Source organism: Micromonospora sp. NPDC049101 (assembly GCF_040648675.1).
Lineage (GTDB): Bacteria > Actinomycetota > Actinomycetes > Mycobacteriales > Micromonosporaceae > Micromonospora.
The window spans coordinates 57,672-112,843 of sequence record NZ_JBEZED010000003.1; the positions used below are offsets into that span (position 1 = coordinate 57,672).

Annotated in this window: 48 protein-coding genes, 23 tRNA genes and 1 pseudogene (1 of these 72 only partly in view); 48 read left to right on the forward strand and 24 right to left on the reverse strand. The window is 69.7% G+C overall.

Annotated features, from left to right (window positions below; all coding sequences use genetic code 11):
- Positions 1-20: the 3' end of a nitroreductase family deazaflavin-dependent oxidoreductase gene (locus AB0B57_RS04415; protein ID WP_357065058.1), read on the forward strand. Its footprint begins 388 nt before the window's first position; only the last 20 of its 408 coding nucleotides appear in the window; its start codon lies off the left edge, out of view; it ends in the stop codon at positions 18-20.
- A gap of 104 nt (positions 21-124) precedes the next feature.
- Here AB0B57_RS04415 and AB0B57_RS04420 read toward each other — a convergent pair whose 3' ends face one another.
- Positions 125-1,156, reverse strand: a complete 1,032-nt coding sequence (locus AB0B57_RS04420; protein WP_357065060.1) for an alpha/beta fold hydrolase — start codon at positions 1,154-1,156, stop codon at positions 125-127.
- A 14-nt stretch (positions 1,157-1,170) separates the two neighbouring features.
- Entirely contained in the window at positions 1,171-3,090 is a 1,920-nt protein-coding gene (locus AB0B57_RS04425) for a penicillin-binding transpeptidase domain-containing protein (RefSeq protein ID WP_357065572.1), read from the reverse strand.
- A gap of 267 nt (positions 3,091-3,357) precedes the next feature.
- On the opposite strand from AB0B57_RS04425, the gene ilvC reads away from it, so the two are divergent.
- Entirely contained in the window at positions 3,358-4,371 is a 1,014-nt protein-coding gene (gene ilvC / locus AB0B57_RS04430; RefSeq protein ID WP_357065062.1) for a ketol-acid reductoisomerase, read from the forward strand.
- 97 nt (positions 4,372-4,468) lie between these two features.
- Here ilvC and AB0B57_RS04435 read toward each other — a convergent pair whose 3' ends face one another.
- From AB0B57_RS04435 to AB0B57_RS04445, 3 genes are all read right to left on the reverse strand, one after another.
- Complete coding sequence (locus AB0B57_RS04435) at positions 4,469-5,029, reverse strand: hypothetical protein (protein WP_357065064.1); 561 nt, start codon at positions 5,027-5,029, stop codon at positions 4,469-4,471.
- A gap of 28 nt (positions 5,030-5,057) precedes the next feature.
- Positions 5,058-6,230 carry a S1 family peptidase gene (locus tag AB0B57_RS04440; RefSeq protein ID WP_357065066.1) on the reverse strand — a complete coding sequence of 391 codons (1,173 nt, stop codon included), beginning with the start codon at positions 6,228-6,230 and terminating at the stop codon, positions 5,058-5,060.
- Positions 6,231-6,480: 250 nt separating this feature from the next.
- Positions 6,481-6,942: a hypothetical protein gene (locus tag AB0B57_RS04445; RefSeq protein ID WP_357065067.1), complete on the reverse strand. Its 462-nt coding sequence runs from the start codon at positions 6,940-6,942 to the stop codon at positions 6,481-6,483.
- A gap of 166 nt (positions 6,943-7,108) precedes the next feature.
- Here AB0B57_RS04445 and AB0B57_RS04450 point away from each other — a divergent pair, with 166 nt between their 5' ends.
- Positions 7,109-7,696: a hypothetical protein gene (locus tag AB0B57_RS04450; protein WP_357065069.1), complete on the forward strand. Its 588-nt coding sequence runs from the start codon at positions 7,109-7,111 to the stop codon at positions 7,694-7,696.
- 182 nt (positions 7,697-7,878) lie between these two features.
- Here the strand turns inward: AB0B57_RS04450 and AB0B57_RS04455 are convergent, their stop codons facing one another.
- The 4 genes from AB0B57_RS04455 to AB0B57_RS04470 all read right to left on the reverse strand — a co-directional run bounded on the left by AB0B57_RS04455 (position 7,879) and on the right by AB0B57_RS04470 (position 13,090).
- Entirely contained in the window at positions 7,879-10,350 is a 2,472-nt protein-coding gene (locus AB0B57_RS04455) for an FtsX-like permease family protein (protein WP_357065070.1), read from the reverse strand.
- On the reverse strand, positions 10,347-11,108 hold the full coding sequence (locus AB0B57_RS04460) for an ABC transporter ATP-binding protein (protein WP_357065072.1): 762 nt from the start codon (positions 11,106-11,108) through the stop codon (positions 10,347-10,349). The genes AB0B57_RS04455 and AB0B57_RS04460 overlap by 4 nt, the downstream gene beginning before the upstream one ends.
- Before the next feature lie 111 nt (positions 11,109-11,219).
- Positions 11,220-11,876: a response regulator transcription factor gene (locus AB0B57_RS04465; protein WP_357065074.1), complete on the reverse strand. Its 657-nt coding sequence runs from the start codon at positions 11,874-11,876 to the stop codon at positions 11,220-11,222.
- Complete coding sequence (locus tag AB0B57_RS04470; protein ID WP_357065075.1) at positions 11,864-13,090, reverse strand: sensor domain-containing protein; 1,227 nt, start codon at positions 13,088-13,090, stop codon at positions 11,864-11,866. Before AB0B57_RS04470 ends, AB0B57_RS04465 begins: the two co-directional genes overlap by 13 nt.
- A 168-nt stretch (positions 13,091-13,258) precedes the next feature.
- Here AB0B57_RS04470 and AB0B57_RS04475 point away from each other — a divergent pair, with 168 nt between their 5' ends.
- Positions 13,259-13,489: a hypothetical protein gene (locus AB0B57_RS04475; protein WP_357065076.1), complete on the forward strand. Its 231-nt coding sequence runs from the start codon at positions 13,259-13,261 to the stop codon at positions 13,487-13,489.
- A gap of 109 nt (positions 13,490-13,598) precedes the next feature.
- On the opposite strand, the gene AB0B57_RS04480 is transcribed toward AB0B57_RS04475, so the two are convergent.
- Complete coding sequence (locus tag AB0B57_RS04480; protein ID WP_357065078.1) at positions 13,599-15,869, reverse strand: glycoside hydrolase family 44 protein; 2,271 nt, start codon at positions 15,867-15,869, stop codon at positions 13,599-13,601.
- Between the two features lie 154 nt (positions 15,870-16,023).
- Positions 16,024-16,599, reverse strand: coding sequence for an NADAR family protein (locus tag AB0B57_RS04485; RefSeq protein WP_357065079.1), 576 nt, complete (start codon positions 16,597-16,599; stop codon positions 16,024-16,026).
- Positions 16,600-16,924: 325 nt separating this feature from the next.
- Between AB0B57_RS04485 and AB0B57_RS04490 the strand changes: the two genes are divergently transcribed.
- The 25 genes from AB0B57_RS04490 (at position 16,925) to AB0B57_RS04610 (ending at position 21,288) form a co-directional block, all read left to right on the forward strand.
- Positions 16,925-18,415 (forward strand): endo-1,4-beta-xylanase, encoded by a 1,491-nt coding sequence (locus tag AB0B57_RS04490; RefSeq protein ID WP_357065081.1) that lies wholly within the window; start codon positions 16,925-16,927, stop codon positions 18,413-18,415.
- 196 nt (positions 18,416-18,611) lie between these two features.
- Entirely contained in the window at positions 18,612-18,743 is a 132-nt protein-coding gene (locus AB0B57_RS04495; protein ID WP_357065083.1) for a hypothetical protein, read from the forward strand.
- 73 nt (positions 18,744-18,816) lie between these two features.
- Positions 18,817-18,889 (forward strand) — tRNA-Trp (locus AB0B57_RS04500).
- Between the two features lie 110 nt (positions 18,890-18,999).
- A tRNA-Pro gene (locus AB0B57_RS04505) sits at positions 19,000-19,075 on the forward strand.
- 1 nt (position 19,076) lies between these two features.
- A tRNA-Ala gene (locus AB0B57_RS04510) sits at positions 19,077-19,149 on the forward strand.
- Positions 19,150-19,182: 33 nt separating this feature from the next.
- Positions 19,183-19,256: transfer RNA gene (locus tag AB0B57_RS04515), tRNA-Glu, on the forward strand.
- Positions 19,257-19,273: 17 nt separating this feature from the next.
- Positions 19,274-19,346 (forward strand) — tRNA-Gly (locus tag AB0B57_RS04520).
- A gap of 7 nt (positions 19,347-19,353) precedes the next feature.
- Positions 19,354-19,430: transfer RNA gene (locus tag AB0B57_RS04525), tRNA-Gln, on the forward strand.
- 8 nt (positions 19,431-19,438) lie between these two features.
- A tRNA-Leu gene (locus tag AB0B57_RS04530) sits at positions 19,439-19,514 on the forward strand.
- Position 19,515: 1 nt separating this feature from the next.
- A tRNA-Met gene (locus AB0B57_RS04535) sits at positions 19,516-19,590 on the forward strand.
- A 1-nt stretch (position 19,591) separates the two neighbouring features.
- Positions 19,592-19,675 (forward strand) — tRNA-Leu (locus AB0B57_RS04540).
- Between the two features lie 25 nt (positions 19,676-19,700).
- Positions 19,701-19,776, forward strand: a tRNA-Asp gene (locus AB0B57_RS04545).
- Position 19,777: 1 nt separating this feature from the next.
- A tRNA-Ser gene (locus AB0B57_RS04550) sits at positions 19,778-19,867 on the forward strand.
- Position 19,868: 1 nt separating this feature from the next.
- Positions 19,869-19,945, forward strand: a tRNA-Ile gene (locus AB0B57_RS04555).
- Position 19,946: 1 nt separating this feature from the next.
- Positions 19,947-20,019: transfer RNA gene (locus AB0B57_RS04560), tRNA-Arg, on the forward strand.
- Between the two features lie 5 nt (positions 20,020-20,024).
- A tRNA-Thr gene (locus tag AB0B57_RS04565) sits at positions 20,025-20,097 on the forward strand.
- A 5-nt stretch (positions 20,098-20,102) separates the two neighbouring features.
- Positions 20,103-20,191, forward strand: a tRNA-Ser gene (locus tag AB0B57_RS04570).
- A gap of 1 nt (position 20,192) precedes the next feature.
- A tRNA-Lys gene (locus AB0B57_RS04575) sits at positions 20,193-20,266 on the forward strand.
- 44 nt (positions 20,267-20,310) lie between these two features.
- A tRNA-Lys gene (locus tag AB0B57_RS04580) sits at positions 20,311-20,382 on the forward strand.
- Between the two features lie 2 nt (positions 20,383-20,384).
- Positions 20,385-20,463, forward strand: a tRNA-Met gene (locus AB0B57_RS04585).
- Positions 20,464-20,549: 86 nt separating this feature from the next.
- Positions 20,550-20,621: transfer RNA gene (locus AB0B57_RS04590), tRNA-Val, on the forward strand.
- Between the two features lie 348 nt (positions 20,622-20,969).
- Positions 20,970-21,044 (forward strand) — tRNA-His (locus tag AB0B57_RS04595).
- Position 21,045: 1 nt separating this feature from the next.
- Positions 21,046-21,129, forward strand: a tRNA-Tyr gene (locus AB0B57_RS04600).
- 6 nt (positions 21,130-21,135) lie between these two features.
- Positions 21,136-21,208: transfer RNA gene (locus AB0B57_RS04605), tRNA-Arg, on the forward strand.
- A 9-nt stretch (positions 21,209-21,217) separates the two neighbouring features.
- A tRNA-Cys gene (locus tag AB0B57_RS04610) sits at positions 21,218-21,288 on the forward strand.
- Positions 21,289-21,319: 31 nt separating this feature from the next.
- On the opposite strand, the gene AB0B57_RS04615 is transcribed toward AB0B57_RS04610, so the two are convergent.
- Complete coding sequence (locus AB0B57_RS04615) at positions 21,320-21,973, reverse strand: hypothetical protein (RefSeq protein WP_357065085.1); 654 nt, start codon at positions 21,971-21,973, stop codon at positions 21,320-21,322.
- Between the two features lie 299 nt (positions 21,974-22,272).
- Between AB0B57_RS04615 and AB0B57_RS04620 the strand changes: the two genes are divergently transcribed.
- Positions 22,273-23,502, forward strand: coding sequence for a cytochrome P450 (locus AB0B57_RS04620; protein ID WP_357065086.1), 1,230 nt, complete (start codon positions 22,273-22,275; stop codon positions 23,500-23,502).
- Positions 23,499-23,726, forward strand: a complete 228-nt coding sequence (locus AB0B57_RS04625) for a ferredoxin (protein WP_357065088.1) — start codon at positions 23,499-23,501, stop codon at positions 23,724-23,726. The genes AB0B57_RS04620 and AB0B57_RS04625 overlap by 4 nt, the downstream gene beginning before the upstream one ends.
- A gap of 65 nt (positions 23,727-23,791) precedes the next feature.
- Here the strand turns inward: AB0B57_RS04625 and AB0B57_RS04630 are convergent, their stop codons facing one another.
- From AB0B57_RS04630 to AB0B57_RS04640, 3 genes are all read right to left on the reverse strand, one after another.
- On the reverse strand, positions 23,792-25,165 hold the full coding sequence (locus tag AB0B57_RS04630; RefSeq protein WP_357065090.1) for a serine hydrolase domain-containing protein: 1,374 nt from the start codon (positions 25,163-25,165) through the stop codon (positions 23,792-23,794).
- A 182-nt stretch (positions 25,166-25,347) separates the two neighbouring features.
- A complete protein-coding gene (locus AB0B57_RS04635) occupies positions 25,348-26,862 on the reverse strand; it encodes an FAD-dependent monooxygenase (protein WP_357065092.1) in 1,515 nt (504 codons plus the stop codon).
- Between the two features lie 702 nt (positions 26,863-27,564).
- Complete coding sequence (locus AB0B57_RS04640) at positions 27,565-28,230, reverse strand: hypothetical protein (protein ID WP_357065094.1); 666 nt, start codon at positions 28,228-28,230, stop codon at positions 27,565-27,567.
- A gap of 92 nt (positions 28,231-28,322) precedes the next feature.
- On the opposite strand from AB0B57_RS04640, the gene AB0B57_RS04645 reads away from it, so the two are divergent.
- A complete protein-coding gene (locus AB0B57_RS04645) occupies positions 28,323-29,006 on the forward strand; it encodes a TetR/AcrR family transcriptional regulator (RefSeq protein ID WP_357065096.1) in 684 nt (227 codons plus the stop codon).
- A gap of 124 nt (positions 29,007-29,130) precedes the next feature.
- Here AB0B57_RS04645 and AB0B57_RS04650 read toward each other — a convergent pair whose 3' ends face one another.
- Positions 29,131-30,351: an MFS transporter gene (locus AB0B57_RS04650; RefSeq protein ID WP_357065098.1), complete on the reverse strand. Its 1,221-nt coding sequence runs from the start codon at positions 30,349-30,351 to the stop codon at positions 29,131-29,133.
- Positions 30,352-30,523: 172 nt separating this feature from the next.
- Here AB0B57_RS04650 and AB0B57_RS04655 point away from each other — a divergent pair, with 172 nt between their 5' ends.
- The gene (locus AB0B57_RS04655) at positions 30,524-31,759 is read left to right on the forward strand and encodes a low temperature requirement protein A (RefSeq protein ID WP_357065100.1); all 1,236 of its coding nucleotides are present in this window, start codon (positions 30,524-30,526) and stop codon (positions 31,757-31,759) included.
- Positions 31,760-31,786: 27 nt separating this feature from the next.
- Here AB0B57_RS04655 and AB0B57_RS04660 read toward each other — a convergent pair whose 3' ends face one another.
- Positions 31,787-32,395 (reverse strand): TetR/AcrR family transcriptional regulator, encoded by a 609-nt coding sequence (locus AB0B57_RS04660; RefSeq protein WP_357065101.1) that lies wholly within the window; start codon positions 32,393-32,395, stop codon positions 31,787-31,789.
- Between the two features lie 333 nt (positions 32,396-32,728).
- On the opposite strand from AB0B57_RS04660, the gene AB0B57_RS04665 reads away from it, so the two are divergent.
- The 5 genes and pseudogenes from AB0B57_RS04665 (at position 32,729) to AB0B57_RS04685 (ending at position 36,510) form a co-directional block, all read left to right on the forward strand.
- Positions 32,729-33,289: a hypothetical protein gene (locus AB0B57_RS04665; protein WP_357065103.1), complete on the forward strand. Its 561-nt coding sequence runs from the start codon at positions 32,729-32,731 to the stop codon at positions 33,287-33,289.
- Position 33,290: 1 nt separating this feature from the next.
- Positions 33,291-34,712 (forward strand): NAD(P)/FAD-dependent oxidoreductase, encoded by a 1,422-nt coding sequence (locus AB0B57_RS04670; RefSeq protein WP_357065105.1) that lies wholly within the window; start codon positions 33,291-33,293, stop codon positions 34,710-34,712.
- 176 nt (positions 34,713-34,888) lie between these two features.
- Positions 34,889-34,963, forward strand: a pseudogene (locus AB0B57_RS04675) (FAD-dependent monooxygenase); the annotation flags it as partial.
- A gap of 59 nt (positions 34,964-35,022) precedes the next feature.
- Positions 35,023-35,268 carry a hypothetical protein gene (locus tag AB0B57_RS04680; RefSeq protein ID WP_357065621.1) on the forward strand — a complete coding sequence of 82 codons (246 nt, stop codon included), beginning with the start codon at positions 35,023-35,025 and terminating at the stop codon, positions 35,266-35,268.
- A gap of 495 nt (positions 35,269-35,763) precedes the next feature.
- Positions 35,764-36,510, forward strand: coding sequence for an alpha/beta hydrolase (locus tag AB0B57_RS04685; protein WP_357065106.1), 747 nt, complete (start codon positions 35,764-35,766; stop codon positions 36,508-36,510).
- Between the two features lie 37 nt (positions 36,511-36,547).
- On the opposite strand, the gene AB0B57_RS04690 is transcribed toward AB0B57_RS04685, so the two are convergent.
- Positions 36,548-37,810 carry an NAD(P)/FAD-dependent oxidoreductase gene (locus AB0B57_RS04690; protein WP_357065108.1) on the reverse strand — a complete coding sequence of 421 codons (1,263 nt, stop codon included), beginning with the start codon at positions 37,808-37,810 and terminating at the stop codon, positions 36,548-36,550.
- Positions 37,811-37,897: 87 nt separating this feature from the next.
- On the opposite strand from AB0B57_RS04690, the gene AB0B57_RS04695 reads away from it, so the two are divergent.
- The gene (locus tag AB0B57_RS04695) at positions 37,898-38,521 is read left to right on the forward strand and encodes a TetR family transcriptional regulator (RefSeq protein WP_357065109.1); all 624 of its coding nucleotides are present in this window, start codon (positions 37,898-37,900) and stop codon (positions 38,519-38,521) included.
- 137 nt (positions 38,522-38,658) lie between these two features.
- On the opposite strand, the gene AB0B57_RS04700 is transcribed toward AB0B57_RS04695, so the two are convergent.
- From AB0B57_RS04700 to AB0B57_RS04710, 3 genes are all read right to left on the reverse strand, one after another.
- Positions 38,659-39,486, reverse strand: coding sequence for an SAM-dependent methyltransferase (locus AB0B57_RS04700; protein WP_357065111.1), 828 nt, complete (start codon positions 39,484-39,486; stop codon positions 38,659-38,661).
- Positions 39,487-39,649: 163 nt separating this feature from the next.
- Positions 39,650-40,177 (reverse strand): SMI1/KNR4 family protein, encoded by a 528-nt coding sequence (locus AB0B57_RS04705; protein ID WP_357065575.1) that lies wholly within the window; start codon positions 40,175-40,177, stop codon positions 39,650-39,652.
- A 389-nt stretch (positions 40,178-40,566) separates the two neighbouring features.
- Entirely contained in the window at positions 40,567-42,327 is a 1,761-nt protein-coding gene (locus AB0B57_RS04710) for a DUF1996 domain-containing protein (protein ID WP_357065112.1), read from the reverse strand.
- 217 nt (positions 42,328-42,544) lie between these two features.
- Between AB0B57_RS04710 and AB0B57_RS04715 the strand changes: the two genes are divergently transcribed.
- The 7 genes from AB0B57_RS04715 to AB0B57_RS04745 all read left to right on the forward strand — a co-directional run bounded on the left by AB0B57_RS04715 (position 42,545) and on the right by AB0B57_RS04745 (position 49,929).
- Positions 42,545-43,735, forward strand: coding sequence for a cellulose binding domain-containing protein (locus AB0B57_RS04715; RefSeq protein WP_357065114.1), 1,191 nt, complete (start codon positions 42,545-42,547; stop codon positions 43,733-43,735).
- 74 nt (positions 43,736-43,809) lie between these two features.
- Positions 43,810-44,883 (forward strand): glycosyl hydrolase 53 family protein, encoded by a 1,074-nt coding sequence (locus AB0B57_RS04720; protein WP_357065578.1) that lies wholly within the window; start codon positions 43,810-43,812, stop codon positions 44,881-44,883.
- A 138-nt stretch (positions 44,884-45,021) separates the two neighbouring features.
- Complete coding sequence (locus AB0B57_RS04725) at positions 45,022-45,822, forward strand: alpha/beta fold hydrolase (RefSeq protein ID WP_357065116.1); 801 nt, start codon at positions 45,022-45,024, stop codon at positions 45,820-45,822.
- A gap of 105 nt (positions 45,823-45,927) precedes the next feature.
- Positions 45,928-47,469, forward strand: coding sequence for a phenylacetate--CoA ligase family protein (locus tag AB0B57_RS04730; protein WP_357065118.1), 1,542 nt, complete (start codon positions 45,928-45,930; stop codon positions 47,467-47,469).
- Positions 47,466-47,912, forward strand: coding sequence for a DUF4188 domain-containing protein (locus AB0B57_RS04735; protein ID WP_357065119.1), 447 nt, complete (start codon positions 47,466-47,468; stop codon positions 47,910-47,912). The genes AB0B57_RS04730 and AB0B57_RS04735 overlap by 4 nt, the downstream gene beginning before the upstream one ends.
- Positions 47,909-49,009 carry a hypothetical protein gene (locus tag AB0B57_RS04740; RefSeq protein WP_357065120.1) on the forward strand — a complete coding sequence of 367 codons (1,101 nt, stop codon included), beginning with the start codon at positions 47,909-47,911 and terminating at the stop codon, positions 49,007-49,009. Before AB0B57_RS04735 ends, AB0B57_RS04740 begins: the two co-directional genes overlap by 4 nt.
- Complete coding sequence (locus tag AB0B57_RS04745; protein ID WP_357065122.1) at positions 49,006-49,929, forward strand: hypothetical protein; 924 nt, start codon at positions 49,006-49,008, stop codon at positions 49,927-49,929. Before AB0B57_RS04740 ends, AB0B57_RS04745 begins: the two co-directional genes overlap by 4 nt.
- A gap of 46 nt (positions 49,930-49,975) precedes the next feature.
- On the opposite strand, the gene AB0B57_RS04750 is transcribed toward AB0B57_RS04745, so the two are convergent.
- On the reverse strand, positions 49,976-50,428 hold the full coding sequence (locus AB0B57_RS04750; RefSeq protein WP_357065124.1) for a pyridoxamine 5'-phosphate oxidase family protein: 453 nt from the start codon (positions 50,426-50,428) through the stop codon (positions 49,976-49,978).
- Between the two features lie 180 nt (positions 50,429-50,608).
- Positions 50,609-51,358, reverse strand: a complete 750-nt coding sequence (locus AB0B57_RS04755; RefSeq protein ID WP_357065126.1) for a phosphotransferase — start codon at positions 51,356-51,358, stop codon at positions 50,609-50,611.
- 547 nt (positions 51,359-51,905) lie between these two features.
- Here AB0B57_RS04755 and AB0B57_RS04760 point away from each other — a divergent pair.
- A complete protein-coding gene (locus tag AB0B57_RS04760; RefSeq protein WP_357065127.1) occupies positions 51,906-53,606 on the forward strand; it encodes a TIR domain-containing protein in 1,701 nt (566 codons plus the stop codon).
- Position 53,607: 1 nt separating this feature from the next.
- Here the strand turns inward: AB0B57_RS04760 and AB0B57_RS04765 are convergent, their stop codons facing one another.
- Positions 53,608-54,039: a MerR family transcriptional regulator gene (locus AB0B57_RS04765; RefSeq protein WP_357065129.1), complete on the reverse strand. Its 432-nt coding sequence runs from the start codon at positions 54,037-54,039 to the stop codon at positions 53,608-53,610.
- A gap of 72 nt (positions 54,040-54,111) precedes the next feature.
- Here AB0B57_RS04765 and AB0B57_RS04770 point away from each other — a divergent pair, with 72 nt between their 5' ends.
- A complete protein-coding gene (locus AB0B57_RS04770) occupies positions 54,112-55,029 on the forward strand; it encodes an oxidoreductase (RefSeq protein ID WP_357065131.1) in 918 nt (305 codons plus the stop codon).
- The last annotated feature ends 143 nt before the right edge of the window (positions 55,030-55,172 follow it).

Here is a 55,172-nt window from a genome sequence, read left to right on the forward strand (position 1 = left end):
TACTGGAACCTGCTTCGTAGGCAGAGACGGCACAACCGCGGCCGCCGACCGGCACGGGCCGGCGCCACGAGCGCCGGCCCGCTGTGGTCGCCTGCCGCCGTCGACCGGGACTTTGACGCAGACCTTAGTTCCCCTCGTAGAGATCGAGATAACACTGATTGATCTCGTCGGCCCTGCCCCGTAATCCGTCGGGGTCGACGATGTCGTGCCCGATGCCGAGTTCGCGCGGCAACTCGTGCACCGAGAATGCGGTGTCGTTTCGATCAGCGATGTCTTTCGGAATGTCGACGGCCGCCCGTCGGTCGATGACGTCGTCGTCCTGCGAGGTGACGATCGCCAGCTCGCGCAGGTGCGGGCTCCTCGGGTCGGTCGCGAAGTTGCGGACGATGCGCAGGTACTGCGACAGCGCCGCGGACGAGAAGCCGTCGGCGTTGACCCGGTCCGGGACAAGGTGCGACCCGAAGAGGACGACGAGAGGCTTGACCGCCAGGTCAGGGACCTGAGCGGGGTCGGGTTTGTAGAGGGGCGACAGCAGCAGAGCACGGTGCACCGCATCGGGACGGTGACCGACAAGCCAGGTGGCCAACACCGCGCCGCCGGAGATGCCCACCACACCGACCGAGTCGCCCAGGCCGGCCGCGACGTTCATCGCGTCGTTCGCATAGTCGACCAGCTCGTTGGCGTCGAGCGTCGCCTGCGCGGACCGGTCGGTGACACCGTGCCGTGGCGCTCGTGGCACCCAGACGTTGTAGCCCCGGTCGAAGAACAGCTTCGCCAGGCCACGGTACTGCGTGGGACAGTCGGTGTAGCCGTGCAGCAGAAGAACAGCCTTCGCGCTCGTACGTCCGTGGGAGAGGAACTGGCTCCGGCACTCCGGGCGCACCTCAGGATCGATGGACTCCGCCGAGGCGGTCCGCGTGGCCCGCTCACTCGCCACGGCGAAGCTCAGGGTTTCCGGCGCCGCGCGCTGAAGCTCGTCGGTACGCAGCGGCCACCCGTACACGGCCAGGACGGCCACCACGACCAGCGTGAGGACGACCGTCAGCCCGCGTGTGAACCGGCCGCGGGGACTGCGACGGGCACGGGCGGGGCTGTCCCGGGGATCTCGGTTCGCGGCCTCCTCGTTGAGGGTGCCGGCCGGCATTGAGGTGTCCACAGTGCTCTCTCCGGTCAGCGGGCGAGGGCGCGAAGGAACCGTTCCGCGATCGGGACGGCGGACTCGGTGCTGGATCCGCCACCCTCCACGAAGACGGCGAACGCCACGTCGCCCTGCCAGCCGACGAACCAGGAGTGGGTGTGGGCCGGGTCGTTGTCGTACTCGGCGGTGCCGGTCTTGCCGTACACCGGTTGGCCCGGCACGTCCTTGAGCGCGGTGGCGGTGCCGACGGTGACCGCCTCGCGCATCATGGCCCGGACCGCCTCGACCGAACCCGGCTTGAGGCCGGCGGCGGCGGCCGGTGCGGCCGGGGCCGGGTCCAGCAGCAGCTTCGGCTGCTCGAACCGCCCCCGAGCGACGGCGGCCGTGGCGGCGGCCATGGCCAGCGGGCTGACCACGGTCTTGCCCTGCCCGAAGATGGCAGCAGCCTGCTCGTCGGGGGACCCATTCGCCGAAATCTTGCCGGTGAACACGTCGACGCCGACGTCCCACTGCCCCTCCAACCCCAGCGAGCGGCCGGCGAGAGCGAGCCCGTCGCCCCCCAGCGTCGGTGCCAGGGACGCGAAGGCCGTGTTGCAGGACTTGGCGAAGTCGGTGCGGAACGGCACCCGGCCAAGCGCGAAGTCGTTGGAGTTCTTGAACGAGCGGCCCTGCACCTTCAGGGTCTTCGGGCAGTCGACCACGGCGTCCGGTGTCACCGCACCGCGGTCGAGCAGCCCGACCGCGCTGACCATCTTGAACGTCGAACCCGGTGGGACCTGGGCGGTGAAGGCCAGGTTCTCCCCGGCCGCGCCCGGCCCGTTGGCGGCGGCGAGCACCGCGCCGTCGCTCACCCGCACCGCCACCACGGCGGCTCGCTGCGGCTCGGCAACCAGCGCCGCGTCCGCCGCGTTCTGGATCCCGACGTCGAGAGTGGTCTTCACCGCCTGCCCCGGCTCCGGATCCCGGTGGAACAGCTCGGTGCCGGTCGGCGCCAGCTTGCCGTCCTGACCCGGCCGCTCGACCGTCACCGTGAGCCCGGCGCTGCCGCGCAGCCGGTCGTCGAAACGCTCCTGGAGACCGCCCTGACCGATCAGATCACCGACTACGTACTTGCCGGGGTGGGCAGACAGGTCGTCGGCCTGCACCGCGTCCACCGAGCCGAGCAGTGCGCGGGCGAACTCCCGGGTGGGGGCGAGGTCCAGCTTCTCGGTCTGGAATGTGGTGCCCGGCAGGGCCTGGAGGCGGGTCCTGATCTGCTGGTACGCCTCGTCGCGCAGCGTCGCCACCTCAACGAACGCGTCCGGGGCGGCCTTCGGGAGCCGACTGGGCAGGTCGGCGACGTCGACGGCGGGCACCAGCGCCGGACGGATCGCCCGGAATGCGGCGTCCAACTCGCCGACCAGCTTCTGCACGTCGGTCACCTGGTTCGGCTGTACGCCGACCCGCACCACGGGCCGAGGCTCCACGATCGGCTCGCCGGCTGCGTCCAGGACCTCGCCGCGGCGAGCGGCGTCCCGACGCAGGGCCAGCTGGTCGCCGTTGGCGAGCTTCTCCTGCACCAGCTGCGGCTCCCAGATCACCTGCCACTTGTCGTCTTTCCGGGTCAGCCGCACCTGCCGGTCGTACGTCCAGTGGGTGTCACCGGGCAGCGTCCAGTCCACAGTGATGGTGCCGGTCGCCGTGCCGTCGTCGACCTTCGGGTCTCCCTGCCGGGCGACCGCGGGCGGGGTCGCGGCCAGTTCGCCGGACAACTCCCTGAGCTGCCGGGTCACCTCGGCCGCCGACAGCGTGGCGCCCGTGGTGCCGACGAAGTCGACCGCCCGCAGGTCACCCTTGCGCCAACCGGCCACGAAAGCGTCGATGCTGCCCTCCGGACCGTCATCGGCCGAGCAGGCGGTCAGCGCCCCGCCGGTGAGCACCGTCACGGTCATCGCGGCGAGCACTCCCCGCATCCGGAGGCGGCCACTGTCTGACGGGTGGAACCGGTGCAACACGCGGAATCTCCTCAGATCGTGAAACCACTCTGCTCACCTATCCCTGAAGCAGGCTAGGTCGGCGTACTGGAGATCGAGTGGACGCGCACTGGACGCGGGAAGTCGCCGCACCGCGCACACCTGCGGCGCGTGGACCCAGTCATGGTCAAGTCTTCCTCCATTCGGCCGCCCTATCGTCGTCAGTCGACGAGGCCGTCTTGTGGGCGGCGGCTTGGAGGGGCAGTAATGACAGTTGACATGTACTACGACGCGGACGCCGATCTGTCGATCATTCAGGGGCGCAAGGTCGCCGTCATCGGGTACGGCAGCCAGGGGCACGCGCACGCGCTGTCACTGCGCGACTCCGGGGTGGAGGTCGTGGTCGGCCTGCCGGCGGGCTCTCGGAGTCGCGCCAAGGCCCAGGAGGAGGGCCTGTCGGTGCTCACCCCGGACGAGGCGGCCCAGTGGGCCGACACCATCATGATCCTGGCACCCGACACGGTGCAGCGGACGCTGTTCGCGGACCAGATCGCTCCTCACCTGCGGGCCGGCGACGCGATTCTGTTCGCCCACGGCTTCAATATCCGGTACGGATTCATCACTGTCGCGTCGGATGTGGACGTCGCGATGATCGCGCCGAAGGGGCCGGGGCATCTCGTACGCCGACAGTTCGTCGACGGCAAGGGGGTGCCGGTGCTCGTCGCGGTGGAGCAGGACGCCACCGGAGGGGCTCTTGCGCTCGCCCTGTCCTATGCCGCCGCCATCGGCGGCACCCGGGCCGGTGCCATTCACACGACGTTCGCCGACGAGACCGAGACCGACCTGTTCGGTGAGCAGGCGGTTCTCGCCGGCGGTGTGACGGCACTGGTGACCACCGGATTCGAGGTGCTCACGGAGGCCGGCTACCAGCCGGAGATCGCCTACTTCGAGTGCCTGCACGAGCTGAAGCTCATCGTCGACCTGATGTACGAGGGCGGCATCGCGCGGATGCGGTACAGCATCTCCGACACCGCCGAGTACGGGGACTACAGCCGCGGCCCACGCGTCATCGACGCTCGGGTGAAGGAGGAGATGGTCCGCATCCTGGCCGAGATCCGGTCGGGCGAGTTCGCTCGGGAATGGATCGCCGAGGACGACGCCGGCCGGCCCACCTTCACCAAGTATCGGGAGCAGGCAGCGGCCCACCCGATCGAGGAGACCGGCCGCGCTCTGCGGGCGATGATGAGCTGGGTCGATCGACCGATCACCGAGACGGCCTGACCACGTCGCGGTAAGCCGCACCCTCGGTGCCGCCGAGGGGCGGGCGTACCTCGCGGGGCCGGCGCGACGAGCGCCGGCCCCGCTGTGGTTCACCTGCTCAGGAGCGGTAGAAGGAGCACTGGAAGGCCATGTCGTCCACCCGCACGGCACCGCTGCCACCGAGCAGGGAAATCCGGAAGAACACCTGGGTCGGACCGTTGGCGTAGCTGGCCACGTCATGCCGCCGCCAGGCGGTGTCGGTGATCCGGACGGTGCGCAACGCGAGGTAGGTCCAGCTCGCCGGGTCGATCACCTCGACGTTGAGCACCGCCGACCCGCTGACCGCCCGGACGAAGAACCCGCCGCCGCAGGTGGTGTTGTGTCCGGCGGTACGCGGCCCCACGGTGAGCAGCTTGCCCACCCCGGACCAGCCGCCGGCCGAGGTCGTGAGAATGGCGTTGTTCCAACCGGAATGCGCCGTTCCGGTGCCCAGCTCGTAGGCTCCGCTCCCGGCCCCGGAGCGGTGGAACTCCCACACCGCTGCCGGGTTCCCCTCGAACCCGTCGGTGTGCGTCCAGAGGTCGGCCTGGGCGGGACCGACGGCCACGGTCAGGGCCACCGTCGTCGCCATGACGGCCGCGGCGGTGAGGCGTGCGGCTCTGCTGAATGCTTTTCTCATCCCTGTCTCCTTCGCTCGTCGCCGTTCGTCACGGCGCGCCGTAGATGACGACCTGGTATCCGGTGATCGCCTCTCCCACTGGCTGGTGCCAGGTTTTCGGCGTGGAGTTGCACTGGCTGCCGACCCGGTTGGCGTGCGAGTTCAGCCCGTACGCGGTGTTGCTGGCGAACAGCGGCCCACCGCTGTCGCCGCCGAGGGTGCAGATGTTGGTCTCGACCATCTGGCGTACGGTGCCGCCCGCGCCGTTGACCGTCACGTTGGTCCTGAGCACGGAGCCGCACCTGAATCCGGTGGTCTTGCCCGAGTTGCACACCGACAGCCCGCTCACGGCCGTCGCCCAACCGTGGATGCTGCGGCTCGTGTTGTTCCACAGGTTGATGGTGCCGGTCGCCCAGACCGACGGACCGTTCATCCAGATCAGGCCGTAGTCGTCCTCCGGATAGTTGCTCTCCAGCGACGGCCCGACGTCCTGGCCGTTGGGCAGTGTCCAGTGCGGGTAGCCCTGGGTGCAGTGGCCGGCCGTGATGATGTAGTTGAAGGTGTAGTCGGTGGCGGTGAAGCCGACCGAGCAACCGCCCAACGCGTCCGCGCTGGAGATCCCGACGTTCGGCTGGATCTCGCCGGCGGTGGTCTCGAACCGCACCGCCGCGCCGAACGTGCGCGCCGCCGAGCTCTGCGCGGCGTTCTTCGCCCCCGACGCCGGCAGGCTCACCACCACCTGGTTGGTCTCCGGGTCCACCCCCCAGGTCGTGTTCGGTTCACTCGGCGCGGCCTCCAGCGCCCGCTGGATCTTCTGGAGTTGCCGTTCGCCACGAGCGACGAGGCGCGCCTTCGCGCCAGCGGCGGTCACCTTCTTGGCAGCCGCGGCGTCGGTGACCGTGACGATGAGGTCCCCGTTGGACAGGTACGCGCCGCCCGAGCTGGCACCCAGCTCGGTGGTCAACTGGTTGGCGAGTCGCACACTGGCGTTCTCGGCACCGAGCAGCTTCTCGGCGGCATCGCGGCTGATGCCCCGTTGCGCGGCGATCGCCTCGGCCATGTCCGCCGCCCCGTCCGCCCGCTTCCGGTCGGCGCCGCCGCCGCCGGAAGCCAGGGTCGCCCGGCCCTCGGTGCGGGCCGGATCCGCCGCGCCCCCGGGCTGGGCCGGCCGGTCGACCGGCCCGGCCGCTGCGGCCGTCGGGACGAAAGCCACCGACGCCACGACGGCGAGTGTCGTCGCGAGCAGGGACCTGCGGCTTGGTCTTGTCGTTCGCGGGTGGCTGACAATACGTTCTGACATGCACCGCTCCCATCACGAGGGGACTGGTCGGCCGGGTCAGGAGCTGGACGTCCCGGGCCGGACGGCAATCGTCGCAATGGGGCGGGGGCGGCGAGTCGGATGTTGGACGCGACTGGACACGGTTGGACACCTGGCTGCAGAGGCGCGACGCGATGCTGGCGGTGCTCGACGGTCAGGTGCTGTAGAGCCCGTCCCACGGCTCGGTGAACCCGAGGCGGTCCGGGTACAACTCGACCCGGTCGCCCCGCTCAGCGTCAGACTCGTCGATCAAGCCGAACGTGACACCGTCGTGGACCACGCGAAACAGCTGGATGGCGATGTCGCCGTACCGTCGTTCGGGTAGCTGATCGAGCAGACCAGCCAGGCAGGCTTCGGCGTGCTCACCAAGCTCACCGCGCAGGTACGGCGCGGTGGCCACCAGCGAGATGTCAGACCGGCAGTGGCGGCCGTCGACGTCGAACAGGTGCAGGTAGGCGTACCAGCGGACCCGTTCCCGGTCCGGATCCGACGGATGGTCGTCATCGCGATGCGCGCCGTGTATCGCCGCGTAGAACTGGCCGCCGGCGTATCGGCCTATCCGGTCGGTGTGGTACCCCGGTTCGCGCGCAATCGGCACCAGTTCGGGCAGCGGCATGCCAGCGACGATACCCTCCGACAACCGCGCTCATCTGGGTCGGCGGGCCGTGGGCTTTCCCCTACTCACGCTGGGGTCCAGGGGGTTGGCGGCGCCGTTCACGTCATGTCGGATGACGTCCGCTCACGTGCCGATGAGTTCGCCGGGCCGGCTGTACCCTCTGCGAATGCTCGACGACATCTCATTGCTACGCAGGATCGCGGCAGCACCATCGGTCTCGGGTCTCCTACGCGAGCTCGTCGAGTTTGACGTTGAGGATGTGGTGTCCGTCGACGCATCCACGGCGCGGCTGTCTTCGAGCGTGAGTCTGCGTGTGATCGCCTGTGACAGCACGGGGGGTCGGTTCTTTTTGGTAGGTACCGAAGCGTCGTCGCGTCCCGTTCTGTACGCGGACTCGGAGGGTAGCGCGGGCCTCATCGGACCGAGCCTGGCGATCACTCTGGCCACGATTGTCGCTTTGCCGAACTGGCGTGACCTGCTTAAATTCTCCGGTGGGGGAGACCTCCACCAGATGCGGAGAGCCCAGGCCCGGCTCCAGGAAGGAATGCGGCAGTGGCATCCCGATCTCGACCAGCTTCAGTCCTTACTTGTCGGCGAGTTGGAGCTGGATGTGCTCGACGACCCGGTGCTGACGTTCTGGCAGTCAGCGCGCGCCACAGATCCGACGGTGGCCTTCATTAATGATGACGATGGCGGCTTGCCGTGGGGACCCCTTTTCGGTGAAGGGACGATCGACCGTCTGATGCGAGGGTGACTCAAGCCCACCCGTCATCGACGGGCACGGTCATGGTTCGTCCGCTGTCCGCCGCGTAGGTCGAGAATCGGTCAAGAACAATCGTTCCTCATCTCGCTTTCGTCGCCGGGACACCAGGGCGGCCGTGCCGCCTCCGCGCTGCCGCGGAGGCGGCACGGCCGCCGAACTCCGAGCCGCGACGCCTACTCCTTCACCCCGATGTTGTCGATCGGAGGAGCGCTGAGCAGCCGTCGGACGGGCAACACAGTGGTTGTCAACGCCAGCAGTGTGGTGCCGCCGAGCACTGCCACCCAACCGAGCGGCGGGACGTACGGGATCGGGCTGCCGGTCAGTCCGTTGACGATCGCACTCAGGGTCAGCGCCGCGATCGTCGCGCCGATCAGCACCGCGGTGCCGAGCAGCCCGGCCTGTTCGGCCTGGACCATCCTCCGAATCTGACGGCGGGTGACCCCGACCAGTTGCAGCAACGCCAACTCGCGGCGGCGGGCCAGCGCGGCCAGCACCATCGTGGTCGCCGCCGCCAGCGCCGCGTACCCCACCATCACGCCGATCAGCAGCCGGTTCAGCCAGGCGCCGAACGCCATATCGGTGCTGATCAGGCGGGTACGGGTGGTGGCGTCGAGAACCTCGGTGCCCGGATGCCCAGCCGACCACGTGGCCAACGCGGTGTCGGCCTCCGGGCCGGCGCGGACCAGGATCTCGTCGTCGGTACCCCCGGCCGTGTGCTCGGCGACCGTCTCGGCGGCCAGCGTGACGTCACCGAAACCGAGGCCACGGCCGTAGATCGCGATGACGTCCAACGTGACAGGGGTGCCGTCGCCCAGCCAGAGTTCCGCCTGGTCGCCGACGTCCCAGCCGGAAGTGGACGCCTGCATGGCAGACAGGGCGACAGTGCCGGCGCGCAGGTCGGCCAGGTTGCCCTCGCGCACGGCGAGGTCCATCGTCGACGTGATGCCCGCCGGGTCGACCGACTGCGCGCTGACCGGCTCGATTCCGCCGAGCGCCCGCACCACCACCTGCGTGCGGTGCACACCGGTGGCCGCCTGCACCCCGGGCAACTCACGGATCTCCCGCGCCGCGTCCGCCGGCAGCCCACCCGGAGCGACAAGCACCCGCTCGGCGAGGGTGCCCGCGCTGCTCTGCGTGGTGGTCTGCCGTTCCAGGTTGTTCTGCAGGAACCAGACCGATCCGCCGAACCCCACGGACAGCACGAGGGCGGTCAGGACTGTCGCCATGCCCTGCGCGTTGGCCCGCAGATTGGCCGCAGCCAGGTAGCCGCTGACCCGCCACATCCGCGGCAACAACGGTGTGAGCAGGCGTGCCGCGTACGCGTTGATCCTCGGTGCGAGCAGCGCCACCGCGATGACGAACAGGTACAGCATGCCGACCGCGCCGGCCAGTGCCCCGGTCGACCCGGCGGCACCGAGCGTGAACGCCCCGGAGGTGGTGGCCGCCACCAGCGTCAGCACGCCGGCGATCAGCCGCACCCGGCCGCTACGCCGAGGCTCGACAGCGATCTCGCCGAGCGCCTCGATCGGCTTGATCCCGGTGACCCGGCGTGCGGCGACCAACGCGGCGAGCACCGCCACGAGGACCGCCACGAGGACCGCGGCCGGCACCGCGAACAGGCCGCCGGTCATCGGGAAGCTGGCCGGCACGAACCCCCGCCCGACCAGTTCGCCGTGCACCCAGCGGGCCGCCAACAGGCCGGCCGGGCCGCCGATCGCAGAGCCGATCAGGGCGAGCAGCGCGGCCTCGGCTACCAACATGCGGCGCACCTGCCCCGGCGTGGCCGCGACCGCGCGTAGTAGCGCCAGGTCACGTCGACGGTGCCGGACGGACAGCCCGATAGTGCCGGCCACCACGAAGACGATCAGCAGGACGACGTACCCGCCGAAAACCGATCCGACCTCGATCAGCAACGTCTGGGCGGCCTGGTCCTCCGACTGCTCGACGTTCCCACGGTCTTTCCCGGCGTACGTCGTGGCGCCGGCCGCCGACGCGATCTCGCGTACCGGGCCGAGGTCGGCGCCGGGCACCATCCGTACGCCGATCGCATCCACCCGGCCCGGGTGGGCGGACAACCGGGCGGCCTGCACGTCGGTGAAGAACACCGCCGCCGAACCGGTCTCGGCGGTTCCGCTCACCCGGTACGACCGGCTGACCCCGCCGACGACCAGGTCGATGCGGTCGCCGGGTGCCACGCCGAGACGGGTGTCGACAAGCACCTCGTCGTCGGCTCGTGGCGCGGCACCCGCGCCGATGGGACGACCGGTGAACGCGTACGTGTCCCAGCCGTGTCCCACGGCAGCGGGTGAGCCGATCAGCACCCGTTCGTCGCCGGTGACGGCCGCGACGCCCGGCACCTGGCGGATCCGGTCCACCAGGGCCGCGTCCACAGTGCCGCCCTCGGGCAGCGTGACCGTGCTCGTGGTGGTGTCGCCGCCGAACTCCTTGAACGTGTGGCTGACCGTGCGGTTGGCGACGACCACGTCGGCCGTTGCCCAGAGCCGTGGCTCCGTGCGGAAACGCAGCCCGGACTCGACGAGCGTGCCCATCGATACCAGGATCAGCACGCCGGCGATCAGGGCCAGCAGGGTCGCGGCGGCGGGGCCGACGCGGTGCCGCAGCAGGCGGGCGGCGAGGCCGGTCATCGCAGGACCCGCCGATCCAGCGAGGCCAGGTGCTCGGCGATACCGGCGGCTCCGAGCTGCGGCAGGTCGGCGACGATCGCACCGTCGGCCAACACGAGCACGCGGTCCGCGTACGACGCGGCGATCGGATCGTGGGTCACCATCACCACGGTCAGCCCGTTCTCGTCCACGACCGCGCGAAGCAGCGTCAGCACCTCCGCCGCGGTCCGCGAGTCGAGGGCGCCGGTAGGCTCGTCTGAGAAGATCACCTCGGGGCGGGTGGCCAGCGCCCGGGCGATCGCCACCCGCTGCTGCTGGCCGCCGGAGAGCGCGGCCGGCCGGTGGTGCAGTCGGTCGGTGAGGCCGACCCGCTCGACCACCTGGGCCAGCCAGGCCCGGTCCGGACGGACGCCGGCCAGGCGCAGGGGCAGCACGATGTTCTCCTCGACGGTGAGCGCGCCGATCAGGTTGAACGCCTGAAAGACAAACCCGATCCGGGTACGACGCAGCTCGGTCAGGCGGGTCTCGGACAGCCCCGACAGGTCGGTGCCTCCGATGACCACCCGACCGGAGGTGGGCCGGTCGAGCCCGGCCGCGGTCTGCAGCAGCGTGCTCTTGCCGGAGCCCGAGGGCCCCATCACCGCGGTGAAGGTGCCCCGGTCGAAGCCGACATCGATGCCCGCTAGCGCGGTCACCTGGTTACGGCCGGCGCCGTACACCCGGGTGAGGTGTTCGACGCGTACCGCCGGTTCGATGGTCTGTCCCGGATTGTCCGGCATTCTGGTGGCCTCTCTCCGTGTCATCGGCAAGAACTGCGCGCACCAGAAACGCTATTGACGTGCGAGAACGGCGACCATCCCGTGGGCTGCCAGGTCCGGGTACAGCAGGCGCTACCGCTGATCACCGTTCAGGTAGCGCAGCACCGCGGTGACCCGGCGGTCGGCATGGTCGTCCGGTGGAAGCTGAAGCTTCGAGAAGATGCTGCGGATGTGCTTGTGCACCGCGCCGTCGGTGACGAACAGCCGCCCGGCGATCGCGCTGTTGCCAAGCCCTTCGGCCATCAACCCCAGTACCTCACGCTCACGCGGCGACAGCTCGCCCAGCGCCGTGTCCGTCCGGCGGTTGCGGGCGAGCAACTGCGCCACCACCTCCGGGTCGATCACGCTGCCGCCGTCCGCGACGCGGTGCAGCGCGGCGAGGAACTCCTCGACCCGGCCCACCCGCTCCTTCAACAGATAACCGAGCCCGACGGCGCCGACCGAGAACAGGTCGGTGGCGAAGGCCTGCTCCACGTACGCCGACAGGACCAGCACCGCGAGGCCGGGGCGGCGCCGCCGGGCCTCCACCGCGGCCACGATGCCCTCGTCGGTGTGGGTCGGCGGCATCCGTACGTCCACGATCGCGACGTCCGGCGCGTGTTCGTCGACGGCGACCAGGAACTCGCCTGGAGTACCGGCCGTGGCGACCACGTCCAGATCCTCCGCCCGCAGCAGCAGAGCCAACCCCTCACGCAGCAGCGGGTCGTCCTCGGCGATCACGATCCGCATGGCAGCTCCACGTCCATTCTCGTCGGCCCTCCCGGCGGGCTCGTCAGTGTCATCAGCCCGTCGTACGCCTCGACCCGCCGGCGGATACCGGTCAGCCCCGAGCCACGTTTCTCGTCCGCGTCGCCGTGCCCGTCGTCCTCGACGCACACCAGCAGCCGGCCGCGCTCGCGGCGCACGGCCACGTCCACCTGGCTTGCACCGCTGTGCCGGACGACGTTCGTCAGCGCCTCGGCCACCACGAAGTACGTGGTGGCCTCGACCGAGGCCGCGCACCGCACAGCCACGTCCACCTCGAGTCGGCAGGGCACCACGCAGCTGGCGGCCAGGCCCGCCAGCGCGCCGGCGAGACCCCGGTCGTCCAGCACGGGCGGCAGGATCCCGCGCACGACCGTACGAAGCTCGCCGAGTGCCTGTTCCGCAGCGTCCTGCGCCTGCCCGAGGATCTCGTCGGCGCGGTCCGGATTGCGGCGCGCGGCCCGCCGCGCGGCCCCCAGCAACAGGTTGACCGCGACCAACCGATTCTGGGTGCCGTCGTGCAACGAACGCTCGATCCGGCGCAGCTCGACCGCGTGGGCGTCCAGCGCCGCAGCGCGGGTGGCGGTCAGCTCAGCCACCCGCAGCGACAGGTCGACACCCGGCGGCGGAGGCAGCAGCAACCGGCCCGGCCACGCCTGGAGACGGGCCAGGACCGGGCTGAACCAGATCGCGGCGGCCAGCCAGCCCACCCCGAGCAACCCGACCACGAGTGCGTCGGGCAGTCCGTCGATGCGCCACCAGACGATCCCCGGCTCGCCGGCATCGGCAGGGAGCAGCCGGTAATACAGCGGGAATGTGACGTACTGGACGGCAGAGAGGGGCAGCACGAGGCCGACCAGCCCGGTCACCAGGCCGACGAGCGAGGACAACCCGACCCAGCCGAGCTCCCGGCGGACGAAGGGATCACGCGTCGCCGTCCGCAACCCGGCCGGCACCGGCCCCGGCGTGGGGATCGGCTCGCCCCAGCGGGACAGTCGGGCCCGCTCGCGGTCGGCCACCGAGCGCACCGCCCGCAACGCGCCGGGTGCCGCCAGCAGCCCCACCCCGCCCAGGCAGGCCACCGCCACGATCGCCGCCCAGAGCAGCGCGCCCAGGGCCAGCGCGGCGGTGCCCAGCCCTCCGACGAGGTGCTCCAGGGCGTCGACCGAGGCGCGAACCCGGCTCCGCACGTACGTCATCGACCCACCTCCCTCGCCAACATAGGCCACCGCGGAACCCGCCCGGCAACGCCCTGCGCGGAAGGTACAGCCTGCTGTACCACTGTCGTCGAGTTGGCGGGATCGTCCCCGCCGCGCCGCCCGCCTAGCGTTGACGGCGTCGAGGATCGAACGCCCGAGGAGGCAGCCATGACCGATCCGTACCGCATCACCGAGGCCCCGGTCGACACGCCGAAGAGGCCGGGCGGCCGGCTACGCCCGCTGCTGTGGCTGGTGCTCTTCGTCAGCGCGGCGGCCAACGTGGTGCTGTCGACCGCGGCGGACAACCAGTGGATCAGCTCGGCGTTCGGCCTGGTGGCGCTGCTCTGCGCGGTCGCGCTGATCGTCCACCACCGCCGTAACCGCGCCCGGGCGTCGTAGGGACGGCGGGCAGTGTCGCCACTCGGGAGCGAGGGGGCCGGGGCGCTGCTGCGCCCCGGCCCCCTCCGGACTGCTCCGCGGGTGTGCCGCGGAGGAGGTGTCTCTCAGGTCACCCGCAGCGTTGACCGTTGAGGTCGAAGGCGGTTGGTGCCGGATTGGTGCCGCTCCACCTGCCGTTGAAGCCAATGCTGGTGGACGCGCCGGGAGCGAGTTTGCCGTTCCAACTCATGCTGTCCGCGGTGACGCTCGTTCCGTTCTGATTCCAGGTCGCCGACCAGCCCTGGTCGACCTTCTGAGCGGTGGTGGGGAAGTCGAAGGCGAGTTTCCAGCCGTCGATCGCGGTGGTGCCGGTGTTCTTGATCGTCACGGCCGCGGTGAAGCCGCCCGACCAATTGTAAGCCGTGTAGCCGACAGTGCAGGTTGCGGTCGGGGCGGTGGGCGCGGTCCGCACGGCCAGGCCGGGCGAGGCCGCCGAGACGTTACCCGCCGCGTCCCGGGCGGTCACCACGAAGGTGTACGGCGTGTCCGGCGTCAGCCCGGTCACGGTGTACGTGGTGCCGGTGGCGCTGCCCACCTTCACCGGGCCGGCGGTGTCGACCCGGTGCACGTCGTAGCCGGTGACGGCGGTGTCGTCGGTGGACGGCGTCCAGGTCAGCGCGACGCTGTCGCCGGTGATCGTGCCGGCGGTCGGCTTGCCCGGGACGGTCGGCGCCTGGGTGTCGCCGGGCGTGGTGCCGCGCGGCAGCACCAGGTGGGTGATCGAGTTGGCCGGGAAGGTGGCCGTGAGGCCGCTGGCGGTCACCGGCAGGTCGGCCTCCCGGACGACGCCGGCGAGGTTCGCCCCGCTGTAACGGTAGACCTGGGCGGTGCTGGCGGAGGCGCCGGTGAGGGCGACCGGGCTGGTCAGGTCGTCACCGGTCTTGTTGACGACGACCAGGGTGAGCGCCTTGTCGGCGCTGCGCTCGGCGGCGTACACCGCCAGCCTGCCCTGGTCGGCGCTTGTCGCCTGGACGGAGGTCTCGCCGAACGCGCCGCCCTTGCCGTCGTAGTTGCGGAAGACGCGGAACGCGTTGGCCACCGGCTGGTCGGCCGTGGGTGCGGTCCAGAGGGTGGCCAGGTCGAGTCCTTCGCGGCCGAAGATGCCGAGGACGTCGGCCTGGGCGAGCGCGCCGTTGAGCGACCCGAAGGCGCCCCAGTTGTACTCGGTCATCGCGATCTTCGTGCCCGGGTAGTGCTGGTCGACCAGCTCGCGCAGGCGCGGAATGTACCGGACCGGACTGTTGATCCAGCTCTCGTCCACGTAGGTCGGGTCCCAGAGTTGGCGGGTCGAGCGCAGTCGCAGCGCCTGGGTGTTGGCGTCGCCGGCCGCGTCGCCCAACACGCCGGCCTGCTGCGGGTAGAGGTGGACGTCGAAGTAGTCGAGGATGCGTGTGCCGTGCTGCTGCTCGTACTCACGCATCCGGTCCAGATACCACGGCCCGAGGTCCTGGCCGCCGTGCGCGGCCTTGTCCGGTGGGTTCGACCAGCAGCCGGTGCGCGAGCAGGTGTCCTGGTCGAGGCCCGAGTAGAGGATCGAGTTCAGGCCCCAGCCGACGGGACCGAGCGTCTTCGCGCCGGGGTCGGCAGCCTTGATGGCGGCCGCGTACTCGTAGGTGCGGTCGCGTAGCTCGTCGTAGCCCAGCCCGGTCGGGCGGACGTCGCGGTGGGTGGAGTGCCACAGGTCCGGCTCGTTGTCCAGGTTGTAGAACTGGACCCCACCGTCGGCGGCGGCGCCGAACTGCCCCTTGAGGTGGTTGACGAAGTCGGTGGCGTACTCCGGGCCGACGGCGACGCTGGTGTCCTCCGGATCGGTGCCGGTGATCGGTGACCCGTCCGGCTTGATGCCGTTGCCGCAGTCCGGGGCCCAGGTGTCGGTGGACTGCTGTGGGCCGTACTTGGCGACGCTGAAGCCACACGCCCGCGACCGGTCCTTGGCGATCCAGCCGAGCATCGGCATGGTCATGACCGTGGCCGCGCCGGTGGCCTTGTTCTGCTGCACGAACCGGTCGGTCTCCGAGCCCTCCGGGAGGTCGTCCGGACTCGGGTTGTCGTTGGGGATGTTCTCGAAATACCAGTCTGCCGCGCGGTTGGTGGTGTCGGCACGGAAGTTGTAGCGGGTGGTGGCGTTGCCGCCGTAGCGGTGCACCGGCAGCCGCAGATCCTGGGCGAGAACCTGGTCGGCGAAGTTCATGCCGTAGATGTACGGGCTGATCTGGTGGCGGGCGGCGGTGGTGTCGACGGTGAGCGCCGGGCCGGCCGCGGCCAGGGCGGGTTCTGGCAGGGCCAGACCGGCGAGGGCCGTGGCGAGCACGACCGGGAGTAGAGCGGTGGTGGGACGCACGAGCATTCCTTTCGCATAGGAGCTCGACGATGGGAGCGCTTCCACAGGGTTGCGCTTTCCCGGCTCCGAGTCAACGCCGGAAGACCCACTGTGGATCATGTCGAATTCGACTCGATTCGACCTGTTCGGGCAGTTGGTACGGCGGGTCGAACTCCTACCCCTCGGTTGGTCCCTGTTCGCGTAGGGCCGCGCGGGCTCGCATGAGTGCGAAGCCGAGCAGGTTCAGCCCTCGCCACCGGGCGGGGTCGGTGGCGTGCGGGTGGTCTGCGGCCAGGCCGATTCCCCAGACCCGGTCGAGCGGGCTGGCCTCCACAAGCACCCGCTCGCCGGTGCCCAGCAGGTAGCTGCGCAGCGCAGGATGCTGGCCGAACTTCGCCGCGTTGCCAGTCACCACGATGTCGTAGCGGTGCTGCTCCCATGCCCTCTGGTCGAAGCCGGTGACCTGCCGGCCAAGGGTCTTCGCGGCGTGCGGGTGCGTGACCGTCAGAGTCTGGGCGGCCGTCGCCCGGTCACCGAACAGCGTGGCCTTGCGCCACATCATGTAGTGCTCGGCTGTGGCGAAGAGCAGCCCGTCGATGGTGAACGGCGCCGGCCACCACTGACTCAAGCACCCAGCCCCGATGCCGCCGTCGCGCTGCGGCTGGTGGCCCCAGAAGAACAGGAACTTCACCCGGGCGCCCGAACGCATCCTGCCGGTCAGCTCCCCGACGCTGCTCGGTGACGTCGCCATGTGGGTGAGTGTGCGGCACCAGCAGGTCGGCCGCACCACCATTACCGGGGGCGCGGATCGAATTGATTCGATATATCATCCCGGGCAGGGCAGTGTCACTCCGCACGGGCGTACGGCGCGGAGTGCTCACCATCCACCGGGCGGGCCGGGCAGCCAGCGGTGGCCACCGATTCGGGCGCGGCTGGGTTGGCGCCGGCTCGGCGTTACCTGCGGCGTGCTGGTCCAGTGGCGAGCGCGGTGCTCCGTTCGTCGGCCGTGCAGCGAACGTCGGTTCCGTGCCCCGCATCGGCAATGGACCAGACAGCACACCGAGGAGAACGCACAGATGAACGACGTACCCGCTCAACCGAAACGCCGACCCAGGGGTGCCGCCAGGCTGCTTCTGGGTGGGGCCTGCGCCCTGGCGATCACCGTGTCCTCGATGGCCCTGGCGACCTTCGCCCGCGCCGACCTCAGCGGTCCGCCCGGGACCACCCTGAAAGCCGCCGCCGAGCGCAGCGGCCGGTACTTCGGCGCCGCCATGGGGTCGGACCGTCTCACCGACTCGGGCTTCCTGACCATCGCGGACCGCGAGTTCGACATGATGACGGCCGTCAACGAGATGAAGCCCGACGCGACCGAGCCCAACCCCGGCCAGTTCGACTTCCGTCGCGGTGACGCGATCTACAACTGGGCCACCCAGCACGGCATGCGGTTCCGTGGTCACACCCTGGCCTGGCACGGCCAGCAGCCCAGGTTCTGGGGAAGTCTCAGCGGCAGCGCCCTGCGGGCCGCGATGGTCAGCCACATCAACGGCGTCATGGCCCACTACAAGGGCAAATTCGCCTACTGGGACGTGGTGAACGAGGCCTACGCCGAGAACGGCAGCCGGCGGTCGTCGAACCTGCAGGCCACCGGGAACGACTGGATCGAGGTGGCGTTCCGGACCGCGCGCGCCGCCGACCCGAGCGTCAAGCTGTGCTACAACGACTACAACATCGAGAACTGGACGTACGCCAAGACGCAGGGCGTCTACAACCTGATCAGGGACTTCAAGGCCCGGGGCGTCCCGGTCGACTGCGTCGGCCTGCAGACCCACTTCACCGGTGGCAGCTCACTGCCGAGCAACTTCCAGCAGACGCTGTCCAGCTTCGCCGCCCTCGGGGTCGACGTGGCGTTGACCGAGGCCGACGTCACCAACGCCTCGACCAGCCAGTACCAGGGCCTGACCCAGGCCTGCATGAACGTCCCCCGCTGCGTCGGCATCACGACGTGGGGCATTCGGGACAGCGACTCCTGGCGCGGCAACGAGAACCCGCTGCTCTTCGACCGCAACAGCAACCCCAAGGCGGCGTACACCGCAGTCCTCAACGCTCTCAACGCCGCCTCCACCACGGTGCCGGGCACACCGCCGACGAGTGCTCCGCCGACGTCTGCTCCGCCGACCAGTGCTCCGCCGACGTCTGCTCCGCCGACCAGTGCTCCGCCGACGTCTGCTCCGCCGACGAGTGCCCCGCCGACCACGCCGCCGCCGGGTGGCTGTGGCGCGACGTACCGCATGGTCAACAACTGGAACGGTGGTTTCCAGGGCGAGGTCACCGTGGCCAACAACGGCTCCGCCACCCTCAGCGGCTGGACCGTACGGCTGACGCTGGCCAGTGGGCAGACCATCGCCAATGTCTGGAACGGCATCAACACCGGCACCAGCGGGACAGTCAGCGTCCGCAACGCCGAGTACAACGGGTCTCTCGGCGCGAACGCCTCGACCACCTTCGGCTTCCTGGCCAACGGCAGCAGCAGCGCGGCGCCCGGCAACCTCTCCTGCACCAGCCCCTGACCGGTAACACGTACCAGCCCTTCGCCTCAGGACGCTGACCGGGCCCGGAGCCATCGGCTCCGGGCCCGAGTGCCGTCGTTGTCGGTCGGACCCGGTGAGTCACCTGGCGGCAGCTCGGAATATCCATTGCCATCCGCTTCGCACAGCGCCTACCTTGAATGAGCAAGGCCGTTCCGACCAACCCAAGGAGTTCCCCGTGTCGCAGTATGCCTACACCGAAACCACGCGGTTCACGCCGCGCGGCGGTGTCGTGCTGCCCTCGATCGGGCGAGCCCACGATCTGTGCGCGAGTGAGCAAAACTGGAAGCCGGGGTGGCGGCGCGAATAGCGCCAGCGCAAGCTGCGAAGCCGCCCACCCCGACCGGGGCAGGGCGGCTTTCTCGTTACTGAAGCACCTTGATAGGGGCGTAGCTCAACTGGGAGAGCACCGGCCTCCAAAACCGAAGGTTGCAGGTTCGAGTCCTGCCGCCCCTGCTTTTTCGCCACGGCCGCGGCCGGTGGCGCCGCACATTCTCAACTCCACAGTGGATGGCATGAGCAAGACCCCGGCCGGCGCCTGCACGGGCCGGCCGGGGGCACTATCTCCGGGACGAGGGAGACGGCTGACCCGCTCGCTTTGGGAGCGAGAGACACGGGGTTCGACACCCCGGTCCCGGACCACGGGGTTGTAGCTCAGTTGGGAGAGCGCCGGTTCGGCAGACCGGAGGTCGAGGGTTCGAATCCCTTCTTCTCCACGCATTCGCGACCGCGATCCCCGCCGGTTCCATGGGCCGTTGGAGCAAGCTGGCAGCTCACCTGGTTCTCAGCCAGGAGGTTACGGGTTCGAGCCCCGTACGGCCTACGCAAAGAAAATGCCACGCGGTCGTGGTGAACTCGGCGGACACGTCGGTCTTCCAAACCGAAGAAGCGGGGTCGGTGCCCGCCGGCCGCTCAACCGTTCCGGGATGCTCTGCTGGCAGGGGCGACGGGACTTTGGATCCCGGTACAGTCGCAGGTTCGATTCCTGCTCCCGGAGCTCACCATGCCCTCGTAGCCCAACGGAAGAGGCGCGGTCGTGAGGCGGCCGTAGTTGCACGTTCGACTCGTGTCGAGGGCACCAAGCCGACGTAGCTCAACGGCAGAGCATCCGGCTCATAACCGGAAGGCCCCCGGATCGACCCCGGGCGTCGGCACCACGCGCTCGTGGTGGAACTCAGGTAGACACGCACGGCTCAGGTCCGTGTGCCGAAAGGCGTGGGGGTTCGACTCCCCCCGAGCGCACTCACCGGCTTCCGGCCGGTCCCATGCTGGCGTAGCTCAGCGGCTTGAGCACCTCGTTGTCAGCGAGGCGGTCGCGGGTTCGAGTCCCGTCGTCAGCGCCACGGAGAGGTCGCCTAGTCCGGCCGATGGCACCGCGTTGCTAACGCGGAGCGGGTGACACCGCCGAGGGTTCGAATCCCTCCCTCTCCGCCATGTCGTCGTGGCCAAGCTGGTTAAGGCACTGCGCTGATAACGCAGAGATCGTGGGTTCAACTCCCTCCGACGACACCATGCCCCCGTGGCTCAGCGGATAGAGCACCAGATTACGGATCTGGGGGTCGCGCGTTCGAATCGCGCCGGGGGTACGCATCGGGGTGTGGCGCAGTCGGTGGCGCGCCGGTCTGGTGGACCGGAGGCCGTCGGTTCGAGCCCGGCCATCCCGACTCATGGTGAGGCCACCCGATAGGTGACGGGCGCCGCCTCGAAAGCGGACAGGGCCGCAGGGCCTTGGGGGTTCGACTCCCTCCCTCACCGCCAAGCGCCGCTAGCTGAGTGGCTTAGCACCGGATTCTTAATCCGGGGACCGGAGTTCGACCCTCCGGCGGCGTACCACCGTGCCCCGCTGGCGCAGCGAACAGAGCGGGGCGCAGCACGATGTCGCCGGCGCCTGATGGCCGGGCTCCGGACTTTTAATCCGGACTGCGGGGGTTCGATTCCCTTCGGCGGCACTTGCGGGGTAGAGGAGTTCGGTCGTCCTCGCCGGCCTCATAAGCCGGAGCTCGCGGGTTCGAATCCCGCCCCCGCCACCACGTCCCTATCCGTTCGGGTCGGCCCTGGCACCGGGAGTGCCAGGCGCAAGCGCGGCAGCACACTCCGCGGCCGACCCCCTCATCACGCCCTGATAGCTCAGCGGGAGAGCACCGGTTCGACAAGCCGGGGGTCGCTGGTTCGACACCAGCTCGGGGTACGCAACGCGCGTTCGGTTATGGGCAACTCGCCGCCCCGCCCGAAAGCGAAAGATCTAGGGCTAGATAAACGGACGAAGCTTACGGCAGCCGACGTTATTGAGATCAGGGCGTCCAACCTGTCCGGGGAGCAGCTTGCTCCCGTTTTCGACGTGCGTCCGCAAACGATCAACAAAATTCGACGGCGTGAGATCTGGAAAGACGTTGCATATTTTTTGGGCGATGGAGCGGGTTCAAGCCCCGCACGCGCGACCATTCCCTTGTAGCTCAAGCTGGCAGAGCACCGCTCCCACACAGCGGGTCGCCCTGGTTCGAGTCCAGGTACGGGCACTGGCCTTCGGGCCGTAGTTGTGGCTGTAGCTCAGTGGTAGAGCGCCCGGTTGTGGCCCGGGAGGTCGCGGGGTCAGTACCCGCCAGTCACCCCACGGGAGTGCGCCACCGATGGTGAGGTGGGCCGGGTTGTAACCCCGGTGCGTTCGCGCTCAGGGAGTTCGAATCTCTCCACTCCCACGGCTTGCCCGCGTAGCTCAGCGGACAGAGCACCAGCTTCCGGAGCTGGGTGGCGGGGGTTCGATTCCCTCCGCGGGTGCTTCTGCCTGGTCGTGTGCCCGAGTGGTCAGGGAGCGGTCTGCAAAACCGCGCACGCCGGTTCGATTCCGGTCACGGCCTCGACTGCCATCCACTGTGCGGAGTGCGCCGGTCAGTTGATTGTCGTCACCTGTCGGAGGTCGTCCCGGTTGCCGGACAGGATGATCGTCACCTGACCGGCGTCCATGGCCAGATCGACGCATTCCGTGCTCCGGTCCAGCAGCCAGCCAACAGGTCGGCACCCCCGACCCCACCCTCGTGCCTCGACGTGCCGCTTCACCTCCGCGTAGAGGTCTTCGCCGGATTGACCGGCTCGGCCGGTAACCGTGATCCTCCGCTGGCACGATCCTGAGCCGCAGTCGCCGTCATCCGACGGAAGGACCGTGGCTTGCAGTCCGTTGGGCAGCGGCAGCACCTTGTCGGCTGCCGGGAAGAATGGCCCTGGTCGCCCGAGCAGTACGCCACAACAGAGCAGCACCAGCAACCAGCCGGCGAGCAGGTACGTCGACACGACGTTCCCGGGCCTGTGGCCGGGGCCGAGTCGGCGGCGTTCGTGCAGGCGGGCGGCAGCCACCGTCAGCGCGACCACCGCCACGCACACAAGCGAGATCTCCAACAGGCCACGCGGCAGGAAATAAATGAGTGTGGCGGCGAGCGCGGTCAACCCTGCGAGGAACAGCGCAACCAGCCATCGGATTCGCGGCGCTCGCGACATGTTGAGCCACAACAGCAGAATCGGCCCTGTCGCGAGCATCATCAACCGCACCGATTGATCATGCCAGCCCGATCCGACCCGCAATAACCACAGTGGGCGTACGACCGTTCCCGACGACTGCGCCGGTCGTCGAGACGAGGCCCGCAGGCAGGTCGCCGCGAGAGTGCTGTCGCGTACGGACGCGGACCAGCCTCCATGGCGATCATCGACGCCTGCCGCTACGATCCGGTATCGGTGAATCACCGAGCGTTGATGTGTGCTGTTCGTAAGACCTGGCCGCTGGCAATCCGGCGCCGCTACGCAGGTGGTGCCGGCCTGAGGATCACGCCGTCTCGACGAAGGAAATCCGGATGACGGAGAGCGCGCAGACCACCGAGAGCCGAACCGTTCCGCCCGCACGGCCCTACCCGTTCAGTGTGCCCGACCGCCTCGTCGTCGATCCGACCTATGGCGAGCTGCGCGAGACCGAGCCGATGACCCGGGTAAAGCTCCCCTACGGCGAGGAGGCGTGGCTCGCCACCCGGTACGAGGACGTCCGTACGGTCCTCGGCGACGTGCGGTTCGGCCGCGCCCCGGCCGTTCAGCGCGACGAGCCCAGGCTCACCCAACGCCAGCAGGACAGCGGCATGCTGACCATGGATCCGCCCGAGCACACGCGGCTGCGCCGGCTGGTGGCGAAGGCGTTCACGGCACGTCGGGTTGAGGCGCTGCGACCCCGAACCCAGGAGATCGCCGACGCGCTTGTCGACAACATGATCCGGCTCGGTTCTCCGGCCGACCTGGTGGAGCACGTCGCCACGCCGCTGCCGATCCAGGTGATCTGCGAGCTGCTCGGCGTCCCGTACGCCGACCGCGACCGCTTCCACATCTGGTCCGAGGCGATCGTCTCGACCACCTCGCTGCCCCCGGAAACGATCCAGGAGTACCTGAACAGTCTCTGGAGCTACATGGGTGACCTGGTCGCCGAGCGCCGCCGCGAGCCGGGGATCGACGACCTGCTCGGCGCGATGGTGCGGGCCCGCGACGAGAATCAGGATCGGCTCAGCGAGACCGAGTTGGTGGAGCTGGCCGGCGGGCTGCTCGCGGCCGGCCACGAGACCACGGTGACCCAGATTCCCAACTTCGTCTACGTCCTGCTGCACAATCCGGACCAGCTCGCTCGGCTGCGGGCCGACCCGTCGCTGGTGCCGGCCGCCGTCGAGGAACTGCTGCGGTACGTGCCGCTCGGCGTCGGCTCCTCCTTCGCCCGGTACGCCAAGGAGGACGTCGAGGTCGGCGGGGTGCTGGTCCGGGCAGGTGAGCCGGTTCTCGGCTCACTGTCGTCGGCGAATCGGGACGGTACGGTCTTCGCCGACCCCGACCGGCTGGATCTCGACCGCGAGCAGAACCCGCACCTGGGCTTCGGGCACGGCGTGCACCACTGCGTCGGCGCGCAGCTGGCCCGCATGGAGTTGCAGGTCGCTGTGGCCACCCTCGTGACTCGCCTACCCGGATTGCGGCTCGCCGTTCCGGAGGCCGAGCTGGAGTGGAAGCGGGGCATGTTGGTGCGGGGCCTGCTCGGCATGCCGGTGGCCTGGTGAGCACCGCATGGCGGATCGGGGTGGACGCCCGCCGCTGCATGGGCACGGGCGTCTGCGTCGGGACCGCACCCGAGCACTTCCACCTGGTCGGCGACCTGTCCGCGCCGCTGGCCGACGTCGTCGCCCCGGCCGAGGCCATCGTCGACGCCGCCAACTCGTGCCCGGTGGAGGCGATCACGGTCCGCGACGCCACCGACGACCGGCTGATCGCGCCGGAGGAGTGACCCGAAATCGAGCCCGGCCGGCTGCGCCGCCGCAGATGATCCTCAAGATCAGTGCGCTCGTGAGGTCAGCCGGCCCGCCAGCCGGCCGGGTCGACGCCGCCGGGCACTGGCGCCGCAGGGTCGTAGGGCTGCCGGGTGAAGACGAAGGTGCCAAGATCGAGGTGGCTGACGGCGCCGGTCGCGTCGCGGTGCACCCGCAGCCGTTCGCCGGCGAAGTAGCCGTTGAGCCCCTCCCAGTCGCCGTCGCCGGTGGGGCGCAGCCGGGTGCCGCGCCCGCCGGACAGCGGGGTCAACTCCAGGAAGTCATCAGCCTGCGGGCGCAGCACGTACGGGGCCGGCCCCCAGTACCACGGGCCGGCGAGATCCAGTAGCTGTGGGTCAACCGAGGGCAGCGGTCGCCACGGCGCGGGGATCCGGGGCTCCCGCTCGGCGACCGTCTGCAGCAGATCAGCGGCGAGAGCACCGGCGGACAGGCCGGCGGTCACGTTGCCCATCACGACCGCGCCCAGAGCCTCGTCGGGGCTGACCCAGACGGCCGCGACGAAGCCCGGCATCGAGCCGGTGTGCCCGGCCAACAACCGGCCGTCGCGGCGCAGCAACTGCATGCCGAGCCCGTAGCCGCTGTCCCGGTCCGTCGCCTCCGGTGGGCTCGCCGGGGTGCGCATCTGCGCGACGGTGTCCGGATGCAACACCCGGTCGTCGCCGTCGATGAGGAACGCCGCGAACCGGGCCAGGTCCGTCACGGTCGACCACAGCTGCCCGGCAGGGGCCATCAGGCCGGTTTCCACGGCGGGCTCCGCCAGGAGCACATCGGCCCAGGGATGCACCGCCCAGCCCGTGGCATGCGGCGCGACCGGCAGCAGGGTGGTGCGGGTCATCTCGAGTGGCTCCAGCACCTCGCGCCGCAGCACCTCGCCCCAAGCCTGCCCGCGAACCCGCTGCACCAGCGCGCCGAGCAGCGCATAGCCGGGGTTGGAGTAGTGGTGTCGCTGTCCGGACGGATGTACCTGCGGTTCGCTGCCCAGCAGGTCGGCCAGGTCGGGCCGCAGCGTGCCCGGGGTCCGTTCCCACCACGGGCCGGGCGCCTCGGCGATCAGCCCGGCGGTGTGCGCCAGCAGTGCACCGACCGTGGCCTGGCCCGCCGCCGTGCCGGGCAGGTGCTCGGCCAGCGGGTCGGTAAGCGCGAGTTGCCCCTCGTCGCGCAGGCGCAGCACCAGCACCGCCAGGAAGGTCTTGGTGATCGAGCCGATCCGGTATTGGAGGTCGCCATCCGGCACCCTGCCGTCCACAGTTCCCCACCCGTCCACCCACACCGGACGGCCATCACGCACCACGGCAGCGACGACCGAAGGCGCCCGACCCGCTACCTGACCAGTGGCCAGCCGGTGGACGAGCGCACGTCGGGTTTCGGGTAACAGCGGCGTCGGGATCGGTGACATGTGGGGCAACCTACCGGGCGGCCCGCGCGGCCCGGAATGATCCGGCGGGTCCGGATCTGCCACCGTGCGCGCGGCAGCGTGAGTTGAGGGCGCCGCTGTCAGTAGGCGCCGGTGGTACGCGGTGGCTTCCGCGAGGCCGTTGTCACGAGCCGAGGCGGCGGTGATCTGTTCGGGCGGGTGCCTCAGGTGTGGCGTCGGCCGGCCGTCGGCAGCATGAGCTCGGTGTATGTGGACAGGGTGCCGGTCCAGTCGTCGTGGGCCTCATAGGCGACGTAGCCGTCGGGCCGGACGAGGATCTGCGCCGGACCGGTGATGCCGTAGACACGGCGCACTCCTGCCGCGTCCTTCTCGGGGATCTCGACGGTCTTCAGAGCAGCGCCCGTACCTGGCCACGAGATGTGCTTGAGCGCCGACACCGCGGGTTCCCCGACGGCGATGAGGGTGAAGTGAGCACCGCGAAACGCGTCGAACAGTTGGCCCGAGCGGCCGTCGGTGTCGAGGTAACGCGCGTTGGGTGCGCGGTCTCCGGCGATGACGTTGGGGGTCTCGTCGTCGCTGTCGGCAGCCAGCGGACCGCCGCGGTAGTTGAGGGCGAGTTGGCGTTCCTCGTCGCCGCGTTTGGCCGCGGCGAGCGGGCGACTGTTCATCCGGGCGTAGATGTCGCTCGACAGCCCCAGCACCCGGGCGGCGATGGGCTGCCGTTCGGCCTCGTAGGTGTCGAGCAGGACGTCGGGGGCTCCGGCCAGGACCTGGGCCAGTTTCCAACCGAGGTTGTAGGCGTCCTGCACGCCGGTGTTCAGGCCCTGACCACCGGTCGGCGGGTGTACGTGGGCGGCGTCGCCGACGAGGAAGACGTTCCCGGACCGGTAACGCTGCGCCAACCTGATGTTCGGCCGCCACACCGACGCCCAGTGCACCTCCGCCACGTGCAGTTTGGCGCCCGCGTACTCGTGAACGAGGCGGTTTACGGCTTCCTGGCTTAGGTCGGCCTTGTCGTCCGGACGCAGCTTGAGCATCAGTTGGAACTTGTCGCTGTCCGGCAACGGGCACAGTGCCATGAACCGGCCGTTGCCGCGGGGCCAGATGTGCCACCGGTTGCGGGGCAGACCGGGCACTGTCACATCAGCGACGATCATACGGTCGCTCTCGTCGGTGTCCCCGACGAAGTCGATGCCCGCGGTACGGCGGACAACACTGCCGCCTCCGTCGGCGCCGACCAGGAAACGGGCGGAGATCCGCACGGTGCCGGCCGGACCGTCGACGGTGGCGACGACACCGTCCGCATCCTGCTCGTAGGACGTCAGCCGGGTCCGGTACTCGACCGTGCCGCCGAGTTGTTCGAGACGGCGTCTGATCGCCGCGTCCGTTTCGTACTGCGCCACCAGAAGGGTGTTCGGGTGGGGAACATCCTCGGTCGGCTTGCGGTGCTTGATCATCACCCAGGGCACGGTGAGGGGGCCGACGTGCGCGCCGAGCAGGGGATAGAGCGAACTGCGGGATTGGATTTCGGCCAGGATGCCGAGGTCGTCCAGAACCTCTTGGGTTCGTGGCTGGATTCCTTTGGCCCGAGAGCCTTCGAAGCCATGCTCGGCGGCGTCGATGACGCGCAGCCGAACACCCCGGCGCTGAAGATCACAGGCCAGCGCGAGCCCGGCCGGGCCGGCCCCGACCACCAGCACGTCGATACGGTCAGTCATTGCCGTCACCTCGAAGCTCGGAAACGCGGTTGAGTGGGATCGCCCACCGCACGGATCGATCGGGCGCTGCGCCAGCGGTCCCGTCGCCGAATGTCAGGTCGGCGGAGAGTCGCGTCCTGGCCTTCAGCATTTATGGATACAGTGTAGCCGAAAATAAATGGCCGGCACAATGCCGTGGGTCTCCCGCTCGTCGGTCAGCAGGGCGGTCCACTCGGCGGTCGGTGATCAGGTCGGCCGACCCATGGCTCGCGAGGAAGGTGCCCCCGGCAGCGCGGGCGAACGACACGGAAACGGACGTCGCGGATGCCAGACAGATCAGGGATATGTTGGCCACTCGAGAGAAAAACTGAGGCCTGGTAACCAGAGGGCTCGTCTGTGATGGCGGAAACCGGCGTAGGCGAGCCAGGACTGGTCCGGCACCAGGAACAAGCGCTGGGACCAGCCACCAGGGCTGCCCGGTGGTCGCGAAGACGACGAGAGCGGCTCCGGCGACGGTCAGCCCTTCGATCCGAAGCCAGGTCAGGGGCCGGCCGGTGACGACACCTGGCGTCCCGGCGACGACGTCGGGCGATGGCCGGGCCGGGGCCCACTTTCTACCGCGTGGTTCCGGGGCACTCGCTGGTGACTCAGTGCTGGTCATGCGCTCCTCGTGGGTAGGTGCGGGTCAGGTGGACGGCTCGCCGGTGATGCCTGCCCGAAGGCTCATCCGTGCGCGAGCGTCTGCAACCAGACGACCAACAGGCCGGCGACACCGAGGGTCAGGAGGAACAGCGTTCGCTGCCACCACGGCACCCTGATGCCGCGTATCGCGACGGCGGCGACGGTCACGAGCGTTGCGAGGAGAGCGGCTGCGGAAACCCGCAACGCGGGGGTGACGGGCCAGGCGCCGAGAGCGGAGGCACCGAGCAGCACAAGCGGGGCGACGACCGTCACCAACGAGCCCAGCGAGGCGCGCAGCGCGTGGCGCAGCTCCGGACCGTTCAAGAACCGATCGTGTACGGCCAGGTGTGAGAGCACGTCGGCGGTCAGCGCGGCGACCACCGTCCCGGTGGTCGTGACGAGCAGGACGAGGAGGGCCTCGACGGGTGTCCCGGGGTGGGAAGCCACGACGAGAGTGACGGAGAGCGCGGTGAAGGTGACATAGATGCCCTCGCGCAGGGAGTCGGTCTGCTGCGCGGGGGTCGCCGCCGGGGTGAACCGGCGGCGGCGAGAGGACTTTCGATCAGTATTTATGGCTACAGCGTAGCCATAAATTTTCGAACATGCCAGTGGATCCCCGGACAGCCACCCGGCCACGGCACCTGATGCCAGAGCGTCGCGCCGCCGGAGCCGCGGCTCGCGGCGGTCCTTGACTCCGGCAACGCCCACGTCCACTTCTCCTGGTCCCCTGCGTGTAGCGTCTTCGTACTGTCCTGACCCGCGGGTCGTGGCCGCGAACTCGTGATGGGAGACGCGATCGAATGGATGGTCCGGCCAGAAAGGAACCAAAGCGGCCACGAGGACGTCCGGCCGTCGGGCGCGTCCGTATCGTCGAGGCGGCGCTCGGCATCCTCGACGAGGAAGGCGCGGACGCACTCACCTTCCGAGCTGTGGCCAAACGTCTTTCGTCGAGCACGGCGACGCTCTATCGGCATGTCGAAGGCCACTCTGAACTACTCGGCCTCGTCATGGACCACCTTCTTGGCGAGGCTGACGGGCAGATCCGGGCCCAACTCGGCGCAAGCGCGACCTGGGACGAGGTCTGCCGCAACTCCGCCAGAATCTCGTACCGGGTCCTGTCGAGCCACAACGCCTCAGCGCACCTGTTCACCAGCAGGTTTCCTCTCGGGCCGAACGGCCTGGTCATCCGGGAACGGATGCTGGCGGCCCTGTTGCAGGCCGGGTTTCCCCCGGTGATATCCGTGAACACGGTCGCGATGATCTCCCACTACGTGGTGGGGTTCGCGATGCAGAACGACGCGACGGTCAGCCGTTCGACGCTGGAGGACACCTTTCTGGGCGGAGGCGGGGGCCCGTACCCCGCCACGGCTTCGGTCGTGCACCTCCTGCCCCGTCCGCTGGACGAGGAATTCGAGTTCGGGCTCGATCTGATTCTGCAAGCCCTGAACAACGGCCTCCCGGGTTCCGCACCTCCGGTGGGGTAGGGATCAGTGGCGACCTGACACTGACGGCTCGACCTCGGCGGGTGGCGCCGGGAGTTCAGCGGCTGGGCTGATCATGCTTCGAGGCGTGGGCGAGGAGCGCCAGGGTGGTCGTCCCAGCGGTGCGTCAGCGGGCGAGTTCGTCCTCGACGAACGCGGGCCTCGCAAGCGTGATCGCCGGGATGGTCGCCACGAGGGTGACAGCGAGCAGGAACAGCAGCGGCAGGGTCCACCCGCCGCTCAGGTCGTGCAGCAGCCCGACGAGCAGCGGACCGAGCGCGCCGAGCGCGTACGCGACCCCCTGGGCGAAGCCGCTCAGCGCGACGGTGCCGCCGTGGGAACGGGTGCGAACGTTGATGAGCACGAGGCAGACCGGGAACAGGATCGACCCCGAGCCGATGAGCAGCACCCAGAGCAGCGTGAGTGTCGTAGGGGCGAGCAGCAGGCCGAGGTAGCCGGACAAGAAGCTCACGACACCGGCGGCGATCAGCCAGCCGACGTTGCGCAGTCGCGCGACGAGTAGGGGCGCGACGAATGCGCCGGGCACGCTGATGATGCCGGTCGCGGCGAGCAGCACGCCGGCCTCGGTCGGCGTCGAGCCGGCGATGTCGCCGAGGATCTCGGGCAGCCACGCGAAGGCCGCGTAGGTGCAGATCGTGCTGGTCGAGAATACGACGGTGATCGACAGGGCCACGCGTGACCGCCACAGTCGCGAGACGAGGGCGGTAGGCGGGGACTCGACGGTGCCGGCATCCGAGAGTCGCTGGCGGCGCTCCCGCGCGATGATGACGAGCCACGGCACGAGTGCGACCATCGAGGTCACCGACCAGATACCGAGCGAGAACCGCCAGCCGATCTGCGCGGAGACCGGAGCGGCGACCGCGGCGGGCACGGCCGTGCCCACGCCCACGACGCAGACGTAGACGGCGGTCAGCAGTGCTACCCGGTCGGGGAAGTGGCGCCGCACGATCGGCGGCAGCAGCACATTGCCGATGCCCGTACCGGCGAGCGCGACGACGCTGCCGGCGAGTAGCACCGCGAAGCCCGGGGCGAACGCGCGCACCAGATGGCCGAGGGTCATGAGCAGCAGCGCGAGCACGATGCCGCCGTCGAGGCCGAAGCCGCGGGCGACGCGCGGCGCGACGAACCCAGAGGCCGCCAGCAGGATCGGTGGCAACGTGCCGAGCAGCCCGACGCCGATGTTCGATATCGGGATGTCCACCCGGATGTCGCCGAGGATCGGCGATACCGTGGCAACCGCCTGGCGCAGGGTGAATGCGACGAGCCCGATGCCCAGCAGTGCGGCCGTGCGTCCCGCCCACAGCGGAAGGCGGCGGTGCTCGGACATTCCCCCGACTCTAGTACTCCGTCCCGGGGATGTTGACCTTGGCCGAGCCCACACGTCGTCCAGCCGGGGGCGTCCACCTCCACACAGACAACCCCGGCGGCCGCCGTCGGGCCCGACGCAACCCTCCGGCGACCGGCTCGTTGGTGCGACAAGGGGCGGACGGAGGCGGGCGATGGCGGCGGGGCACGGCGTTGACCTGCTGCGCCCTCCCACGAGTTCGGGTCGCGCCACGTTCCTGGAGCTCTTCTTCGATCTGGCCTTCGTCGTGGCTCTCACCCGGGTCTCGCAGCGATTCGCCGGCCTGAATGATGACACTGGCTGGGCGCTCGTCACCGGGTTCGGTCGCACGCTGCTGCTCTTCCTGGCGCTCTGGCTGATCTGGTCACACACCGCCTGGATCACCAGTCGATACGAACCAGAGCGGTCGATCATCCAGGCCGTCGTGGTCGGCACCATGTTCGCCGGCCTGGTCATGGCGGTGGCGCTCCCACGTGCCATGGAGGAGCGAGCGCTGCCGTTCGCGATCGCGTACCTGACGGTGATGGTGGTGCGGCCCATGGTGGTCGCCGCCGCGCTGCGTGGCCATCCGCGACGGCTGGTGCCGTTCCGGCTTTCGGTGTGGGCGGCGGCGAGCGCACCGCTGTGGCTGGGCGGCGCGCTGGGTCCGGACCGACTTCGCCTGCCGCTGTGGGCTGTCGCCCTTGCCGTCGACTACCTCGCCTGGACACTGGGCTGGCCGTTGCCGTGGCTCGGAGCCTCGAAGATCGGCCGTTGGCGGATCGCCGGGACGCACCTCGCCGATCGTTACCAGCAGATGTTTCTCATCGCACTCGGTGAGTCGATCCTGGTCCTCGGTGTGGTCTTCAGCGGCACGGACTACTCCGCCGGGCGGGCGGCCGCCTTCGGGATCGCGTTCGTCACCAGCGCGCTGCTCTGGCGGATCTACTTTCACCGCGCCGGCCTGTTGTTGACCGATGCGCTGGAGCGGGCGGGCATGCCCGGTCGGCTAGGCGCGGCGTCGGAACGCACTCATCTGCTGATCGTGCTCAGCGTGCTCGTCACCTCGGTTGGGTACGAGCTGGTGATCGATCACCCGTACGGGCTGGTTCGGCCCGGTTGGCTCCTGTTCGTGGTGGGCGGTCCGATGCTTTTCCTCGTCGCCCGTATGCGGCTGGAGTACGAGATCTTCGGCCGGCATTCCCGTTCCCTGTTGATCGGCCTGGTGGCCCTGCTGCTGGCCACGCCGGCGTTGGCCCGCTGGGCGCCGATGGTCGGGCTGAGCGTGGTGGCCGGGGTGCTGGCCCTGATCGCGCTGCGCGACGCGCTGCGGAACCGGGGTCGGCCGCGGGAGGTTCCCGCGTCGCCGATCGGGCGGGAGACGTCCCACGACCGTGACTCCGAGGCGTGACCGCGCACGCCCTGTAAAGATCAAGCGCTAGCGGGCGGATTCGGCCGACCGGCGCTCGGCGTTGATCCGGAGAAGACCCTCGACCCCGCGGAGGAAGGTCTCGGACACCAACGCGGGGTCGAAGAGGCAGCCGGCTGCCATGGCGCCGTCGCGGAGCATGACGAAGTGACGCGCGGCGGGCTCTGCCGTCTCCTCGTGGACCTGCGCCATCAGTGTCGTGAGCGTGTCCAGGAACCACTGCCGGTGGGCGATGATCTCCCGGTGCACGGGATGGTCGGCGTCGGGATATTCCGCCGCGGCGTTCAGGAAGGCGCATCCGCGAAACCCGGGGGACTGGATGCTCTCGGCGATGGCGCCGGCGATCGCCAGGAGGGGGTCGCCCGGCGGCGGGTTGGCGGCGATGGCCGCGCCGACCGCGCCGCGATCCATCCGGTGAACTTCCCGCAGGTACGCGAGGATGAGGTCTTCCTTGCTGGGGAAGTGCCGGTAGAAGGTGGCCCGGGTCACTTTCGCCTCGGCGATGATCCGGTCAACACCGACGGAGTGGATGCCCTCGGCGTAGAAGATCTTGGTTGCCGTGCCGAGGAGCCGGGATCGCGCCTCAGAGGGCCGGTCAGCGGGTGCGCCGCGCTTCATGCGCCCATTCTAGCGGATAGAACGTTCGGTCTTAAGCGAACTTGCGTTGCCGCCCTGTCCAGCGGGCGCGGCTGAGGCTCCCTCGGCGATGGCTCACGGGCCCCCGGGTCGGTCCGGCCGCGTGACCTGGCCAGCGATAGCCGGCCTGCGCTCGCGTCACCCCATGCAGTAGGCGACCGGCAGGCACCTGGGCCGGCCGGAGGTGCGGTCTTCATCACCCCTGAGGTAGAACGTTCTGTCTTGACGCTGCCTCAGCGAAGGTGAGAACCTGTCATAGGTAGAACGTTCGTTCTGGCCAGGCCTCCGCACCATCCATCCCCGGAAAGGGCCATCGTGAGTTCCGTAGTTGCTTCGCCCGGCATTTCCCAGACCGCTTCCGCGCTGCGGCGGCTGTACTTCGTCCGCTTCGCGTTCGCCATCGTGTGGGCACTCGTGACGATCGCGACCGCCAAGGAGATCGGTCCGCTCACGGCGGTGCTGTTCGTGCTCTACCCGCTGTTCGACGTGGGCGCCGCCAGCTACGACCTCCGCTCGACGCGGGCCACCGGATCGTCGACCCTGCTGTACGTGAACATCGCGGTCAGCCTGATCACCGCCGTTGGCGTGGGTGTCGCCTGCGCGTCCGGAATTCCGGCGGTGCTGCGGGTGTGGGGTGCCTGGGCGGTTGTGGCTGGTCTGGTCCAGCTGATCGTGGGGGTCACCCGACGCAAGATGGGCGGGCAGTGGCCGATGATCATCAGCGGAGGCATCTCGGTGCTCGCCGGTGGGTCCTTCATCGCCGGTGCTTCCGCGGCTGACCCGTCGCTGACCAACGCGGCTGGCTACGCCATCCCCGGCGCCATCTTCTTCCTCATCGCTGCCCTCCGCCTCGGCCGCGGCGCGAAGGGCAACTGACATGACCACCACCGAGTACGACGTCGTCGTGATTGGCGCGGGTCCGGTCGGGGAGAACGTCGCCGACCGGGTCGTACGGGGCGGCCTGACCGCCGCCATCGTCGAGCGGGAGCTGGTCGGCGGGGAGTGCTCGTACTGGGCCTGCATGCCGACCAAGGCGTTGCTCCGCAGCGCGTCGGCGATGCGGACGGCTCGCCGACTGCCGGGTGTGCGGGAGGCGGTGACGAAGGACCTGGACGTTTCGGCGGTGCTCGCACGCCGGGACTCCTTCGCGTCGCACTGGAAGGACGACGGGCAGGTCTCCTGGCTCGAGTCGGCGGGGATCGCGCTGCACCGCGGCCAGGGGCGGATCCGGTCCGCCCGGGTCGTCGACGTGACAGGCGTCGACGGTGTGGTGACGCGGTTGACCGCGCGGCACGCGGTGGTCGTCGCAACCGGAAGCAGTGCTCTGCTGCCGGACGTCCCGGGCTTGCGGGAGGCGGCACCATGGTCCAGCCGCGAGGCCGCCTCGGCCGGGTCGGTTCCCCGTCGGCTCGCCATCATCGGTGGTGGCGTGGTGGCGGCCGAGATGGCGACCGCGTTCGCCGCTCTGGGGTCTTCGGTGACGGTGCTGGCCCGCGACGGTGTGCTGCCGTCGGTGGAGCCGTTCGCGGGGGAGTTGGTCAAGGAGTCGTTGCGCGAGGCAGGTGTGGCGGTACGCGTCGGCGCGCAGGCCCTCTCCGTCAGCCGCGACGACAGCGGGACCGTCCACATCCGCACCACCGACGGCGACGTCCTGGAGGCCGACGAGGTCCTGGTGGCGATCGGCCGTACGCCGAACACCCAGGACATCGGACTGGACACCGTTGGGCTGGTGCCGGGTGCCTGGCTGACTGTCGACGACACTCTGCGCGTCGTCGGCGGTGGCGAGTGGCTGTACGCGGCGGGTGACGTGAACCGTCGGGTGCTGCTCACCCATCAGGGCAAGTATCAGGCTCGTGCGGTGGGCGACGTGATCGTTGCCCGGGCGAAGGGCGCGAAGGTCGAGGACGGCCGGTGGGGCCGGCACGTGGCCACGGCCGACGAGCGTGCGGTGCCGCAGGTGGTCTTCACCGACCCGGAGATCGCGTCGGTCGGGCTGACGGCGGCCTCGGCCGCGGCGGCCGGCCTGCGGATCCGGGTCGTGGACTACGACCTCGGAGCCGTCGCCGGATCCTCCCTGCACCTCGATGGCTACCGGGGGCACGCCCGCATGGTCGTCGACGAGGACCGGAAGGTGATCGTCGGCGTGACCCTCGCAGGTCCGGACGTCGCGGAGCTGATCCATGCCGCGACGATCGCCATCGTCGGCGAGGTTCCGCTGGACCGGCTGTGGCACGCGGTTCCCGCCTACCCGACCGTCAGCGAGGTGTGGCTACGGCTGCTGGAGACATACGGCCGCTGATGGTGTGGCCGCGTCCCACCCGGCGGCGAGCAGAGCTGACTCGAGGTGTTTGCCGTGTCGGCCAGGGCGGACGGTTGGGGGCCCTACCCTCGGTGGAGAGGGATTCCTCTCGGTGAGCTGGAGATGAGACGGCCGACTCGACGAAGCTGTCCCCGCAGGTGCGGCCCGCGCCGACGGTGCTGATCGTCGGCGCGGGCCCCACCGGGCTGACGCTGGCCTGCGAGCTTGCCTGCGGCGGCGTCTCCTTTCGCCTGGTCGAGGCCGTCTCCGGTCCGCAGCCCGGCTCGCGCGGCGACCAGTCGCGGCCGGCGTGCTCGCGCTCTCGAACGCGCGCCTCAAGCAGGCGCTCGAGCAGAAGGGCATCCCCACCCACCGCGATGCGAGCACGACACAGCTCAACGTCGGTTATCGCGGATCTGCCCTGGCGCGCGACGACCGCGAGGAGAGTGCGCTTCTCCGCGCCGGTGACCGGGCCCCCGACGCGACCAAACTGACGACTGTGGGAGGCGAACGCCGGCTGTTCGACCTGACCCGAGGCGGACAGCCACGCTGCTGAGTTTCGGAAGCGCGCCTGCGGTCGCGGCTCCTCACTCTGGCCTCAGGACTCTTAGTGTCGTCGGTCAACCGACTGACCCCGACGACGTCGCCGACACCGAGGGGCATCTTGCCAGCGCCTACGGCGCGGGCGATCGTACCCTCGTGCTCATCCGTCCCGACGGTTATCTCGCGCTGATCTCCGATGCCGGTGACGTCTCGGCGGTATCGCACTATCTCGACGCGATCGGCTGACCCGTTGCCCGGTCGCCCCCCCATGGTGGCCGAACTCCGCGAAGGGTGGGTAGACCCGGGCCGGCATCGACAAGGACGCCTCGCTTTCCAGATCTCGCGGACAGAGGTGAGACCCGCTCCGGATACTGGATGTTGCACCGCTCCCAGGCTGGGAATGCGGGCCAGTGGGCGGCCGTCACCGAAACGCCCTGTCGACGCATCCTCGTCGTCCGGTCTGCCCCGACACGTCCAGCAATTGCGGGCCTCTCGAAAGGAATGCCAGATGAATGCTGCTTCTGACATGTCTGCCCAGGAGGCGGGGATGTCCACCATCGTGCTCGTCCATGGCGCATTCGCCGATTCGTCGAGTTGGAATGGGGTGATCGCCCACCTCAAGCGCCGAGGCTATCCCGTCCTTGCCGTCGCGAATCCGCTGCGCGGTGTGCAGAAGGATGCCGCCTATGTGCGGTCTGTGGTGGACAGCGTGTCCGGCCCGGTCGTGATGGCCGCTCATTCCTACGGCGGATCGGTGATGACCGAGGCCGCGGACGGTGCCTCCAACGTCAAGGCTCTGGTGTACGTCGCCAGCGTGAGCCCGGACGTCGGCGAGAGCGTTGCCGAGCTGACCACCAAGTTTCCGGGAAGCGCGCTCCTCACCTCCATCAGGATGGTCCCGTACGCCCTCGACGGGGGTGGCACGGCCATGGAGCAGTACATCTATCAGGAGAAGTTCCCGGAGGTGTTCGCCGCCGACGTCGACCCCGACGTCGCCGCGCTGATGGCGGTGACGCAGCGGCCGCCCACCGCGGACGCCCAGACGGAGAGCGTGACCAAGGCCGCCTGGAAGACGATCCCATCCTGGACCCTGATCAGCACCCAGGACCGGGGGATCCCGCCGGACCTGCAGCGCTTCATGGCCAAGCGGGCCGGGTCCACCACTGTCGAGATCGAGGCTTCCCACGCGGTGGCGGTCTCGCAGCCCGGCCCGGTCGCGGACCTCATCGACTCCGCCGCCCGCGCGACAGCCTGACCGGGGACCGCGCCTTCCACTATCTGTCGCATTGGGATCACTGGCCGAGTTGGGCGGCCATCCGGCGGCGTAGGGGCGGCAGGGCACTGGCGGTACGCAGTGTGGCGCGCAGTGCCACTCTGCTCAGGCGGTTGGTCGAGCTGGCTTGCCGGGCGTTGCGCAGCGACTGTCGCACCGCGGCGAAGCCGTATTCGAGCATCTGACGTTCGTAGTCGCGCAGCGCCGGTACCACCGCCGTCGTGCCGGCTTGGACCTTGGTGAGGTTGTCGCAGAGCAGGGCGGCGTCGCGCAGTGCCGTGTTGGCGCCTATCCCCGCCAGCGGTGTCATGTTGTGGATCGCGTCGCCCAGTAGGGTGACCCGTCCGGTCTCCCAGGCCTTGACGGGGGTCGCACTGCGGACCCGGATGGCGTTGACCGTCTGCGGGTCGGATCCGGCTATCACTTCCCGCAGCGCCGGTGCCCATTCGCCGGTGTGGTCCAGCACGAGGCGCTGCAGGTCCGTTCCGGAGAGGGACTCGACGGCCTCGGCCGGGAAAGCCGTCGCCGCGTCCGTGTAACCCCAGAGCAGGTAGGGACTTGTGTTGTCGAGCAGGAACTGCTCCGGCGGAGCGATCACCTGCGGCCCGGGATGCCACACCGCGGTGAAGAAGGATCCACGGCTCTTCGGGATCACGAGGTTGACGTCGTGGGTCAGCGCCCTGGGTAGGGTGGCGTCGGCGAGGCGATGTTTGCCGGCGACCGCCACGACGCCGGTGTCGACGCGCCGCGCGTGCGGGAGCAACTGGCGGCGTACTCGTGAGTTCGCGCCGTCGGCGCCGATGAGCAGGTCGGCGGTGGCCGTGCCGCCGTCGGCGAAGTAGGCGGTCACCCGACCGTCGCTCGTCGTCTCGTAGTGCGTGAACTCGTGGTCCAACCGCACCACGTCATCCATGCCGGACAGCAGCACCTCGCGCAGGCTGATCCTGCTGACGCCATAGTGTCGGCTCTCGGGAGCGTCGGCCGGCGTGATCTCCTCGGCGGTGAAGCGGAGTAGGTCGTCGAGCCGCTCGGTGGTAAACCCGAAGCCGCCGCCGTCGATCGAGACGGTGTCGAGGAATGCCTGCCAGGTGGCGGGTGGAAGGCACGCGTGCAGTGCGCGGCTGCCGTTCGGGTTGAGGTGGATGCGGTAGCCCTGCAGCCAGTCGGTGCGGGCCCGGGTGCGTTCGTGGACGGTCACCGACACTCCGGCGCGGCGCAGGCCCTGTGCCAGGCACAGACCGCCGATCCCGGCGCCGATGATCATGACGTTGAGGGGGGCCATGCGACGAGTATCAAACAGACGCATGGCACTGTCAATCAAACAGTTGATTAGGATGGTTGCCCGACTGACCGTGTTACGGTGATCTTCATGGGCAAGCCTCGCCGGTCCCCAAGCGGTGAACAGCGCAAACGCGATCCCGAACGCACCCGCGAACGCATCCTCGACGCGGCGTTCATCGAGTTCAGCGAACATGGCTTCGCCGGCGCCCGGACTGGCGCGATTGCCGCCCGCGCCGGGGTCAACCAGCAGCTGATCTCGTACTACTTCGACGGCAAGGACGGCCTCTACCGGGCTCTTCAGCGCACCTGGGAGACGACCAACGGCGCCGCGCGACCGGACCTGCCGTTGGCCGAGATCGTGAGCGGGTTCCTCACTCCCGGTGCCCCGCAGCGGTCGTGGGCACGGCTGCTCGCCTGGGAGGGACTCGCCCCCGCCGAGCCACCCACCGAGCCGGATGCCGACCCCGTGACCGACGCCTACTTCGCCGCGATGGTCGACGACATGCGTCGCCGGCAGCAGGCCGGTGAACTCGCCGCCGACCTGGACCCTGCCTACGTCCAGGTGTTGCTCTTCGCGGCGACGCTGGCGCCGACAGTGCTGCCACAGGTCGTCCGCCGGATGACCGGTCTCGCCGCCGACTCGCCGGAATTCCTCCACGCGTACGCCGAGCAGCTACGTCGCGTCATCGCCCGTTTCGCCGAACCGATCTGACACCCGTTCGGCAAGCGCAGACCACGTTCATCGACGGCTGCCCCGGAGCGGCGACCGTGGGGAATGCGGACTGATCCGACGCGGTGCGTCCGTCGGCGGGACGTGCTCTCGCCGACGGACCGTACCGGCGACGGAGCCTACGGTTTGCGGGCGAGGAGCCCGACGAAGGTGTGATAGGTGTCGGTCTGGTTCGGAGTGGGCGCGCCCGGCTCGGGACGCCACTCGGCCAGCGGCACCAGCCCCGGGTCCAGCACCGTCAGCCCGTCGACGAACGAGAGGATCTCCTCGTCGGTGCGCCAGCGGCCGGTGCCGAGCGACTCGTTGAAGACCCGCTCGACCTCGCGGGCCTTGCGGGAGCCCTCGGGGTCTCGCTCGCCCGGGTCGCGGAAGTGCGACACCGCCACGTAGCTGCCGGAGGGCAGCGCGTCGATCAATGCCGCCGCCACCGCTCGCGGGTCCTCGTCGTCGCCGAGGTGGTGCAGGATCGCGAAGAGCAGCAACCCGACCGGCCTGTCGAAGTCGAGGAACCGACGGACGTCCGGGTGGTTGAGGATCTCCTGCGGTGCCCGAACGTCCGCCTGGATCACCGTCGCGGTGCCCTCGGCGGCGAGCAGGGCTCGTCCGTGGGTCAGGACGATCGGGTCATTGTCCACATACACCACCTGAGCCTTCGGGTTCTGCTCGGTGGCGACCTCGTGCACGTTGCCCTGGGTGGGCAGCCCCGACCCGATGTCGAGGAACTGGTCGATGCCCGCCTCGGCGACGAGGAAGCGAATCACGCGACGCAGGAAGGCCCGGTTCGCCTGGCCAGCCGCCGGCCCGTCCGGTGTGATCCGCAGGGCGTGCTGGGCGACCTCCCGGTCGACCTCGAAGTTGTCCTTGCCGCCCAGGAAGAAGTCATAGACCCGGGCCACGCTGGGAATGCGGGGATCGATGCCGGGGGGTGCCGCCTTGTCGGGAGTCACAGGCGTCTCCATTCGATGGGGATGAGCGCAGGCAGAGATCTGCGGGCGGTGCCGGCGTTTGCGGCGAGTGTAGCGATCGGAACAGTCGATTTTTGCCCCCGACTGGTACCGCTCCCAGTGAATCGGCTCCGCACCAGCGCACTCGCGGGCGACCCGGCGGCGATCAGTCCTCGACGTCGTACGCGGATGCGTCGACCAGGCCCGCCACGAACGACTCGAAGTCGGGGGCGAGGACGGTGATCTGGTAGTTCCACTCCTGGTCGACGTGCACGACGGCCGGCTCACCGGGCGAGCGGTAGTCAAGGGCGATCATGTCGTGGCCCGCCGACGGACAGTCGGCGATGTAGATGCCGATGTCCGGGTAGCCCCATTCCGCTACCCAGAACGCGCTACCGACGTCGCCACAGAGACTGAACCGTGCGGTTCGACCGATCGCCGCCAGCGCGTTCACGCCGACGTGGTCCTCGGCCCACGAGGTTCGGCGGGGCGCGGGGTGGGCGTCACAGCCGAGCAGGCCACCGTTGTGTCGACGGGCCAGGTCGACGTACGCGGAGGGCAACTGGTGCCCGAGCTGCTCCTGCACCGCCCGCAGCACCTCGTCGGTGAGCGGGTCCTCCAACGGGCCGGATCCGTCGAAGACAGTTGCGGGATCGAGCACGGGTCGACGGTAGCCGGTCGGCGTCGGTTCCAGAATCGCCGGTAGCCCTGCTGTTGTCGGCAGCAACGACGGCGGGTGACCGGGGCCGAGAGGCCCGTCCCCGGGGCAACCGGTAACGGGCCTCTCGGCGTTCATTCTCGAGTGGGCGCAGATCCGGTGTGTGCCGGTCGGTCGTCCGAGGTCTGCCACCGTGGCTCAGCAGGTGCGCGTCTGCCAGCTCACCTTCGTCGCGAACATGGGCACATACAGGTCCCCTCCTGTGCCGGGGCGAGAGCACAGTACGCCGGACATCTGCGCCCCGAGAGGTACGTGTAGGACCAGCTGATCTCGGCGTTCCGGGATGTGTGGTTGTAGAAGTTGAAGGCCGGGACGATGCCGGACTCCTCTGGGTGCGGCCCCTCTCGGGAGGAGACTCCGAGGCGTCAGGAGCAGTTCTTGCCCTTGTTGATGCAGGTGACGATGCGTTGCATGGTCTGGGCGGAGTTGACGTTGACGAAGTCGTTGTGGTCGGAGAAGGGGTTGTGGTTCTCCTCGGGGAAGGAGTCGAGGGCGTACTGGCCTTTGACCTGCACCTTGCGGGCGATGTCGTACCCCACGGTGATCCGCAGCTGTGGGATCGCCTGGAAGCCCTGCGGGCAGGCGCCGGTGGCCTTGTCGGCGAACGCGACGTGCTTGCGGTGGTTGTCGCTGTCGATGTTGCTGCCGTCCCAGCAGCCGGGGAAGTCGTGTACGCGCTGCACCTGGCTGCCGGCGGGGCAGATCGGGTACTTGTCGGAGAGGCGGTCGGTGAAGCCCGAGCAGGTCCAGGTGGCACGGGCGTTGGCCGGCCCGCGGCTGGTGGGCTTGGCGTCGCCGGTGAGGGCCCGGAGGAACTTCGGCATCGCCACCACCTTGCTGACCGGGTTGCCGCGGTACTCGATCAGCACCTGCGCCGGGCGGACGATGCCGCCGGTGTTGCCGGGCAGTTCGAAGTTGGGTCCCTGCGGGTCGGGGAGCGCGGTGGCGGTGCTGGGCGCGCTGCTCGGTGCCGGCGGAGTGCTGGGGGCCTGGTCCAGCCTGCACGCGGCGAGCGCGTCGAGACCCTGCGGGCGGGTGGCCTGCCGCCCGATCGCGGTGGCGATCCGGTCGAGCGCGGCGACCCGCTTGGCGCGCAGCGGTCCGAGGATGGCGTTGTCGACGAAGGCCGGGCCGCCCTGGCCGCGACTGCTGACGAGACGTTCGTTGGCCTCGGAGATCTGCCGGTCGAGGTCGTCGAGGTTGCGGTTCACCTCGACGAGGGCCCGATCGGGTACACCCGGCAACCTGTCCCGCACGCTGGGGCACTGAATCCGCGGATTCGCGGCCTGGGCCGCCGTGGCGCTTGCGCGGTGGGCGCTGTCGGGCATCCGGGCGTGCATGTCGTCGTAGCTGACGTCACACTCGACAAGCGAGACCAGGCCGGGCTGGTTGCCGCCGGCGGCGGTGATCGTGGTGCTGATCTCCTTGAGCATGTCGGCGCGGCCGGCGCGCAGCGAGTCGATGACCTCCCGGTTGAACGCGGCGTCGATGCGGCCCCGGGTGGCGGTCATCCGCTGGTTCGCGGCGGCCTGCTGGCGATCCAGTTCCGCCAACAGGCGGTCGACGGTGCCGCGGGCCCCGGTGGGGACGGCCCGCAGCCGTTTGCCGACCGAGGGGCAGACGACCATCGGCTGGGTCTGGGCGAGGGCCTGCCGGATCTGCTTGCCGCTGCGGACGGTCTTGTCGATGCGCACCACCGGCCAGAAGTAGGACGACTTGTCGCCGTTACGGCAGGTGGTGCCAGAGGCGTCCAGATCGGCGTTGGAGGAGTTCGCGGTGATGGCCAGGTTGCCGACGAAGTCGTGGACGTGTTCGGCGCCGTTGCGGATGCCGGGCTGGGCCACCGGATTGTCCGGGCTGAACTTGCCGTTGCCGTTCGTGCCGCAGTCGACGGTGAACCGGCCGGTCGACGCACCGGCGGCCGGCCTCGGGTTCTGCACGTTCGCCGGCACTTTCTCGATTGCCACGAACTGGTCCAGGTTGGTGGCGGCATCCGCGGTGTCCTTGCCACCACCGGAGACGAAGGTGGCGGTGAGCGCACCGCTGGCGGCCAGCACGAGCGCGGCCAGGGCGAGCCTGGCCGGCCGGGTCTGTGCCAGTGGCTTCCCGCTCTTTCCACGGTTCATCGGAATCTCCTCATCGCCGGAAACGGCTGTCTCCAGTCGGTACGGGCCGGCGCGTGGTCAACGGTCAACTGTCGACGGGCACGTCATGATTCGGTAAGAAGTCCCGGCGGGTGGGGGTGAACCGGTCGGTCCGTGACGCGTGGCAGCGGCGGTGCCGCGCTGGCCGAGGCGTGAGACACGTTGGCGATCATCGATCCGTTGCGGCATCGTCGGGGGTATGACAGGTGTCCGTTCGTCCTCGTTGATCCGCCGTCCGCGGCCGGGCCCGCTGGCCGCCGTCGTGCTGGCGACGGCGGTGCTCGGAGCCGCTCTGAGCGCCGCACCGGCGGCCGACGCCGGCACCGCGGCGCCCGCCGCGTACCCGGGGGTTGCCCCGGCGCCCGGTGGGGCCGCGCGGTCCGCCGCGGAGCCCACCAGCACCGCGCCGCCGGCACCGACGACGGCGCCCAGCACGCCGAACACCTCGCCCTTCCCGCCGAGTGCGCCCACGAACCTGACCGCCAGCGAGGTACGGACCGGGTCGGTCACCCTCACCTGGACGGCCGCCAGACCCGGCTGCTGCGCCGTGACCGGCTACGACATCACGTACTACCAGGCGTTCGACGACGTCGTCTACAGCGCCAGCGTCGGGGCCGTCACCACCACCACGATCACCAGCTACATCGGGTCGGGCCGGCAGTACTCGTTCCGGGTGGCCGCCCGGGACAGCCTCGGCCACCGCTCCCCATCGACGGACACGCTGACCGTGGTCACCCCGGTGACGGACACCGGCCCGGACACCACCCCGCCGAGCGCCCCGCAGAATCTGACAGTCGGCGAGGTGACCGGCTCGACCGCCGCGCTGTCCTGGTCGCCGTCGACGGACAACGTCGGCGTGCTCGGGTACAACGTCTACCGGTTCGACGGCTGGTTCAGCTCGACACTTGTCGCCACCGTGCCGGGGACGACGTACACGACGTCGCTGCCCCCGTCGACGCCGCTGCGCAACCTGTACTACGTGCGGGCCCGGGACGCGGTGGGCAACGTGTCGATCGCGTCCAACACGGTCACCGTGCCCACGACGTCCACCCCGACGCCACCGCCGCCGTCGACCTGCCGGGTGACCTACCGCAACCAGTCCGAGTGGCAGAGCGGCTTCGTGGCCACGCTGACGATCCAGAACACCGGGACGGCACCTGTCGACGGCTGGATCGTCACCTTCAGCTTCCCCGGAGACCAGCAGGTCACCGCGGCGTGGAACGCCACGGTCGGCCAGACCGGCGCCGCCGTGACCGCCCGTAACGTCGACTGGAACCGCGTCCTCGCGCCAGGCGGCTCCGCGAGCTTCGGCATACAGGGGCGGTGGGCCGCCAGCGACCTGCCGCCGATCGGCTTCGCACTGAACGGCGCCCCCTGCGCCGTCGGCTGAAAGGCCCGAGAAGGAGTCTCGTGCGCAGGTATTCGCGCCACCGCAGGGCCCTGACCGGGGCCCTCACGGCCGGCATCCTCGTCGTCTGCGCCACGCTCGGCGGCACGTCCGCGCCCGCCTCCGCCGCGAACACGCTGAGCATGCGGGGTGCCGACGTCTCCTCGTTGCAGCGCAGCCTGGACCTGGGTGCCAGGTACTACGACGCCGGCGGCGTCGCCCGCGACCCACTGGACATCCTGAAGTCCGTCGGCGTCAACTACGTCCGACTGCGCGTCTGGAACAACCCGATCAGCGGCTACAACAACAAGAACAGGGTGTTGGGCCAGGCGAGGGCGGTCAGGGCGAAGGGCCTCCGGGTGCTCATCGACTTCCACTACTCCGACACCTGGGCCGACCCCGGCAAGCAGTACAAGCCGGCCGCCTGGGCCGGCCACAGCCTGAGCCAACTGGGTGCCGACGTGTACGGCTTCACCTACGACGTCTGCGCCAGCCTCCGGGGGCAGGGCACCCCGCCGGACAGCGTGCAGATCGGCAACGAGATCAACGTCGGGATGCTGTGGAACGAGGGCAGGGTCGTCAACAACGACTTCGCCCCGCTGGCCAGCCTGCTGAAGCAGGGCTACAACGCGACAAAGGCGTGCGGCGGCGGCATCCCGGTGATGATCCACACCGCCAACGGCGACAGCAACGCCAACGCCCGATGGTTCTACGACGGCATCCGCGCCCAGGGCGTGCAGTGGGACATCACCGGGCTGTCGTACTACTGCGTGTGGCACGGCACCCTGTCGAACCTCTACAACAACATCGTCGACCTGCGCGGTCGCTACGGCAAGCCGGTCGTGATCGCGGAGACCGCGTACCCCTTCACCCGCGACAACGCGGACAGCGAGCCGAACGCCATCGGCGACGCGACATGTGACGGCATCAGCGCGACCTGGTCCGGGCAGGCCCAGGAGTTCGACTGGGTCCAGAACACGGCCCGCAACGCGGGCGCCGTCGGTGTCTTCTACTGGGAACCGACGTGGTACGCGGTTCGAGGCAACGGCTGGGACCCGGCCAACATCAACGGCACCGGCAACCAGTGGGACAACATGGCCGTCTTCGACTGGTCCGGGCGGGTGAACCCGGGCGTACGCTGGTCGCCCTGACCCGCCGCCGGACGCACGCCGCCGTCGGGCAGATGTACTCCCTCCGTCGAGGGAGTACAACCCGCCGCGTGGGTTCTACCGTTGCCCCGGTGGTCGACGTTCGCGGCGACCCGTACCGATGCCCTCGGGAGGGGACAGATGGCGGCGGCAGGCACCGCAGTCGTGTTCGTCCATGGCATGTTCCTGCACGCCGCGTCGTGGACCAGTTGGGTCGAGCTGTTCCGGGCGGCGGGCCATGACCCGGTGAATCCGGGCTGGCCGGGTGAGCCGAGCACTGTCGCACTGGCGCGCCAGGAGCCCGACCGGGTCGCCGGCATCGGCATCGACGACGTCGTCACGCACTACGCACAGATCATCCGTGCGCTCGGCAGGCGGCCGGTCGTCATCGGCCACTCGACCGGCGCCCTGGTCGCGCAGCGACTCCTCGACCAGGGCCTCGCGGCGGCAGCGGTGGCGCTGCAACCTCCACCGATCAGAGGTGTGGCCAACCTCGCGCCGTCGAGCATTCCGGTCGGCTGGCCCCTGCTGCGCAACCCGGCCAACCGGCGCCGGGCGCTGTCGCTGACCGCACGGCAGTTCCGCTACAGCCACGGCAACGCCCTCACCACCACCGAATCGGACCAGCTGTACCGGCAGTGGGCCATCCCGTCACCGGGCAGACCGGTCTTCGAATTGGTGTCCGCGAACCTCTCCCGACGCTCACCGGCCACGATCGACGCTGCCAACCCCGATCGGGGGCCGCTGTTCGTGGTGGCCGGCGGCAGAGACCGCAGTGCACCCGCGGCAGTCGTCCAGGCCACGGTCAGGCGATACCTCGCCTCGTCGGCGGTCACCGACTACCAGGCGTACCCCGATCGGGGGCACTCGATGCCGGTCGACAGCGGCTGGCGCGAGATCGCCGACGCGACGCTTGTCTGGATTCGACGACAGCTCCACTGACCGCCGGCGGTGCGGGGTCGGCAGGTACACGCCTCGTTCGGATACTCAGGACAACTGAGTACCCGCCCTCAGGTGGCCGTTTCGACCGGCCAATAGTGTTGCCGCGTGGTGACATTCCTGCGTCGGTGGACCCTGCGGACCGCGAGCTTCGCCCTGACCTGGCTCTACACCCTCTACCGGATCCATCCGGCGGTGTGGCGGCTCACGGCCCGTCAGTACCGTCCCTACCTGGGGCGCTTCGCCCGGCTGCACGCCTGGATGACCTGCCAGTTCGCCGCGATCGACGTCCCCGCGTACGGCGACTTCCTCCGCCGCCACCACTGGCGCTTCCGCTGGTTCGACCTGTCGTCGTACCCGCCCACGGACAAGCGGTCGTACGTGCAGGCGTACCCGGAGGCGCAGCGTTGTTGGCACGGCGAGCTCGAGATCGCCGGCAGCGTGGTCGACGAGTCGTCGGGCTCGTCCGGCCAGCCGTTCAACTGGATCCGCAGCCGCCGCGAGCTGCGCTCGGTGCACAAGAACCTGGCCGGCTACGCGACGATGGTGTTCCCGTCGAAGCGGCGGTTCGTCATCAACGCGTACTCGATGGGCGCCTGGGCCACCGGGACCAACACCGGCATCGCCATGTCGGCGATCGCGATGGTCAAGAACACGGGGCCCGACCTGCGCAAGATCGTCGACACCCTGTCGTACTTCGGCCCCGGCTTCGACTACATCGTCACCGCCTACCCGCCGTTCCTCAAACACCTTCGCGACAAGCTCGACGCCGAGGACTTCCCCTGGGCCGAGTACCGCATCAGCGGACTTGTCGGCGGTGAGGGGATGACCGAGGCACTGCGCGACTACCTGGAGGAGCGCTTCGTCAAGGTGCGCTCCGGCTACGGGGCCAGCGACCTCACCATCGGCATCGCCGGGGAGAGTGACTTCAGCGTCTGGGTCCGCCGACGACTGCGTACCGACGCCGCGCTGCGGACCGCACTGCTCGGCGCGGACGAGCACCGGCTGCCGATGATCTTCCAGTACAACCCGCTGGAGACGTACCTGGAGACCACCCCGGACCAGGAGGTGCTCTGCACGATCAACTCCACGGCGGTGCTCAATCCCCGGGTCCGCTACAACATCGGCGACGAGGGCCGGCTGATCTCGTACCCGGATGTCCTGGCCGCGATCACCGACCCCGCGGCGCGGGCCGCCGCGGACCGTGCCTGGCAGGTCGACCGGATGCGTCTACCACTGCTGTTCCTGTACGGCCGCAAGGACAGCACGATCTCGTACATGGGCGCCAACATCTACCCGCAGGACGTCGAGTACGGCCTCTATGCCGGCAATCCCCAGGCGCACCTACTGCAGAGCTTCTGCCTTGCGGTGACCGAGCAGGCCGACCTGGAGAGCCGTCCGGTCGTCAACCTGCAACTGCGCGAGGGCCTGACGCTCGACCCGGCGCAGCGGCGAACCCTCACCGACACCTGCCGCGCGGGGGTGTTGCGCCACCTGGCCGAGGTCAGCCGGGACTTCGCCGAGTCCCTCGCCGAGGACCCGTCCGCGGCGGACCTGCGGGTGGAGGTTCACGAGTACGGCACCGGCCCGTTCGCCGACGCGGCATCGAAAATCAAGAACGTCTACCTGGTGAGGGGCGTGCCGGCATGAGGACCACCGACTTCTCCGCCGCACCCGCGGTGGGCCAGGCGACAGCCATGTTCGTCGGCGCCACCCGCTACCGTGGGCCGCGCTCGATCCTCACGCTCACCCGGACCTGGTTCCGGATGGTCCGGCAGATGAGACGGATGGACGGGTACCGGTGGCACACCGTCTATTACCAGTTCCCGTTCACGCTCGGCACCATCGCCTTCTTCAGCGACCGTGACGCGCTCCTGACGTTCGCCCGCAGCCGCCATCACCGCGACCTCATGTGCTGGGTGACAGATCACGGCACCAAGAACGCGACGGGCGGCTACATCCGCCTCTACAACGCCGAACCCGAGGGCTACAGCAACGGCATCTGGCGCGCCGAGTCCGACGACATGGCACACATCCCGACCTTCACCCCGCTCTCCCGCGAGACGTCCGGCCCGCCGGTGCACCGCGCATGAGACTGGATCCCGTGCGGTCGCGGGCCGACCTGCGGGCATTCGTCGACTTCCCGCTCCGGCTCCACCCGACCGACCGCTACGTACCCCTGGTGTCCTCGGTCATCGCGGCCCACCGCGGCGCCGCCGAGCTGTTCGTGGTCCGCGACCGACGCGGCGAGGTCGTGGGTCGCACCAGCATGCACCGCAGCGCGCCCTTCGACGCCAAGGTCGGCCCCCGACAGCTGTTCGGGCACACCGAGTTCGTCAACGACGACGACGTCTTCGCCACCATCATGGACGCGGTGGAGGCCCGGGCCGGCGGTCGACAGCTGTTCGGGCCGGTGGCCCTGCTGCCCAACCAGACCGGCGGGGTGATCACCTCCGGCTTCGCCGACCGTGGCTTCGTGGACTCGGCGTGGAACCCCGCCTACTACCCGGCCATGTACGAACGGCACGGCTTCCACCGACGTTTCGAGGCCGACACCTGGCTTGTCGACCTCGACGGTACGACCACGGGTGCGGCGCCGACCGTCGACGCCGACCATGGATTCGCCTTCGACGATGCCCGGATCGGCAGCGAACAACTCGTCATCCGGCACGGCTCCCGGCGGCACCTGCGCAGCCAACTGCCGATCCTGCGCCGGATGCTCAACGAGAGCTTCGCCCAGTTGGGCTACTACACCGACATCTCCGCCGAGCAGCTGGCGGAGCAGACCGACGGCCTGGCGTTCCTGCTCGACGAGGCGCTGCTCCTCTGGTTGGAGAAGGCCGGTCGACCCGTCGCGTTCGTCGTCACCGTGCCGGACATCTCCGAATACCTCATGCGCGTCGGCGGCCGGCTCGGCGTACTCAATCAGCTCCGGCTTCTCGCCACCCGTGGCCGGTACCGACGGGACGCCGTCCTCATCATCAAGGGAACCGTGCCCGACGAGCAGGGCAACGGATACCTGACGCTGCTGTCCCGGGAGTTGCACCGCAACCTCGCCCGCAACGGCTACCGGACGCTGCGCAGCACCTTCGTCGAGCGGACGAACGCCGCCTCGGCCGCCCAGTACCGGCGCGCGGGTGGGCGGCCACTGCACGGGTACACCTTCTACGAGCGAGGGGCCGCGGGGTGAGCTGGGTCGAGCAGGTGCGGGCCGCCGAGGCGATCTGCCGGCGGGCACCGAGCGCACACAACACGCAGCCGTGGCGACCGGAGTACCACACCGACGAGATCACCATCGCCGTCGATCCGGCAGGCCGCCTGCCCGACTCCGACCCAACCGGGCGTGACCTGGCCCTCGGCATCGGCGCGTTCGTCGAGACCTGCCTCATCGTCTCCGCCGAACTCGGTCTCACCGTCACCGTGGCGCCCGGTCCACGACTGGTCCCCGCGGCACATCGGTACGCGACTCCGTTCACGATCGCCGACATCGAGGCCCGCCGGGTCGCCCGTGGTCCATACGCACCCGGGTACGTCGACGACACCGTCCTCGCCGATCTCGAGCCGGGCGTCGCACCCGTCCCGACCCGGGATCTCGTAGCGGACCTGGCCGTCGCCGACCGGTGGATGTTCGGCACGCCTGCCGTCGCGGTCGAGTTGCGGGACTGGCTGCGCCTGAGCCCACGCCATCCTCGATATCACCTCGACGGCCTCACCGACCGGGCGCTCAGCCTGTCCCGGCCCGAAGCACGCGTCCTGTCCGCCGTGCTGCGCGCGTACCCGGTCACCCGCCGACTGGGCCTGCCGGCGCTGCTGGCCGCCAGCGGCCGCGGCCTGTTGCGTTACGACGGCAGCGTCCTGGTCCTCCTCGCCGCCGATGGCGAAGACCGGATCAGCGCGGGCCGACGTCTGCTGCGTACCTGGCTGGCTCTCGCCCGGCACGGCCTGGCGGTCCACCCGCTCAGCCAGCTCATCGACTGCCCGGCGACCGCCGGTCGGCTCGCCGAGCGGGTCGCCGGCCTTCCGCTCGCGGTGTTTCGGGTCGGCCGACCCCGCACCGCCCCGGTCCGGTCCGCCCGACGCGGCGAGCAGCCGTCGACTCAGCCGGAATAGCCCTGTCGCACCTTGGCACCTGCTCTCCTGACCGGTGCCCCGGCCGTCAGACGAGCCAGCGACCAGCACGCATCAGGTCACGACCGGTGAGCTCGTTCTCCTCCCGCCACGCCTGTATCCGGCGCGGTGTCACCCGAAAGTACGCGTAACGGGTGGTGCCGACCCGCGCGTCCCAGAGTTTCGCGGCGAATGCGTCGGCCAGATCGCCCGGCACGGTTTCGCGGGAGAACGTCTCGACGGTGCCTTCGACGAGCACCACGTCACGGGTCGGGCCGACCGACATCCGCACCTGGCCGGAGGATCGCAGGTTGCGCGCGGTCGGGCTGGACTCGCCGGTGGCCAGGATGAAGGTGGCGCCGTCCCAGAGAAAGGACAGCGGCACCAGATAGGGGTTGCCCTCCCGGTCCGCTGAGGCGACCCACGCGTCCACATCGTGGTCGAGGCGGGCGAGCGTGTCCTGCTTACGTTGCCGCGGACTGCGCGGTGCTGCGGGCTCCACGACCGAATCCTTCCCTGGTTCGACGATCTGCGTCAGCCCCACGGGCCAGATCCGGCGATGACGCCCCGATACAGCGCAGATTGTCATCGACAAACGTTGCGCGCTCCCGGCAGGTGACTTCTGGATTCGGCGGACCGTCGGTCGCATGGACGGTGCCGACCGGCCCGGTCCCCGCCCTGATCACTCCAGCCCCGCACGCCATGCGTAACGGTGCGCGTCGAGGTAGTCGGCGGTCGCCAGCCAGTAGGCACCGTCCTCGGTCCAGATCCTGGCCCAGGGCTGACGCTGTTGGCGGGCGCCCTCACGCAGCAGGTCGTACATGGCTCTGGCACGGCGGCCCAACAGGTCGGCCAGCGCCGGACGGGAAGCGTCATCGAGACCGTAGCCGTCCACGAACGCCCGCAGCCGTGCCGCGGACTGCGGAACCGTCCGGTCCGCGCGCAGGCCGGCCATGCTCTGGGCGGCGTACGCGAGGTCCCACAGTCGAGAGCCTGGCGCGGCCCCGTCCCAGTCGATCAGCACCCAGCCCCGATCCGACCTGACCAGGTTCCAAGGCGCTACGTCGTTGTGGCAGATCATCTCTTCCCGGTCGGGCGGGATGACCTGGTTCCAGTTTGCGCCGGCCGGCGGTACGAAGCTGGCCAGCGCCTCATGCAGGTGCGCCAGCAGTTGCCCAATCGAGCGCAGCTCCGTGGCGGGGTAGGTGCCGGACGCCGCACCCATCTCGCCAGGGACGTACTCCAGCACCTGCCTGCCCTGCTCGTCCCGGCCCATCGGACGAGGGCACGCGGTGAACCCGACGGCGTGCAGATGGTCGAGCAGCAGGTCGACAGTCTCCGTCCACGGCCCGACGGGCCGGCGAACAGTGTCGCCGATGCGCACGACGCCGGTCGTCACGTTGCCCTTCAACACTTCTTCGCGGTCACTCACCCCGAGATTCTGCCTCCACAACCGGTACGGCAGGTTGTTCGGTATCGACGTGTCGACACCGGATCCGGCCCTTGTCGTCGAGCCCAAGGAGAGCAGCGGAAAGCCCATCGAGATGTCGCCATACCGACAGTATTTTGGGGACCACTCGTCGTGGTCGATATTTTGACGTCAGCTCCCTCAGCCACTCCCGTTCTCCCGAAGCACCGCACATCCCAACGGTAGGGAGTGAACCATCGAAGTAACCACCAAGACCCGAGTGCTGATTCTGTTGCCGCCCTACGCCGTCGGATTGTGGCTGTTCTTCTTCGCGGGGATGAACGGCAGCGACCGCATGGGCATGCTGGCCGCCGTGCTCATCGGGGCGGGCCTGTCAGTCGTGGTGCAGATAACCTGGTTGCGGGGCCGGTTGCGGCCCGGCGGCGCACTCGCCTGGAACGTGCTGAGCCTGACCGGGCTCGGCCTGTTGTTCGGGCTCGTCGGCAGCGGCGAGGGGACGGTCGGTGCTGTCCTGGGCCTCGGTGCCGGTCTCCTCGCGAACGCCGCGTCGATGTGGCTCGGTGACCTGACCCAATTTCGTCAGCGCCCGCGGGTGTTCCTGAGCTACCGGCGCAGTGACTCCGGACAGGTGACTCGGGCGGTCTACGACGCGCTGGTCGAGCGATACGGCCCGCACCAGGTCTTCCTCGACGCGCACTCACTCGTACCCGGCCGCGACTACCGGACCGAACTGCCCCGCGTGGTGCGGCGCTGCAACGTGGTCCTCGTCATGATCGGGCCGTCGTGGCTGGGGGCTTGCGACAACGCCGGTCGGCGGCGGTTGGACCAGCCCAATGATTACGTTTGTCTGGAGATCGAGACGGCGCTGGAGCCTCAGCGCACCGTCGTACCGGTGCTCATCGACGGCGCGGAGCGGCCCCGGCCAGATGATCTACCGGAGAGCCTGGCCGCCCTGCCCTACCGGCAGGGCGCACGCTTACGGCCGGGAGTCGACCTGCCCGACGACATCGAGCTTCTGATCGACCAGTTCGAGGAAGAGCTCAAACATCATCCGCGAGACTCGCTGGCCCTGCTGCCACCCGCTCGGCGATGGCAGCGGCGGTTGGTGATTGGCAGCGTCCTCGTGCTACTGCTGGCTCCGCTCGGCTGGAGCCTGACCGATGGCCTCACCCGCTGGTCACGAATGGTCAACGACGCGGCATTGTCCCCGGACGGCACGCGGCTGGCGACGACCCACGGTCAGGGCGAGAATGTGACGAGCAGCGTGCGGCTGTGGGACGTCACCACCGGCGGGCTCATCGCGGCGCGTGACTTCCCCGCCCGTCGTGATGCCCCGGTCTGGACCGTCGTGTGGTCTCCGGACGGACAGCGGCTCGCGACCGGTCACAGCAGTGGTGAGCTGCGGATCTGGGATGCGGATCGGCTGGAGCCCGGTCCGCCGATACCTGGCCACCAGGGCCGTCTCGACGAGATTTCCTGGTCGGCCGACAGCGATCTGGTCGCCACCGGAGACGGCGTCGGGACGGTCCGGGTGTGGCAGGCGGACACCGGTGCACTGCTCCACCGGGTGGTCCGCGCGCTCGGCGACTCTCGCATCAAGACGGTTGCCTGGTCACCGCGAGCCCGCCGCCTGGCCGTGAGCGGCGGATCCACGCTCTTGGTCTGGGACCTCGACGGTCCGCGGCTGCACGAGGCCTACCGGTACCAGCACACCAAGAACTTCTCCGCAATGGAATGGAACACCGCCGGGACCCGGCTGGTGACCGCGACCTACCAGTCCGCTTACGCTGACAAGTCGCCTAACCTGCAGGTGTACGAGATCGGCGACCGCACCATGACGGAGGTGTCCGGCACCACCGGCGATGTGAGTGATCCGCATTGGGCGCCGAACGGCGACAGCCTTGCCTGGTTCGAGTTGAACGACTACACGGTCCGGATCTGGAACGCGGACACCCGGGAGCTTGAGCAGGTCCTCGGCGTGTTGTACATCTACGACGCGGATCTGCGGTGGGCGCCGGGCGGCATGGCGCTGGCCTCAGCACACAAGTCCCAAGTGCTGGTGTGGGCGAGGGACGGACAGCGGCGAGCCGACCTCACCGACCACGTCGAACACGCGGATGTGGTGGGTTGGCCCGACGACCGACATGTGGTGACAGTCCAATCGACCGAAGTACGGGTGTGGGACGTCGACCACGAGCGCACCGATGCCGTCTGCGAGATGTCCCTGTGGGAGGGCCTGCGCCACTACTGATTCACCGCTTGGCCTGCGCTGCGGGCCGGGATTGTTGTTGCCAGGGATCGCCGCGAGCGCCGTCGGCGAGGTGCTGTTCGTAGCTGGACACCTTGCCGTTGACGAGATCGAGGCAGTCGGTCAGACGTGCGAGCTGCTCGGTGATGTGGCGTTGGTGTTCGCGGAGCAGTTCGAGCCGTTGCGCCTCGTTGCCGGTGCCCTCGCGGACGAGCTGGGCCAGGCGGCTGATCGTCGCGAGTGGCATCCCGGAGGCCCGGAACTTCACGCAGTTTGCCACCCACTCCACGTCCCAGGCGCTGTAGACGCGCCTGCCGGAGGTGTCCCGCCGCACGTCGCTGGCGAACAGGCCGGCACGCTCGTAGAGCCGGAGCGTGTGCACGCTCAACCCGGTAAGCCGCGCCACCTGTCCGATGCTCAGACCCCCGTCCGTCATGGCGTCGACGGTAGCCCGTGGACCGCGCAGCTCGTTGACCTAGACCTCGGTCTAGCACCTAGCGTCCGTGGCATGACCAGCGACACGACCCACACCATGTTCGGCGCCCACAGCACGACCGCAGACGTCCTCGCCGGAATGGACCTCAGCGGTAGGACCGCCGTCGTCACGGGCGGCTACTCCGGCCTCGGTCTCGCCACGACCCGTGCGCTCGCGCAAGCCGGGGCTCGGGTCGTCGTTCCAGCGCGCAGGCCGGACGCGGCGCAGCAGGCGCTCGCTGGCGCGGCCGACGTCGAGATCGGTCACCTCGACCTCGCCGACCTCGCCTCCGTCCGTGCGTTCGCCGAACGGTTCCTCCGCAGCCATCCCGCCCTCGACATCCTGATCGCGGGTGCCGGGGTCATGGCCTGCCCGCAGACACGGGTAGGGCCCGGCTGGGAGGCGCAGTTCGCGATCAACCACCTCGGCCACTACGCGTTGACGAACCTGCTGTGGCCGGCGCTCACCGCCTCCGGCGCTGCTCGGGTCGTCTCGGTCGCCTCCGGGCGCGACCCGTCGTGGCGGATCCGGTGGGACGACGTGCAGTTCGAGCGCGGCTACGACAAGTGGGAGGCCTACACCCAGTCCAAGCTCGCGAACATCCTGTTCGCCCGCCATCTCGACCTGCTCGGCGAGCCGTGCCGCGTCCGCGCGTTCTCGGTCAATCCCGGCTATGTCCGCACGCCTCTGCAACGACACCTCGCCGTCGAGGAGATGGTCGCCGCCGGCTGGATCGACGCGGACGGGACTCCCGCGCCGGGCCTGTTCAAGACCGTCGAGCAGGGCGCGGCGACCCAGGTCTGGGCTGCCACGTCTCCCCAGCTTGAGGCGTACGGCGGCGACTACTGCGTGGACTGCCACCGCACCGACGGCAGCCCCACCGACAGCGGCGCGGCAGCCCGCCTGTGGGCGCTGTCGGCCGAGCTGACCGGCCTCGACCTCGTCGGCTGAGCCTCGTCCGTTCCTGGCCACGGGTGCCCGCGGTGCGGCCGGGCGCGCCCGGACCGCCGCGGGCACCCGTGGCCAGGGCGGATGCCCGTTCGACGGAGATCACGCTGGCGGATCATCGCGACAGCGCCGCCCGTTGTCGGGAA

Excerpts from the sequence above, each read along its gene's own strand:
- AB0B57_RS04425 (WP_357065572.1), bottom strand. The coding sequence starts at position 3,090 with ATGCGGGGAGTGCTCGCCGCGATGACCGTGACGGTGCTCACCGGCGGG.
- ilvC (WP_357065062.1), top strand. The coding sequence starts at position 3,358 with ATGACAGTTGACATGTACTACGACGCGGACGCCGATCTGTCGATCATT.
- AB0B57_RS04435 (WP_357065064.1), bottom strand. The coding sequence starts at position 5,029 with ATGAGAAAAGCATTCAGCAGAGCCGCACGCCTCACCGCCGCGGCCGTC.
- AB0B57_RS04445 (WP_357065067.1), bottom strand. The coding sequence starts at position 6,942 with ATGCCGCTGCCCGAACTGGTGCCGATTGCGCGCGAACCGGGGTACCAC.
- AB0B57_RS04450 (WP_357065069.1), top strand. The coding sequence starts at position 7,109 with ATGCTCGACGACATCTCATTGCTACGCAGGATCGCGGCAGCACCATCG.
- AB0B57_RS04455 (WP_357065070.1), bottom strand. The coding sequence starts at position 10,350 with ATGACCGGCCTCGCCGCCCGCCTGCTGCGGCACCGCGTCGGCCCCGCC.
- AB0B57_RS04460 (WP_357065072.1), bottom strand. The coding sequence starts at position 11,108 with ATGCCGGACAATCCGGGACAGACCATCGAACCGGCGGTACGCGTCGAA.
- AB0B57_RS04465 (WP_357065074.1), bottom strand. The coding sequence starts at position 11,876 with ATGCGGATCGTGATCGCCGAGGACGACCCGCTGCTGCGTGAGGGGTTG.
- AB0B57_RS04470 (WP_357065075.1), bottom strand. The coding sequence starts at position 13,090 with ATGACGTACGTGCGGAGCCGGGTTCGCGCCTCGGTCGACGCCCTGGAG.
- AB0B57_RS04475 (WP_357065076.1), top strand. The coding sequence starts at position 13,259 with ATGACCGATCCGTACCGCATCACCGAGGCCCCGGTCGACACGCCGAAG.
- AB0B57_RS04485 (WP_357065079.1), bottom strand. The coding sequence starts at position 16,599 with ATGGCGACGTCACCGAGCAGCGTCGGGGAGCTGACCGGCAGGATGCGT.
- AB0B57_RS04490 (WP_357065081.1), top strand. The coding sequence starts at position 16,925 with ATGAACGACGTACCCGCTCAACCGAAACGCCGACCCAGGGGTGCCGCC.
- AB0B57_RS04620 (WP_357065086.1), top strand. The coding sequence starts at position 22,273 with ATGACGGAGAGCGCGCAGACCACCGAGAGCCGAACCGTTCCGCCCGCA.
- AB0B57_RS04630 (WP_357065090.1), bottom strand. The coding sequence starts at position 25,165 with ATGTCACCGATCCCGACGCCGCTGTTACCCGAAACCCGACGTGCGCTC.
- AB0B57_RS04635 (WP_357065092.1), bottom strand. The coding sequence starts at position 26,862 with ATGACTGACCGTATCGACGTGCTGGTGGTCGGGGCCGGCCCGGCCGGG.
- AB0B57_RS04645 (WP_357065096.1), top strand. The coding sequence starts at position 28,323 with ATGGATGGTCCGGCCAGAAAGGAACCAAAGCGGCCACGAGGACGTCCG.
- AB0B57_RS04650 (WP_357065098.1), bottom strand. The coding sequence starts at position 30,351 with ATGTCCGAGCACCGCCGCCTTCCGCTGTGGGCGGGACGCACGGCCGCA.
- AB0B57_RS04655 (WP_357065100.1), top strand. The coding sequence starts at position 30,524 with ATGGCGGCGGGGCACGGCGTTGACCTGCTGCGCCCTCCCACGAGTTCG.
- AB0B57_RS04660 (WP_357065101.1), bottom strand. The coding sequence starts at position 32,395 with ATGAAGCGCGGCGCACCCGCTGACCGGCCCTCTGAGGCGCGATCCCGG.
- AB0B57_RS04670 (WP_357065105.1), top strand. The coding sequence starts at position 33,291 with ATGACCACCACCGAGTACGACGTCGTCGTGATTGGCGCGGGTCCGGTC.
- AB0B57_RS04685 (WP_357065106.1), top strand. The coding sequence starts at position 35,764 with ATGAATGCTGCTTCTGACATGTCTGCCCAGGAGGCGGGGATGTCCACC.
- AB0B57_RS04690 (WP_357065108.1), bottom strand. The coding sequence starts at position 37,810 with ATGGCCCCCCTCAACGTCATGATCATCGGCGCCGGGATCGGCGGTCTG.
- AB0B57_RS04695 (WP_357065109.1), top strand. The coding sequence starts at position 37,898 with ATGGGCAAGCCTCGCCGGTCCCCAAGCGGTGAACAGCGCAAACGCGAT.
- AB0B57_RS04710 (WP_357065112.1), bottom strand. The coding sequence starts at position 42,327 with ATGAACCGTGGAAAGAGCGGGAAGCCACTGGCACAGACCCGGCCGGCC.
- AB0B57_RS04715 (WP_357065114.1), top strand. The coding sequence starts at position 42,545 with ATGACAGGTGTCCGTTCGTCCTCGTTGATCCGCCGTCCGCGGCCGGGC.
- AB0B57_RS04725 (WP_357065116.1), top strand. The coding sequence starts at position 45,022 with ATGGCGGCGGCAGGCACCGCAGTCGTGTTCGTCCATGGCATGTTCCTG.
- AB0B57_RS04735 (WP_357065119.1), top strand. The coding sequence starts at position 47,466 with ATGAGGACCACCGACTTCTCCGCCGCACCCGCGGTGGGCCAGGCGACA.
- AB0B57_RS04740 (WP_357065120.1), top strand. The coding sequence starts at position 47,909 with ATGAGACTGGATCCCGTGCGGTCGCGGGCCGACCTGCGGGCATTCGTC.
- AB0B57_RS04760 (WP_357065127.1), top strand. The coding sequence starts at position 51,906 with ATGTGGCTCGGTGACCTGACCCAATTTCGTCAGCGCCCGCGGGTGTTC.
- AB0B57_RS04765 (WP_357065129.1), bottom strand. The coding sequence starts at position 54,039 with ATGACGGACGGGGGTCTGAGCATCGGACAGGTGGCGCGGCTTACCGGG.
- AB0B57_RS04770 (WP_357065131.1), top strand. The coding sequence starts at position 54,112 with ATGACCAGCGACACGACCCACACCATGTTCGGCGCCCACAGCACGACC.